Origin of the sequence: Pseudooceanicola endophyticus, from assembly GCF_018760365.1 — a bacterium.
Classification (GTDB): Bacteria; Pseudomonadota; Alphaproteobacteria; order Rhodobacterales; family Rhodobacteraceae; genus Pseudooceanicola; species Pseudooceanicola endophyticus.
Map to the genome: position 1 here is coordinate 1 of NZ_JAHIAB010000004.1, position 56885 is coordinate 56885.

The 56885-nt window shown below is 66.2% G+C and carries 50 protein-coding genes and 2 tRNA genes (1 of these 52 running past the window's edge); 29 read left to right on the top strand and 23 right to left on the bottom strand.

All coding sequences use genetic code 11. The annotated features are described in order from the left end of the window. Positions 1-109: 109 nt before the first annotated feature. Positions 110-541, bottom strand: a complete 432-nt coding sequence (locus tag KM176_RS08335; protein WP_160891239.1) for an NUDIX domain-containing protein — start codon at positions 539-541, stop codon at positions 110-112. Between the two features lie 91 nt (positions 542-632). Here KM176_RS08335 and hslO point away from each other — a divergent pair, with 91 nt between their 5' ends. The 6 genes from hslO to KM176_RS08365 all read left to right on the top strand — a co-directional run bounded on the left by hslO (position 633) and on the right by KM176_RS08365 (position 7098). After that, on the top strand, positions 633-1622 hold the full coding sequence (gene hslO / locus KM176_RS08340) for an Hsp33 family molecular chaperone HslO (RefSeq protein ID WP_160891238.1): 990 nt from the start codon (positions 633-635) through the stop codon (positions 1620-1622). Further along, positions 1612-2214 (top strand): CoA pyrophosphatase, encoded by a 603-nt coding sequence (locus KM176_RS08345; RefSeq protein ID WP_160891237.1) that lies wholly within the window; start codon positions 1612-1614, stop codon positions 2212-2214. Before hslO ends, KM176_RS08345 begins: the two co-directional genes overlap by 11 nt. Next, a complete protein-coding gene (locus KM176_RS08350) occupies positions 2211-3371 on the top strand; it encodes a CCA tRNA nucleotidyltransferase (RefSeq protein WP_160891236.1) in 1161 nt (386 codons plus the stop codon). The genes KM176_RS08345 and KM176_RS08350 overlap by 4 nt, the downstream gene beginning before the upstream one ends. A 38-nt stretch (positions 3372-3409) precedes the next feature. Beyond that, positions 3410-5257: an ABC transporter ATP-binding protein gene (locus KM176_RS08355; protein WP_160891235.1), complete on the top strand. Its 1848-nt coding sequence runs from the start codon at positions 3410-3412 to the stop codon at positions 5255-5257. A 39-nt stretch (positions 5258-5296) separates the two neighbouring features. After that, positions 5297-6511, top strand: a complete 1215-nt coding sequence (locus KM176_RS08360; protein ID WP_160891234.1) for a class I SAM-dependent RNA methyltransferase — start codon at positions 5297-5299, stop codon at positions 6509-6511. Between the two features lie 89 nt (positions 6512-6600). Beyond that, on the top strand, positions 6601-7098 hold the full coding sequence (locus tag KM176_RS08365; RefSeq protein WP_160891233.1) for a L,D-transpeptidase family protein: 498 nt from the start codon (positions 6601-6603) through the stop codon (positions 7096-7098). Between the two features lie 108 nt (positions 7099-7206). On the opposite strand, the gene dalA is transcribed toward KM176_RS08365, so the two are convergent. Continuing rightward, complete coding sequence (gene dalA, locus KM176_RS08370) at positions 7207-7767, bottom strand: divisome-associated lipoprotein DalA (protein ID WP_160891232.1); 561 nt, start codon at positions 7765-7767, stop codon at positions 7207-7209. A 180-nt stretch (positions 7768-7947) separates the two neighbouring features. On the opposite strand from dalA, the gene KM176_RS08375 reads away from it, so the two are divergent. Both KM176_RS08375 and KM176_RS08380 read left to right on the top strand, forming a co-directional pair. Then, the gene (locus KM176_RS08375) at positions 7948-8562 is read left to right on the top strand and encodes a L,D-transpeptidase (protein ID WP_160891231.1); all 615 of its coding nucleotides are present in this window, start codon (positions 7948-7950) and stop codon (positions 8560-8562) included. Positions 8563-8719: 157 nt separating this feature from the next. Next, complete coding sequence (locus KM176_RS08380; RefSeq protein ID WP_160891230.1) at positions 8720-8902, top strand: hypothetical protein; 183 nt, start codon at positions 8720-8722, stop codon at positions 8900-8902. 114 nt (positions 8903-9016) lie between these two features. Here the strand turns inward: KM176_RS08380 and hemH are convergent, their stop codons facing one another. Next, the gene (gene hemH, locus KM176_RS08385) at positions 9017-10057 is read right to left on the bottom strand and encodes a ferrochelatase (protein ID WP_160891229.1); all 1041 of its coding nucleotides are present in this window, start codon (positions 10055-10057) and stop codon (positions 9017-9019) included. A 96-nt stretch (positions 10058-10153) separates the two neighbouring features. Beyond that, positions 10154-10981: a methyltransferase domain-containing protein gene (locus KM176_RS08390; protein ID WP_160891228.1), complete on the bottom strand. Its 828-nt coding sequence runs from the start codon at positions 10979-10981 to the stop codon at positions 10154-10156. Between KM176_RS08390 and KM176_RS08395 the strand changes: the two genes are divergently transcribed. From KM176_RS08395 to KM176_RS08405, 3 genes are all read left to right on the top strand, one after another. Next, positions 10980-11738 carry a ComF family protein gene (locus tag KM176_RS08395; RefSeq protein ID WP_160891227.1) on the top strand — a complete coding sequence of 253 codons (759 nt, stop codon included), beginning with the start codon at positions 10980-10982 and terminating at the stop codon, positions 11736-11738. The genes KM176_RS08390 and KM176_RS08395 overlap by 2 nt on opposite strands. Before the next feature lie 35 nt (positions 11739-11773). Continuing rightward, positions 11774-12034, top strand: a complete 261-nt coding sequence (gene grxC / locus KM176_RS08400) for a glutaredoxin 3 (protein WP_160891226.1) — start codon at positions 11774-11776, stop codon at positions 12032-12034. Between the two features lie 125 nt (positions 12035-12159). Next, entirely contained in the window at positions 12160-12603 is a 444-nt protein-coding gene (locus KM176_RS08405; RefSeq protein WP_160891225.1) for a MarR family winged helix-turn-helix transcriptional regulator, read from the top strand. A gap of 102 nt (positions 12604-12705) precedes the next feature. Here the strand turns inward: KM176_RS08405 and ubiG are convergent, their stop codons facing one another. Further along, positions 12706-13455, bottom strand: a complete 750-nt coding sequence (gene ubiG, locus KM176_RS08410; protein ID WP_160891224.1) for a bifunctional 2-polyprenyl-6-hydroxyphenol methylase/3-demethylubiquinol 3-O-methyltransferase UbiG — start codon at positions 13453-13455, stop codon at positions 12706-12708. A 53-nt stretch (positions 13456-13508) separates the two neighbouring features. On the opposite strand from ubiG, the gene pip reads away from it, so the two are divergent. From pip to infB, 5 genes are all read left to right on the top strand, one after another. Continuing rightward, the gene (pip, locus tag KM176_RS08415) at positions 13509-14477 is read left to right on the top strand and encodes a prolyl aminopeptidase (protein ID WP_160891223.1); all 969 of its coding nucleotides are present in this window, start codon (positions 13509-13511) and stop codon (positions 14475-14477) included. 239 nt (positions 14478-14716) lie between these two features. Further along, a complete protein-coding gene (rimP, locus tag KM176_RS08420; protein WP_160891222.1) occupies positions 14717-15301 on the top strand; it encodes a ribosome maturation factor RimP in 585 nt (194 codons plus the stop codon). 3 nt (positions 15302-15304) lie between these two features. Beyond that, entirely contained in the window at positions 15305-16930 is a 1626-nt protein-coding gene (gene nusA, locus KM176_RS08425; RefSeq protein WP_160891221.1) for a transcription termination factor NusA, read from the top strand. 19 nt (positions 16931-16949) lie between these two features. Next, positions 16950-17540 (top strand): RNA-binding protein, encoded by a 591-nt coding sequence (locus tag KM176_RS08430; RefSeq protein WP_160891220.1) that lies wholly within the window; start codon positions 16950-16952, stop codon positions 17538-17540. A 42-nt stretch (positions 17541-17582) separates the two neighbouring features. Next, the gene (gene infB, locus KM176_RS08435; RefSeq protein ID WP_215558771.1) at positions 17583-20093 is read left to right on the top strand and encodes a translation initiation factor IF-2; all 2511 of its coding nucleotides are present in this window, start codon (positions 17583-17585) and stop codon (positions 20091-20093) included. Positions 20094-20310: 217 nt separating this feature from the next. Here infB and KM176_RS08440 read toward each other — a convergent pair whose 3' ends face one another. The 4 genes from KM176_RS08440 to KM176_RS08455 all read right to left on the bottom strand — a co-directional run bounded on the left by KM176_RS08440 (position 20311) and on the right by KM176_RS08455 (position 23292). Beyond that, complete coding sequence (locus KM176_RS08440; protein ID WP_202397679.1) at positions 20311-20451, bottom strand: hypothetical protein; 141 nt, start codon at positions 20449-20451, stop codon at positions 20311-20313. A gap of 273 nt (positions 20452-20724) precedes the next feature. After that, positions 20725-21129: a (deoxy)nucleoside triphosphate pyrophosphohydrolase gene (locus KM176_RS08445; RefSeq protein ID WP_160891218.1), complete on the bottom strand. Its 405-nt coding sequence runs from the start codon at positions 21127-21129 to the stop codon at positions 20725-20727. Then, on the bottom strand, positions 21126-22355 hold the full coding sequence (argJ, locus tag KM176_RS08450; RefSeq protein ID WP_160891217.1) for a bifunctional glutamate N-acetyltransferase/amino-acid acetyltransferase ArgJ: 1230 nt from the start codon (positions 22353-22355) through the stop codon (positions 21126-21128). Before argJ ends, KM176_RS08445 begins: the two co-directional genes overlap by 4 nt. Before the next feature lie 4 nt (positions 22356-22359). After that, entirely contained in the window at positions 22360-23292 is a 933-nt protein-coding gene (locus tag KM176_RS08455) for a peptidylprolyl isomerase (protein ID WP_236045231.1), read from the bottom strand. Between the two features lie 174 nt (positions 23293-23466). On the opposite strand from KM176_RS08455, the gene secA reads away from it, so the two are divergent. Together secA and KM176_RS08465 are read left to right on the top strand one after the other, a co-directional pair. After that, positions 23467-26193: a preprotein translocase subunit SecA gene (gene secA / locus KM176_RS08460; protein WP_160891216.1), complete on the top strand. Its 2727-nt coding sequence runs from the start codon at positions 23467-23469 to the stop codon at positions 26191-26193. After that, complete coding sequence (locus KM176_RS08465) at positions 26177-26845, top strand: hypothetical protein (protein WP_160891215.1); 669 nt, start codon at positions 26177-26179, stop codon at positions 26843-26845. Before secA ends, KM176_RS08465 begins: the two co-directional genes overlap by 17 nt. Here the strand turns inward: KM176_RS08465 and KM176_RS08470 are convergent. Next, on the bottom strand, positions 26818-27606 hold the full coding sequence (locus KM176_RS08470) for an IclR family transcriptional regulator (protein ID WP_160891214.1): 789 nt from the start codon (positions 27604-27606) through the stop codon (positions 26818-26820). The genes KM176_RS08465 and KM176_RS08470 overlap by 28 nt on opposite strands. A gap of 117 nt (positions 27607-27723) precedes the next feature. Here KM176_RS08470 and KM176_RS08475 point away from each other — a divergent pair, with 117 nt between their 5' ends. After that, the gene (locus KM176_RS08475) at positions 27724-29871 is read left to right on the top strand and encodes a malate synthase G (RefSeq protein ID WP_160891213.1); all 2148 of its coding nucleotides are present in this window, start codon (positions 27724-27726) and stop codon (positions 29869-29871) included. A gap of 57 nt (positions 29872-29928) precedes the next feature. Here KM176_RS08475 and radC read toward each other — a convergent pair whose 3' ends face one another. From radC to dnaK, 3 genes are all read right to left on the bottom strand, one after another. Beyond that, the gene (radC, locus tag KM176_RS08480; protein WP_160891212.1) at positions 29929-30690 is read right to left on the bottom strand and encodes a RadC family protein; all 762 of its coding nucleotides are present in this window, start codon (positions 30688-30690) and stop codon (positions 29929-29931) included. Between the two features lie 181 nt (positions 30691-30871). Beyond that, a complete protein-coding gene (gene dnaJ / locus KM176_RS08485; RefSeq protein WP_160891211.1) occupies positions 30872-32014 on the bottom strand; it encodes a molecular chaperone DnaJ in 1143 nt (380 codons plus the stop codon). Positions 32015-32103: 89 nt separating this feature from the next. Beyond that, positions 32104-34026, bottom strand: a complete 1923-nt coding sequence (dnaK, locus tag KM176_RS08490; RefSeq protein ID WP_160891210.1) for a molecular chaperone DnaK — start codon at positions 34024-34026, stop codon at positions 32104-32106. Between the two features lie 218 nt (positions 34027-34244). On the opposite strand from dnaK, the gene KM176_RS08495 reads away from it, so the two are divergent. Continuing rightward, on the top strand, positions 34245-34844 hold the full coding sequence (locus KM176_RS08495) for an alpha-ketoglutarate-dependent dioxygenase AlkB family protein (protein ID WP_160891209.1): 600 nt from the start codon (positions 34245-34247) through the stop codon (positions 34842-34844). Here KM176_RS08495 and KM176_RS08500 read toward each other — a convergent pair. Further along, the gene (locus KM176_RS08500; RefSeq protein WP_160891208.1) at positions 34841-35659 is read right to left on the bottom strand and encodes an ABC transporter permease; all 819 of its coding nucleotides are present in this window, start codon (positions 35657-35659) and stop codon (positions 34841-34843) included. The two genes, KM176_RS08495 and KM176_RS08500, sit on opposite strands and share 4 nt — an antisense overlap. Before the next feature lie 442 nt (positions 35660-36101). Between KM176_RS08500 and galU the strand changes: the two genes are divergently transcribed. From galU to KM176_RS08525, 5 genes are all read left to right on the top strand, one after another. Further along, positions 36102-36995 (top strand): UTP--glucose-1-phosphate uridylyltransferase GalU, encoded by an 894-nt coding sequence (galU, locus tag KM176_RS08505; RefSeq protein WP_160891207.1) that lies wholly within the window; start codon positions 36102-36104, stop codon positions 36993-36995. 126 nt (positions 36996-37121) lie between these two features. Next, entirely contained in the window at positions 37122-38156 is a 1035-nt protein-coding gene (locus KM176_RS08510; protein WP_160891206.1) for a glycosyltransferase family 2 protein, read from the top strand. Positions 38157-38325: 169 nt separating this feature from the next. After that, positions 38326-39312: a glycosyltransferase family 2 protein gene (locus KM176_RS08515; RefSeq protein WP_375372108.1), complete on the top strand. Its 987-nt coding sequence runs from the start codon at positions 38326-38328 to the stop codon at positions 39310-39312. Between the two features lie 13 nt (positions 39313-39325). Continuing rightward, positions 39326-41023 (top strand): beta-1,6-N-acetylglucosaminyltransferase, encoded by a 1698-nt coding sequence (locus KM176_RS08520; protein ID WP_215558772.1) that lies wholly within the window; start codon positions 39326-39328, stop codon positions 41021-41023. A gap of 5 nt (positions 41024-41028) precedes the next feature. After that, on the top strand, positions 41029-42438 hold the full coding sequence (locus KM176_RS08525; RefSeq protein WP_160891203.1) for a sulfotransferase domain-containing protein: 1410 nt from the start codon (positions 41029-41031) through the stop codon (positions 42436-42438). 118 nt (positions 42439-42556) lie between these two features. Here KM176_RS08525 and KM176_RS08530 read toward each other — a convergent pair whose 3' ends face one another. The 6 genes from KM176_RS08530 to KM176_RS08555 all read right to left on the bottom strand — a co-directional run bounded on the left by KM176_RS08530 (position 42557) and on the right by KM176_RS08555 (position 46477). Further along, positions 42557-43021 carry a PTS sugar transporter subunit IIA gene (locus KM176_RS08530; RefSeq protein ID WP_160891202.1) on the bottom strand — a complete coding sequence of 155 codons (465 nt, stop codon included), beginning with the start codon at positions 43019-43021 and terminating at the stop codon, positions 42557-42559. A 50-nt stretch (positions 43022-43071) separates the two neighbouring features. After that, positions 43072-43641, bottom strand: a complete 570-nt coding sequence (gene hpf, locus KM176_RS08535; protein ID WP_160891201.1) for a ribosome hibernation-promoting factor, HPF/YfiA family — start codon at positions 43639-43641, stop codon at positions 43072-43074. Between the two features lie 330 nt (positions 43642-43971). Then, positions 43972-44727 carry an LPS export ABC transporter ATP-binding protein gene (gene lptB, locus KM176_RS08540; RefSeq protein WP_160891200.1) on the bottom strand — a complete coding sequence of 252 codons (756 nt, stop codon included), beginning with the start codon at positions 44725-44727 and terminating at the stop codon, positions 43972-43974. A gap of 3 nt (positions 44728-44730) precedes the next feature. Continuing rightward, positions 44731-45240: an LptA/OstA family protein gene (locus KM176_RS08545; RefSeq protein WP_160891199.1), complete on the bottom strand. Its 510-nt coding sequence runs from the start codon at positions 45238-45240 to the stop codon at positions 44731-44733. 5 nt (positions 45241-45245) lie between these two features. Next, positions 45246-45854 (bottom strand): hypothetical protein, encoded by a 609-nt coding sequence (locus KM176_RS08550; protein ID WP_160891198.1) that lies wholly within the window; start codon positions 45852-45854, stop codon positions 45246-45248. Between the two features lie 8 nt (positions 45855-45862). Continuing rightward, entirely contained in the window at positions 45863-46477 is a 615-nt protein-coding gene (locus tag KM176_RS08555; protein ID WP_160891197.1) for a ribonuclease D, read from the bottom strand. Positions 46478-46708: 231 nt separating this feature from the next. Between KM176_RS08555 and KM176_RS08560 the strand changes: the two genes are divergently transcribed. Continuing rightward, positions 46709-48082, top strand: coding sequence for an aminotransferase family protein (locus KM176_RS08560; protein ID WP_160891196.1), 1374 nt, complete (start codon positions 46709-46711; stop codon positions 48080-48082). A gap of 235 nt (positions 48083-48317) precedes the next feature. Here the strand turns inward: KM176_RS08560 and KM176_RS08565 are convergent. Together KM176_RS08565 and KM176_RS08570 are read right to left on the bottom strand one after the other, a co-directional pair. Next, positions 48318-48403 (bottom strand) — tRNA-Leu (locus KM176_RS08565). A 177-nt stretch (positions 48404-48580) separates the two neighbouring features. After that, positions 48581-48666: transfer RNA gene (locus KM176_RS08570), tRNA-Leu, on the bottom strand. A 155-nt stretch (positions 48667-48821) separates the two neighbouring features. On the opposite strand from KM176_RS08570, the gene KM176_RS08575 reads away from it, so the two are divergent. Further along, the gene (locus KM176_RS08575) at positions 48822-49820 is read left to right on the top strand and encodes a complex I NDUFA9 subunit family protein (RefSeq protein WP_160891195.1); all 999 of its coding nucleotides are present in this window, start codon (positions 48822-48824) and stop codon (positions 49818-49820) included. Positions 49821-49884: 64 nt separating this feature from the next. Here the strand turns inward: KM176_RS08575 and KM176_RS08580 are convergent, their stop codons facing one another. Beyond that, positions 49885-50706 (bottom strand): undecaprenyl-diphosphate phosphatase, encoded by an 822-nt coding sequence (locus KM176_RS08580; protein WP_160891194.1) that lies wholly within the window; start codon positions 50704-50706, stop codon positions 49885-49887. Between the two features lie 231 nt (positions 50707-50937). Here KM176_RS08580 and KM176_RS08585 point away from each other — a divergent pair, with 231 nt between their 5' ends. Both KM176_RS08585 and gltB read left to right on the top strand, forming a co-directional pair. Next, on the top strand, positions 50938-52383 hold the full coding sequence (locus KM176_RS08585; protein ID WP_160891193.1) for an NAD(P)-dependent oxidoreductase: 1446 nt from the start codon (positions 50938-50940) through the stop codon (positions 52381-52383). 272 nt (positions 52384-52655) lie between these two features. Further along, on the top strand, positions 52656-56885 hold the 5' portion of the coding sequence (gene gltB / locus KM176_RS08590) for a glutamate synthase large subunit (RefSeq protein ID WP_160891192.1). It continues 309 nt past the right edge of the window; the window shows 4230 of its 4539 coding nt (coding positions 1-4230); its start codon is at positions 52656-52658; the stop codon falls past the right edge of the window.

Consider the following 56885-nt stretch of genomic DNA (forward strand, 5'->3'; position numbering starts at 1 on the left):
TTTGGGGTCGGGGCGGGGCGGGGCGGGGGGGGGGGGGGGGGGGGTGGGGGGCGCTGCCCCCCGGCGCCTGCGGCGCCTCCCCCCGAGGTATTTGGACCAAGAAAATGGATCAGAGCAGGCTTTGCAGCACCGCCGCGTCGCCTTCGCTGCCGACGGCTTCGGCGGCCAGTTCCGGGGCCATCCAGAGGGCGGAGTGATGCGGTTCCTTCGGCGCGGAGCGGCGCAGCACCGGACGGGCGAGGAAGACGTGGCAGATCTTTTCCGCCTGGATTTCGTATTCGGGCATCCAGACGAAGCGGCGGTAGCTGGTGAGCAGGCGCGGCGCGGCGATGCTCCAGCCGGTTTCTTCCCAGACTTCGCGGTGCAGGGCCTGGATGGCAGTTTCGCCGGGATCGATGCCGCCGCCGGGCAGCTGGACCTCGGGTTCCGGTTGTGCCTGGAAGGTCACCAGCAGCTTGCCGTCGCGGGGCAGGATGGCATAGGCGCCGGGGCGCAGCGTGTATTTCTGGCCCGCGAGGGCCGGTTTTCCGTAACGACGCATGGGAGGTCTCCGTCTCTCGGGGGTTGAAGAGGGTTGCCTTGCCCCTTACCTCGCACCGGGTTATGCCAAGAGCAAGCGCACAGGACATCACATGACCATCGGCACCAAACTCGCCTGGGACGATACCGTACTTCCGTTCCAGCTCGACAATGCAGACATTCGCGGCCGGATCGCGCGGCTCGACGGGGTGCTGGACGGCATCCTCAAGCAGCACGACTATCCTCCGACCGTCGAGGCCCTCGTGGCGGAAATGGCGCTGCTGACCGCGCTGATCGGCCAGACCATCAAGCTGCGCTGGAAGCTGTCGCTGCAGGTGCAGTCGGACGGCCCGGTGCGGATGATCGCCACCGATTACTACGGCCCCGAGAAGGACGGCGAGCCCGCCCGCATCCGCGCCTACGCGAGCTTTGACCGCGACCGCGTGAGCGAGGGCAATCCCTTCGACCAGATCGGCAAGGGCTACTTTGCCGTGCTGATCGACCAGGGCAAGGGCACCGTGCCCTACCAGGGCCTGACGCCGATCGCCGGCGGCTCTCTGCGGGCCTGCGCAGAGGCCTATTTCGCCCAGTCCGAACAGCTGCCGACCAGCTTCAACCTGTCCTTCGGCCTGTCGACCGAGGCGGGCGGCATCCAGCACTGGCGCGCCGGCGGCGTGATGCTGCAATCCATGCCCAAGCCGGGCGAGCATGTCGCCAATGCCGAGGGCACCGGCGAGGGCGGGCTGCTGCTGGCCCAGGACCTGGTCGAGGGCGAGGCGGAAGAGAACTGGAACCGCGTCAACTTCCACCTCGATACCGTCGAGCAGCTGGAACTGATCGGCCCCTCGGTGTCGCCCACCGATCTGCTGGTGCGCCTGTTCCACGAGGAGACCCCGCGCGTCTTTGACAGCCAGTCGGTGCGCTTCGGCTGCACCTGCTCGGAAGAGCGCGTGCGCCAGAGCCTGTCGATCTACTCTTCCAAGGACATCGAGAAGATGACCACCGAAGAGGGCATCGTCACCGCCGACTGCCAGTTCTGCGGCGCGCATTACGAGATGGATCCGAAGACGCTGGGCTTCGAGGCCGGACAGGATGAAGGCTGACCCTGCGGTCTTCGACAGAATTGCCGGGGCGCTTGCGCGGCCCGGCGACCCTTCGTCGGATTTCGATCTGAACCCGCCGCTGGCCCTGCCGCCGGGGCGCAGGCTGCGGCCCGCCGCCGTGCTCTGCGCGATCGAAGAGGGGCCTGCGGGGTCCCAGGTCATCCTGACGAAACGCTCTTCCGCGCTGAAGCATCATCCCGGCCAGATCGCCTTTCCGGGCGGCAAGCAGGACGCGGGCGATGCCGATGCCACCGCCACCGCCCTGCGCGAGGCGCGCGAGGAGATCGGCCTGCCACAGGACTGCGTCGAGGTGCTGGGCTTCCTACCCCCGCACGAGACGGTCACCGGCTTTCAGGTCAGCCCCGTGGTGGCCCGCGTGCTGCATCCTTTCGAGGAATGCGCCGAGCCGGGCGAGGTCGCGGAGGTCTTCCGCGTGCCGCTGTCGCATCTGCTGCGCCCGGAAAGCTATTCGATTCAGTCGCGGCGCTGGCGGGGCAACAGACGCTACTACTATACCGTTCCCTATGGGCCCTACTACATCTGGGGGGCAACGGCCCGGATGCTGCGGGTTCTGGCGGAACGCCTGTCATGACCCGGCTGTCCGGGGACTGGCTGGAGGCGCCGGCAACGAGGGCGGTCTGCGCGGCGCTGCGTGCGGGCGGTCATCAGGCCTGGTTCGTTGGCGGCTGCGTGCGCGATGCGCTGCTGGGCATCCCGGTGGGCGACATCGACATCTGCACCGATGCCCGGCCCGACACCGTGCAGGCCCTGGCCGAGGCCGCCGGGCTGAAGCAGATCCCGACAGGCATAGACCATGGCACGATCACCATCGTTTCGGGCGGGGTGCCGCATGAGGTCACGACCTTCCGCCGCGATGTCGAAACCAACGGCCGTCACGCCGTGGTGGCCTTTGCCGACACCATGGACGAGGACGCCCGGCGCCGCGATTTCACCATGAACGCGCTCTATGCCTCTCCCGAAGGGGCGGTGCGCGACCCGCTGGGGCAGGGGCTGGCGGATCTGGCGGCCCGGCGCCTGCGTTTCATCGGCGATGCCGAGACCCGCATCCGCGAGGATTACCTGCGCACCCTGCGCTACTTCCGCTTCCATGCCCGCTTTGCCGATCCGCAGGGCGGCTTCGATCCCGAGGCGCTGGCCGCCATCGCCGCCACCCTGGATGGCCTCGAGACGCTCTCGGCTGAGCGCGTGGGGGCCGAGCTGACCAAGCTGCTGTGCGTCACCGATCCGGCGCCTGCGCTGGCCTGCATGGGGCAGGTCGGGGTGCTGGGACGGCTGCTGCCCGGGGCGGAGGCCAAGGCGCTGGCGCCGCTGGTGCATTTCGAACAGGCCACGGGCACCACGCCGGACTGGCGTTGCCGTCTGGCGGCGCTTGGGGGCGGCGATGTGGGCCAGGCGCTGCGGCTGTCGAAGAAGGATGCCGCCACCGTGGCGCTGCTGCGCGATGCGGTGGGCGCGATGTCCGGCCCGGCCGAGCTGGGCTATCGTCACGGGCCGGTCCTGGCGATGCAGGTGATCCTGCTGCGCGCCGCCCTGCTGGAGATGCCCCCGCCCCCCGATGCGCAGGCCCGCGCCAGCTTCGGCGCGGCGCAGGTCTTTCCGGTGAAGGCCGGGGATCTGCCCGCAACCGTGACGGGAGCAGAGATCGGCCGGACCCTGCGCAGCCTCGAATCCCGCTGGATTTCTTCGGATTTCACACTGGACCGGGCCGGGTTGCTGGGCGAGCATTGACCGCTCGCGGGTCCGTCCCGCGCGGAAAGGTAGGCCCCATGCTGCGTCCCGAAACCCTGATCGATCCCTTTGCCCCGGCAAAGGGCGCGCCGCCCCAGACCCTGCTGCGCTTCATCGGCTGGCTGCTGAAGGGCAGTTTTCCGGCGCTGATCCTGGCGGCGGCGCTTTCAGCGCTGGCCGGGGGGATGGAAGCCGCGACCGCCTGGATCCTGGGCCGGGTCGTCGACGGTGCCCAGGCCACCGGGCCCGAGGGCTTTCTGACGCCCGCGAACATCGGGATTCTGGCCCTGGCGGTGGGTTTCTTCCTGGTGGCGCGACCGCTGTTCTTCGGCCTCAGCTCGGCCACCAACTCCATGATCGTGATGCCCAATGTCTTCACGCTGGTGCTCTCGCGGCTGCATCGCTGGACCATGGGCCAGTCGGTGACCTTCTTCGACAATGATTTCGCCGGTCGCATCAGCCAGAAGCAGATGCAGACCGCCCGGGCCGCCACCGATGTGGCTTTCGAGACGATCAACACCGTGGCCTTCGCGCTGGCCTCCCTGGTCGGGTCGGCGGCGCTGATCCTGACGATCGACGGCTGGCTGGGGCTGGTCTTCGTGCTCTGGCTGGCGGGCTACCTGTCGCTGGTGCGCTGGTACATCCCGCGGGTGCGGGCACGGGCCGCGAAACGGGCGGCGGCGCGGGCCATGGTCTCGGGGCAGGTGGTGGACACGATCACCAACATCAAGACGGTCAAGCTGTTCGCCCATGCCGATCACGAGGACAAGGCGGCGCTTGGCGCGCTGGCCGGTTTCCGGTCGGCGGCGCTGCATTTCGGGCGGCTTTCGGCGCAGTTCCGTTTCACCCTGACGATCCTGGCCGGGGTGCTGCCGGTGCTGCTGGTGGGCGGCACGCTGCTGTCCTGGACCCAGGGCGGTGCCACGGTGGGCGACATCGTGGCGGCGGGGGCCATTGCCACCCGGGTCGCGCAGATGACCGGCTGGGTCAGCTTTGCCCTGATGGGGATCTACGGATCCGTGGGCGAGGTCGAGGATGGCATGAAGACCCTGGGCCGTTCGGTCCGGCTGCTGGACCGCGACGGCGCCCCCGCGCTTGCCGTGCCGGAGGGAGAGATCCGCTATCGCGACGTGACCTTCGCCTATGGCGGCCAGAAGGGTGGCATCCGCGGCATCGACCTGACCATCCACCCCGGAGAGAAGCTGGGCATCGTCGGTGCCTCGGGGGCCGGGAAATCGACGCTGGTGTCGCTGCTGCTGCGCCTCTACGACCCCGAGGAGGGCCGGATCGAGATCGACGGCCAGGACATCGGCGGCGTCACCCAGGACAGCCTGCGCCGCAATATCGCGCTGGTCACCCAGGACACCGCGATGTTCAACCGCTCTGCGCGCGAGAACATCCTTTACGGTCGCCCCGATGCCACCGAGGAAGAGATGATCGCGGCGGCCCGCAAGGCCGAGGCCGATCATTTCATCCGCGATCTGAAGGACTTCGAGGGGCGCAGCGGCTATGATGCCCGTCTGGGCGAACGTGGCGTGAAGCTTTCGGGCGGGCAGCGCCAGCGCATCGCCCTGGCCCGCGCCATCCTGAAGGATGCGAAAATCCTGGTTCTGGACGAGGCGACGTCGGCGCTCGACAGCGAGGTCGAGGCGCAGATCCAGGAGGCGCTGGAGCGGGTGATGGAGGGCAAGACGGTGCTGGCCATCGCGCACCGGCTTTCGACGATCAACCACATGGACCGCATCGTGGTGCTGGACCAGGGCCGCATCGCCGAGGTCGGGCCCCATGCCGAACTGCTGAAGCAGGGCGGGCTTTACGCACGCTACTGGGCGCGCCAGTCGGGCGGCTTCATCGGCACGGACGAGACCGAAGAGGCTGCGGAATAGGGCTTTGCCGGGCGGGGCTTCCGCTGTAAGGGGCCGGACATGGAACATCTCATCGAACGTCTCGGCCACCATGGCGACGGCGTGGCCCAGGGCCCCGTCTTCGCCCCCATGACACTGCCCGGTGAAACCGTCAGCGGCACGCTGAACGGCGAGCGACTGGAGAACGTGAAGATCCTCACGCCCTCTCCGGATCGCGTGGCCGCGCCCTGCCGCCACTTCCGGTCCTGCGGGGGCTGCGCCGTGCAGCACGCGGGCGAGGACTATGTTGCGGCCTGGAAGCTGGGGATCGTGCGCACCGCGCTCGAGGCCCAGGGGATCGAGGCCACGTTCCTGCCCGTCGCCACCTCTCCGGCGCGTTCGCGTCGCCGCGCCGCGCTTTCGGCCCGCAAGACCAAGGGCGGGGCCATGGCGGGCTTCCACGGGCGGGCCTCGGATGCGATCGTCGCGGTGCCCGACTGCCAGCTGCTGCACCCCGACCTGATGCAGGCGATCCCCGCCGCCGAGGCCCTGGCCGTCGCCGGCGGTGCCCGCAAGGGAGAGCTTTCTGTGCTGGCAACCCTGTCGGACGGTGGCCTGGACGTGGCCGTCACCGGCGGCAAGCCGCTGGACGAGGCGCTGCGCATGGGGCTGACCGCCACCGCGCAGCAGCTGGGGCTTGCGCGCCTGTCCTGGGACGGAGAGACCATCGTCACCCTGAACCCGCCGGTGCAGCGCTTTGGCCGCGCCCGGGTGGTGCCGCCGCCGGGATCCTTCCTGCAGGCCACCGCCCATGGCGAGGCGGTGCTGCGTGATGCCGTGCTTGAGATCGTCGGCGGCGCCCGGAAGGTCGCGGACCTGTTCGCGGGCTGCGGCACCTTCGCGCTGCCGCTGGCAGAGCGCGCCGATGTTCTGGCGGTGGAGGGCAGCAAGGCGATGACCGCCGCGCTGGAAGAGGGATGGCGCCGCGCCGGCGGGCTTCATGCGCTGAAGGTGCAGGCCCGCGACCTGTTCCGCAACCCGCTGGAGGGCGAGGATTTCAAGGGCATCGACGCCGTGGTTATCGACCCGCCGCGCGCCGGTGCGGAGGCGCAGATGCGCGCCCTCGCCGGCAGCAAGGTGCCGGTGATCGCCGCCGTCTCCTGCAACCCGGTGACCTTCGCCCGCGATGCCCGCCTGCTGCTGGAGGCCGGCTATGTCCTGGGCCCGGTGCAGGTGGTCGACCAGTTCCGCTGGTCGCCGCATGTGGAGCTGGTCGCGGCCTTCCGCCTCACATGATCGCGAGGGTCGTCTGCTCTCTTCTGCGATGCACGCGGAAGTGATATGAATCAGCTAGGCAGAAAACCTGAATCATAATCGGGGCAAACATGAAACGGGCAGTGATTTTCCTGGCCCTGGCGCTCACCATGGCGCTGGCAGGCTGTGGAGCAAAGTCGATCCGGACCTATGACGGGCCGGACGTGACGCGGATTCTCGTCTACAAGGGCGACCGCAAGATGTACCTGATGCACGGCGGGCAGCCACTGAAGGTCTACAATATCAAGCTGGGCTTCGATCCGGTGGGGCCGAAGCAGTTCAGCGGCGATGGGAAGACGCCCGAGGGCACCTACCTGATCGACCGGCGCAATCCGAACTCGCAGTTCCACCTCTCGGTCGGGATCTCCTATCCCAACCCGCAGCAGATGGCCTTCGCGTCGGAGCAGGGCAAGCAGCCCGGAGGCGACATCTTCATCCACGGCGCGCCGAACTCCGGTGCCGACGTGGTGGGCGACTGGACGGCGGGCTGCATCGCCGTCACCAATGCCGATATCGAGGAGATCTGGTCGATGGTTCCGGACGGGACGCTGATCACGATCTACCCCTGAGGCACCCTTTCGCGGCTTCGGCCCGAGTGTTGCAAAAAAGCCCGGCATCGCAGGATGTCGGGCTTTTTTACTAGCATACTTCCGCCGATGCTTCGGCGGAAAGGTGCCTCAGGAACCGCTGCGATCGACGCGTTCGGTGCCCGGATCGGGCAGGGTGGAGCCGACGACCATGGTCCACCAGATCTTGCCGGTGGGCTCCTGGTACCAGGCCAGGCCCATGTCGGTCGCGGATTTATCAAGCATCACGCGGCGGGTGTCTTCCTCGTTCGACCAGGCTGCGAGGGTCTCCAGCTCGGTCTCGTAGGTCTCCGAGATATCCTCGCCGACAAGGCGACCCTGGTAGCCCACGCGCTCCACCCGGTCGATCGGGGAGGAGCCGTCGGAGCCAAAGTGCCAGGGGCGATTTTGTCTAGACATATCAAGGGAATGGGTGGCTGCCGCGGCGGTCAGCTTGGCGTTCAGCTGCAGCGGCGGAGCGCCCGCGGCGGCGCGCAGAGCATTGACGGAGTCGAGGACTTCGTAGGGGATCTTGCTCTCCGCATCCCGGGGCATCTTGTAGACTTTTGGCAAGGGTTTGCCGTCCGGTCCCATGCGTGGCGCCTGCGGCGTGGTAGTGGAGCACGCCGAGAGGGCCAGCGTTGCCGAGATCAAGAGAGGTAGAATGCGCATTCAGATCCTGCCCGATTAGGTGTGTTGGAAACCCGCTTAGCGCGGCGCAAAGACCTTAGCAAACGCACAAGCGGGTGAGAAAGTTCGCTGACACTTGTGTGAGTTGCCGCTACACGCTCTCAGCCCTACCTTTTGGCGGCATTTTCGGTGCATACGTACCGCGAGGTTACGGAGTCCTTCATGAAACCCAACAACAAGACCACGCGCCGTGCCTTCCTGGCCAGTGGCGCCGCGCTGATCGCCACTCCGGCGCTGGCGCAGACCCATTCCGCCGCCTACGAGGCGCCGTTCGAAACCCCCGAGGCAGTCGAACGCGATCCGGCCAAGGCGGCACGGCGCAACATCTCGTCCTTCCGGACGCTGGACTGGCAGCCGTATTTCGACAACACCAAGAACGGTGTGATCCTGGTCGATATCGACAGCCGGGCGCTGCATTTCTGGTCCGAGGACCAGTCGATCTACAAGCTCTATCCGACCTCGGTGCCGCTGACCGAGGACCTGACGCGCCGCGGCCGCACCCGTGTCGTGCTCAAGGATCCGCATCCCGACTGGCGCCCGACGCCGGCGATGAAGGCGCGCGATCCGGAATGGCCCGATTACATCCCGCCGGGCCCGGAAAACCCCCTTGGCACCCGCGCCCTGCACCTGAGCTGGACCTACTACCGGATCCACGGAACCCAGGATACGCGCAAGATCGGACGCCAGTCCTCGAACGGCTGCATCGGCCTTTATAACCAGCATATCGAGGAGCTTTACGACCTCGCCGTGGTGGGGACGCAGGTGTTGCTAATTTGACCACAGGTCGGCGACAAGCGTAGGGCGAAATCCAACTTGGAATTGCTTTTGATCCGGCGCGTTCTATTACATCAGACTCACGAGGTAAGTCTTAGAGCCGCCCTCAATGTGTCTGGCGATCGTGTTCAGGACAGGCGGCAATTATCTGGAGGATAACATGAAGAAACTCGTTCTCGCAGCCGCTCTCGCAGGCGCCGCAACCACCGCTTCCGCAGGCTCGCTGGCTCAGCCGGTCATCGAAGCACCGGTCGTCGTCGAAGAGACCACCAGCTCGTCCACCGGCATCATCGTGCCGCTGATCATCCTGGCCGTCGTCGCTGCTGCAGTCGCATCCAACTGATCGCGCTGCACAGAGAATAGAAAAGGCGGTGGAGCGATCCACCGCCTTTTTCTTTTGTCCCGACGTTGCGCGGGGCCGTGCCGAAACGGCCGCCGCGGCTGGGCAGGGGGCTGCTCAGGCGATCCAGCCCTGCAGGTTGGCCTCGATGCTTTGCATCAGCGCCGCGATATGGGCGTCGTCGTCGTTCAGGCAGGGGATGTAGGTAAAGCTTTCGCCGCCGGCATGGACAAAGCTTTCCCGGATCTCCTCGTTGATCTCCTCCAGCGTCTCGATGCAGTCGGCCGAGAAGGCCGGCGACATGATCGCGATGCGCTTCTTGCCGGCCTGGGCCAGGCGCGCGACCTCTTCGACCGTGTAGGGCTTCAGCCATTCCTCGGGGCCGAATTTCGACTGGAAGGTGGTGATGATCCGGTCATCGGCCAGGCCCAGTTTTTCCTTCAGAAGGCGCGTCGTCTTGTGGCAGTGGCAGAAGTACGGGTCGCCCTCGTGCAGGTAGCGCTCGGGCAGGCCGTGGTAGGAGCACACCAGGATGTCGGGCTGTTCCGCCATCGGCGCCAGCACCCGCGTCACCGAGGCGGCCAGCGCATCGGTATAGGCGGGGCTGTCGAAATAGGGCGGCAGGGTGCGCGCGGCGGGCTGCCATTTTTCGTCCATCAGGGCGCGGAAGAACTGGTCGTTGGCCGTCGCCGTCGTGGCCCCGGCATATTGCGGGTAGAGCGGGCAGAATAGGATCTTGGAACAGCCCTGCGCCACCATCCGCCTGACCACCGACTTGGTGGAGGGGTTGCCGTAGCGCATGCAGTAATCGACCACGACATTGCCTTCGCCGTAGCGCGTTTCAAGCGCGGTCTTCAGCTTGGCGTGCTGGGCCTTGGTGATCGTCATCAGCGGGGATTCGTCGGCCTCGTTGTTCCAGATCGACTTGTAGGCCTTGCCGGATTTCGACGGGCGCACCGTCAGCACGATGCCCTGCAGGATCGGCTGCCATTTCCAGGCCGGGTAGTCGATCACCCGCTTGTCCGACAGGAACTCCGACAGGTAGCGCCGCATGGAGCGGTAATCGGTGCCATCCGGCGTGCCGAGGTTGGCGATCAGGATGCCGACCTTTTCGCGCGGCAGCGCGGGGTGGTCGGCGGGGCGGACGGCGTCTGTCATTTGGGCACTCCTGAACTGGTCCGCCCCCGAGATAGCCGCTTGGACCGGCAGGTCAATGGGCGGGGGCGCGGGGCGGCTGTGCAGGACGCCCGGGGATCAGGATTTCAGGGGCTTTTCCGAGGTTCCGAGCGCCGCCGCCAGAGAGGTCATGGCCGAGCCGGGCCGCAGCGGTTGCTGCTGGCTTTCGTGGGGCGACCAGCCGGTCAGGGTGATCAGCTCGAACGTGGCGGGCACGCGGCCCTCGGGATCCGCGTAGCTTTGCTGGTACAGCTCCAGCGCGCGCAGGAAGACGGCACGCCGGGTCGGGCGGCGCAGCCGGTCGTTCAGGGCATTGCCCTCGCCCATGGTGCGCAGGTCCTGAAGCAGGCGCAGCGGGTTGGCATATTGCACGCGGGTGCGGTCGTTGTCGGCCACCGGCAGGGCCAGGCCCGCACGTTGCAGCAGGGCACCCAGGTCGCGCACCTCGCCCATGGGGGCAATGCGGGGCGACAGGCCGCCGGTCACCTCGATCTCGGCCTGGCCGAGGCAGGCGCGCAGCTCGCTCAGGGTTTCGCCGCCGAAGAAGACGCCCAGGAACAGCCCGTCGGGGCGCAGGGCGCGGCGGCACTGGATCAGCTGGCCCACCGGATCGTTGCGCCAGTGCAGGTCCATCACGTGGATCACCAGGTCGGCCTCGCCCTCGGCAAGGGGCAGGGTGTCGGCGGATTCGACCAGGCGGGGGGCAACCGGCAGATCCGCCGCAAGCCCCTGCCAGTGCGCCGGAAAGGGTGTGATCAGCACCGCGTCGGTAAAGCTTTTCTTAACCATGGCCAGCCGATCCTGAAGGTCCTGTGCGACCAGGTCGTGCAGGAACAGGCCCTCGGGGGTGGCACGGGCGCGGCGGCGGGCAAGGGCTGCCATATCGGTAAGGATGGGCTGGGTCATGGGATGGTTAGATAAGCGCCTTCAGGGCGCGGTGCAAACGGCGTTGCGGGTGATCTACCCGGCCCGCTGCCTGAGCTGCGGCGGTCAGGTGGAAAGCGATTTCGGCCTTTGCGCGGGCTGCTGGGCCGAGACGCCCTTTCTGGGCGGCACGGTTTGCGACAGCTGCGGCGCCCCGCTGCCCGGCGGCCCCGACGCGCAGGCCGCCCGGTGCGACCAGTGCCTTGCGGATCCGCCGCCCTGGACGCGGGGCCGCGCGGCGATGATGTACGAGGGGATGGGGCGACGGCTGGTGATGGGGCTGAAGCATGGCGATCGCCACGACATTGCCGCCCCCGCCGCCGACTGGCTTCTGGAAAGCGCCGGCCCCCTGATCCGGTCGGGGATGATCGTCGCGCCGGTGCCGCTGCACTGGCGGCGGATGATGTCGCGGGGCTACAACCAGTCCGCGCTTCTGTCGCGGCACTTAGCGGCGCGGCTGGCGGCGCAGGGCGCGCGCGACCTGCCCGACCTGCTGGTGCGGCGGCGCGCGACGCCAGGCCTGGATCACCGCAGCCGGGCCGAGCGGCACATGCTGCTGGAGGGCACCATGGCGGTGGACCGGCGCCACCTGGAGGTGCTGCGGGGCCGTCCGGTGCTGCTGGTGGACGATGTGCTGACCAGCGGCGCGACCTTTTCCGAGGCGACGCGGGCTTGCGTGGCGGCAGGTTCCGGGCCGGTTTCGGTTCTGGCTCTGGCGCGCGTGGCCAAAGCGCCTTAGGTTGCGGGGAAATCCCGGAACCGGAGGCCCCTCCCATGCAGCCGATCGACATCTACACCACCCCGACCTGCGGCTTCTGCCAGGCCGCAAAGCGCCTGCTGACCCAGAAGGGCGCCGCCTTCAACGAGATCGACGTCAGCGCCGATCCCGACCTGCGCCAGGCGATGATGACCCGTGCCAGCGGCGGCTACACGGTGCCGCAGATCTTCGTCGGTGCGACCCATGTCGGCGGTTGCGATGACCTTTACGCGCTGGAACGCGCCGGCAAACTCGACGCGCTGCTCGAAGGCGCATGACGACGGCCGGCGTCCGGAGCGCCCGGGCGGGGCAGGGCGGAGGCCCTGCCTCTTGCCGCGTCGCCGGATGCCGACCCTTCCCTGTCCGCGACCTCTCCGTCGCGCCCAAGACCTGACACCAGACCATGAGCGACGCCCGCAATTCCCTCGCCATCGCGCTGTTTTCCGAGATCCTGGCAGCCGATCAGCTGATCCGGAACCGCCTGTCGAAGGTGCTGCCCAAGGGGATGGAGCTGTCGCATTTCTCGGTGCTGAACCACTTGGCGCGGGCCAATACCGAACGCAGCCCGGCACAGCTGGCGCAGAGTTTTCACGTCACGCGCGGGGCGATGACCAACACGCTCTCGAAGCTGGAATGGGCGGGATACGTGCATATCCGCCCGGACTGGGACGATGCGCGGCGCAAGATGGTGGCGATCAGCCCGGCGGGCCGGATGGCGCGCGATGCCGCGCTGGCCGCCATCGCGCCGATGTTCGCGCAGGTCGTCGACGAGATGAGCGAGGACAAGGTGCGTGCCGTGCTGCCGATCCTGCGGGAGCTGCGCGGCAAGCTGGAAGAGGATCGCTGAAGGGGGGCTCTGCCCCCGTCTCCTGCGGAGACTCCCCCGGGATATTTTCGGCCAGATGACAGGGAGCCGGGCGGGCCCGGACCCCTGATCTGGGTGCATGGTTCACGCAGGGCGCAGGGCGGCGGTGACGTAGTTCACGCTGAGGTCGCGGTCACTGATCTTCCACTGCCAGCTGATCGGATTGAAGACGTATCCCTTGCGGTCGACCGGGGTCATGCCGGCCCGGGAGATCAGCGCGTAAAGCTCGTCCGGGGTAATGAACTTGGCCCAGTCATGGGTGCCCTTGGGCAGCCAGCGCATCACCCATTCCGCGCCCACGATCGCCATGGCGAAGCTTTTCGAGTTGCGGTTCAGCGTCGAGCACAGGTGCAGCCCGCCGGGCTTCAGCAGGTCGTGGCAGGCGCTGAGGTAGGTCAGCGGATCGGCGACATGTTCGACCACTTCCATGTTGAGGACGATATCGAACTGCTCGCCGGCCTCGGCCATCGCCTCGGCCGAGGTGTGGCGGTAGTCGATCTCGAGGCCCGATTGCGCGGCATGGGCCTGGGCGACGGGGATGTTCCTGCCGGCGGCATCGACGCCGACGACGGTGGCGCCGAGGCGTGCCATCGGTTCGCACAGCAGGCCGCCGCCGCAGCCGATATCGAGCAGGCGCAGACCCTTGAAGGGGTGCGGGTCCTTCAGATCGCGGGAGAATTCCGCGGCGATCTGGGTCGTGATATATTCCAGCCGGACCGGGTTCATCATGTGGAGCGGCTTGAACTTGCCCGTGGGATCCCACCACTCGGCGGCCATGGCCTCGAACTTGGCGACCTCGGCCGGGTCAATTGTGGACGACTTGTCGGTTTGCATTCCGCGCTCCTTGCGGTCATGGTGGCTCGGACCCCCTTCTACAGGGAGAAGTGATGGATAGGAACTCGGGGCAAAGAGCCGCAGGCCAGGTGCTGTATCCGCCGGTCGATCCGTTCGACCAGCGCATGCTGGATGTCGGCGAGGGCCACACGATCTACGTGGAGCAGTCCGGCAATCCCGAGGGCGTTCCGGTCGTGGTGCTGCATGGCGGCCCGGGGGGCGGCTGCTCTCCGGCGATGCGGCGCTACTTTGATCCGGCCCGTTACCGGGTGGTGCTGTTCGACCAGCGCGGTTGCGGGCGCTCGCGTCCCTTCGCCGGGGTCGAGGCCAATACGACCTGGCACCTGGTCCGCGACATCGAGAGGATTCGAGAGACGCTGGGCATCGACAGCTGGATCGTCTTCGGCGGCTCCTGGGGCGCCACCCTGTCTCTGATCTACGCCCAGGCCCATCCCGAGCGCACCCGTCACCTCGTCCTGCGCGGCGTCTTCCTGATGACCCGGTCCGAGCTTGACTGGTTCTACGGCGGCGGGGCCGGCGCCTTCTGGCCGGAAACCTGGGCGCGTTTCGTGGCGCCGATCCCCGAGGAGGAGCGCGACGACCTGATCGCGGCCTATGCCCGACGCCTTTTCACGGGCAACCAGGCCGAGGAGGTGACCTATGCCAAGGCCTGGTCGGCCTGGGAAAACGCCCTCGCCTCGATGTCCTCCTCGGGCCATGGAGGAGAGCCCCCGGGCCAGTATGCCCGCGCCTTCGCCCGCCTCGAGAACCACTATTTCACCCATCTCGGCTGGCTCGAGGACAACCAGATCCTCGACCAGGTGGACCGGATCGCCGATATTCCCGGCCATATCGTGCAGGGCCGCTACGACATGATCTGCCCACCGCGCATGGCCCATGCCCTGCACCGCGCCTGGCCGAAATCCGACCTGAGGATGATCCCGGATGCCGGTCACGCCCTGTCGGAACCCGGGATTTCGGCAGAACTTGTCCGCATCATGAATACCCTCGTGCCGGCCTGATCTCGGGGGCTAACCGGCTCTTTCATCTGGCTAAAAATATCCCCGCCGGAGGCCCGGCGCCGCAACGCGGGGCCGGTTGCACGCCGCGCTCCCGTACCGGTTAACCCGATTTCCCTTGCGATTCGTGCGTCGGAGGCCTATATCCCCCTCAACAGCGGCGTGTCGGTGCCTCCGGGTCCGACGCTCCACCGGAAGCACCGACGGGCCGCGCGCCCGTTTTTTTGTACCCGGATCATCCCATGACCGATCTCATCGCGAAAACCGCCATCGATCGCCGCCTGGCCGAGATCGTCGCCCCCGTCCTGCTGGACATGGGCTTCGAACTTGTGCGCCTGCGGCTGATGGGTGGCGAGACCAAGACCCTTCAGATCATGGCCGAGCGCCCCGACGGCGGTATCGACGTCGACGAATGCGCCGACATCTCGAACGCGGTCTCCGCCGTGCTCGATGTCGAGGACCCGATCACCGACAACTACACCCTCGAGGTCTCGAGCCCCGGCATCGACCGGCCGCTGACGCGCCTGAAGGATTTCGAGACCTACGAGGGCTACGATGCCCGCCTCGAAACCGCAGAGCTGGTCAGCGGGCGCAAGCGCTTCAAGGGCGTTCTGGCCGGCGTGGAGGAGGACGAGGTCCTCATCAACATCGAGGATCAGGGCGAGGAAGTGACCGTCGGCCTGAAATTCGACTGGCTGGCCGAGGCGAAGCTCGTGCTGACCGACGAACTGATCAAGCAGATGCTGAAGGCCCGCAAGGATGCCGGCGTTCTGAACGAAGAGAATTTTGACGAGATCGAGACCGATCCGGACTCCCAGGAGGACTGAGACATGGCCATCACCTCTGCCAACCAGCTGGAGCTGCTCCAGACTGCCGAGGCCGTTGCCCGCGAGAAGATGATCGACCCCGGGCTGGTGGTCGAGGCGATGGAGGAATCCCTCGCCCGTGCCGCCAAGAGCCGTTACGGCTCCGAGATGGACATCCGCGTGAAGATCGACCGCAAGACCGGTCGTGCCACCTTCACCCGCGTGCGCACCGTGGTCGCCGACGAGGAGCTGGAGAACTACCAGTCCGAGCTGACCGTCAAGCAGGCCAAGCAGTACATGGCCGATCCGCAGATCGGGGACACTTTCGTCGAAGAGGTCCCGCCCGTGGAAATGGGCCGCATCGCCGCGCAATCCGCCAAGCAGGTGATCCTGCAGAAGGTGCGCGAAGCCGAGCGTGACCGCCAGTTCAACGAATTCAAGGACCGCGTCGGCACCATCATCAACGGTGTCGTCAAGCGCGAGGAATACGGCAACGTCATCGTCGATATCGGCACCGGCGAGGGCATCCTGCGCCGGAACGAGAAGATCGGCCGCGAAGCCTATCGTCCGAACGACCGCATCCGCTGCTTCATCAAGGACGTGCGCCGCGAGACCCGCGGCCCGCAGGTCTTCCTGTCGCGCACCGCGCCCGAGTTCATGTCCGAGCTCTTCAAGATGGAAGTGCCGGAAATCTACGACGGCATCATCGAGATCAAGGCCGTGGCCCGCGATCCCGGTTCGCGCGCGAAGATCGGCGTGATCTCCTACGACAGCTCGATCGACCCTGTCGGCGCCTGCGTCGGTATGCGCGGCTCGCGCGTGCAGGCCGTGGTGAACGAGCTTCAGGGCGAGAAGATCGACATCATCCCGTGGTCCGACGACATGCCGACCTTCCTGGTGAACGCGCTGCAGCCCGCAGAAGTCACCAAGGTGGTTCTGGACGAGGATGCCGAGCGCATCGAGGTCGTCGTCCCCGAAGAGCAGCTCTCGCTCGCCATCGGTCGTCGCGGCCAGAACGTGCGTCTGGCCTCGCAGCTGACCGGTCTGGACATCGATATCATGACCGAGGCCGAGGAATCCGCCCGTCGCCAGAAGGAATTCGAAGCGCGCACCAAGCTCTTCGTCGACAAGCTGGACCTGGACGAGTTCTTTGCCCAGCTGCTGGTGTCCGAAGGCTTCACCAACCTCGAAGAGGTTGCCTATGTGGATCTGGACGAACTGCTGGTCATCGACGGCGTCGACGAGGACACCGCGAAAGAGCTTCAGGCCCGCGCCGCGGACTGCCTGGAGGCCGAGGCCAAGGCGGCCCTCGATCACGCCCGTCAGCTGGGCGCCGAGGACAGCCTTATTGAATTCGACGGCCTGACGCCCCAAATGGTGGAAGCACTGGCGGAAGACGGCGTGAAGACGCTGGAAGACTTCGCCACCTGCGCCGACTGGGAGCTGGCCGGTGGCTGGACCACGGTCAACGGTGAGCGCGTCAAGGACGAAGGCCTCCTCGAGAAGTTCGAGGTCTCGCTCGAGGAAGCGCAGCACATGGTCATGAATGCCCGCGTCCTGCTTGGCTGGGTCGATCCCTCCGAGATCGAGCCCGAAGAGGAAGAGGCGGCTGCCGAAGATGAAGATGGCGCAGAGGAGTCCGAGGCGTAAGCCTCGGGTTCCCTGACCGATGTCTCGCGGTGGACAGAACAGGGACCCGGAAGCGGGTCCCGAACGCAAATGCATCGTCACGGGTGAGTCGCAGCCGAAAGGCGGCCTGATCCGTTTCGTTGTGGGTCCGGATGGGTCGGTTTTTCCGGACATCCTCGAAAAACTCCCCGGCCGGGGTATCTGGGTGTCCGCCGATCGCGCGGCCATCGAGACGGCCGCGAAGAAGAAACTGTTTTCCCGAGCGGCGAAACAGCCTGTGACGGTGCCCGACGGGCTGGCCGACATGGTTGAGAAGCTGCTGCTGCGCCACGTGACGGATCTTCTGGCACTGGCACGCAAATCCGGTGACGCCGTCACGGGTTACGAGAAGGTGAAGGACTGGCTGGCCAAGGAAGAGGCCACCACCCTGATCCAGGCCAGTGACGGATCGGGGCGCGGCAAGTCGAAACTGTCGACCCCCTACAAGGGTCACTACATCGGCTGGCTCACCCAAAATGAGCTGGGCTTGGCCTTCGGACGGGAATTTGTCATACACGCCGCCTTAGGAACTGGTGGTTTGAGCAAACGTGTTGTAGAGGAGGCCGCAAGGCTGAAAGGCATGCGCGCCTGACGTGAGGCGGGAGGGACCCGCCTGAAAGGAAGTATGGTCCATATGAGCGACAACGACGGCAAAAAGACTTTGGGTGTGCGCGGCGGCGGTCCCCGTTCGGGGAACGTGAAGCAGAGCTTCAGCCATGGCCGCACCAAGAGCGTCGAGGTGGAAGTTAAGAAGAAGCGTACCGTGACGAAGCCTGCCCCTGGCAAGGCTGCGGGCGGTAAGTCTTCGCTGGGCAACCCGTCTCGCCGTCCCGCCGGGATCACCGACGCGGAGATGGAGCGTCGCCTGAAGGCGGTGGCTGCGGCCAAGGCACGCGAGGCCGGCGAGGCCGAGCAGCGCGCCCGCGAGGAGCGTGAGCGCGAAGAAGAGCGCCAGCGCCGCCGCGAGGAAGCGGAGCAGAAGGAACGCGAGCAGCGCGAGGCCGAGGAAAAGGCCCGCGCCAAGGCGGAAGAGGAAGAGCGCAAGCGCAAGGAAGAGGAAGAGGCCGCCAAGCGTGCCGCTGCCGAAGCCGCTGCCGCGAAGACCGCTCCGAAGGACGATGCTGCCGGGGCAGCCCGTGGCGGTGCCGTTGCCGGCAAGCCCGCGCCCCGTGGCAAGGCCGCTCCCGTCGGCGAACGCACCGATCGCGAGGATCGCGGCAACAAGCGTGGCGCAGGCCGCGAAGATGGCCGTCGCTCCGGCAAGCTGACCCTGAACCAGGCCCTTTCGGGTGGCGAGGGTGGCCGTCAGAAGTCGCTCGCCTCGATGAAGCGCAAGCAGGAACGTGCCCGCCAGAAGGCGATGGGCACCCAGCAGCGTGAAAAGGTCGTGCGCGACGTCCAGGTGCCCGAGACCATCGTGGTGTCGGAACTGGCGAACCGGATGGCCGAGCGCGTTGCAGACGTGGTCAAGGAGCTCATGAAAATGGGCATGATGGTCACGCAGAACCAGACCATCGACCAGGACACCGCCGATCTGATCGTCGAGGAATTCGGCCACAACATGGTCCGCGTTTCCGATGCCGACGTCGAGGACGTGATCAAGTCCGAGGACGACAAGCCCGAAGATCTGAAGAGCCGCCCGCCGGTCATCACGATCATGGGTCACGTCGACCACGGCAAGACCTCGCTGCTGGATGCGATCCGTCACGCGAAGGTCGTCGCGGGCGAAGCCGGCGGCATCACGCAGCACATCGGCGCCTATCAGGTGCAGACGGATGGCGGCTCCACGCTGACCTTCCTCGACACCCCCGGCCACGCGGCCTTCACCTCCATGCGTTCGCGCGGGGCCCAGGTGACGGATATCGTGGTGCTGGTGGTGGCCGCGGACGATTCGGTCATGCCGCAGACGATCGAGGCCATCAACCACGCCAAGGCGGCGGGTGTGCCGATGATCGTGGCGATCAACAAGATCGACAAGCCGGCCGCAGATCCGGACCGCGTCCGCGCGGGCCTGCTGCAGCACGAGGTCATCGTCGAGAAGATGTCCGGCGACGTGCAGGACGTCGAGGTTTCGGCCCATACCGGCCAGGGCCTGGACGAGCTGCTGGAAGCCATTGCGCTGCAGTCCGAGATTCTGGAGCTGAAAGCGAACCCCGACCGCGCCGCCGAAGGTGCCGTGATCGAGGCGCAGCTGGATGTCGGCCGTGGTCCGGTCGCGACCGTTCTGGTCCAGAAGGGCACGCTGAAGCAGGGCGACATCTTCGTCGTGGGCGAGCAGTACGGCAAGGTTCGTGCGCTGGTGAACGACAAGGGCGAGCGCGTGAAGGAAGCCGGTCCCTCGGTTCCCGTCGAGGTTCTGGGTCTCCAGGGCACGCCGGAAGCCGGTGACGTCCTCAACGTGGTCTCGACCGAAGCCCAGGCCCGCGAGATTGCCGAATACCGCCGCAACGTCGCGAAAGAGAAGCGCGCCGCAGCCGGTGCCGGCACCACGCTGGAACAGCTGATGGCGAAGGCCAAGGCCGACGAGAACGTCTCGGAGCTGCCGGTCATCGTGAAGGCCGACGTGCAGGGTTCTGCCGAGGCCATCGTCCAGGCGCTGGAAAAGGTCGGCAACGACGAGGTCCGCGTGCGCGTGCTGCACTACGGCGTCGGCGCCATCACCGAAACCGATGTCGGCCTGGCCGAAGCATCGGGCGCCCCGGTGATCGGCTTCAACGTCCGTGCCAACGCACCGGCCCGGAACTCGGCCAACCAGAAGGGTGTCGAGATCCGCTACTACAGCGTGATCTACGACCTGGTGGATGACGTGAAAGCGGCGGCCTCGGGCCTGCTGTCGAACGAGATCCGCGAGAACTTCATCGGCTACGCGTCGATCAAGGAAGTCTTCAAGGTGTCCAACGTCGGCAAGGTTGCCGGCTGCCTGGTCACCGAAGGCGTGGCGCGCCGCTCTGCAGGTGTCCGCCTGCTGCGCGACGACGTGGTGATCCACGAAGGCACGCTGAAGACCCTGAAGCGCTTCAAGGACGAAGTCAGCGAAGTGCAGTCGGGCCAGGAATGCGGCATGGCCTTCGAGAACTACGACGATGTCCGCCCCGGCGATGTCATCGAGATCTTCGAGCGCGAGGAAGTCGAACGCTCGCTCTGAGGCCTGCGGGAAGGGGGCTCTGCCCCCGTCTCCTCCGGAGACTCCCCCGAGGTACTTGGAACAAGAAAATGCAGAAGGCGCGCCCGGGAGACCGTGGCGCGCCTTTGGCTTTCATCTTTCCTTAAATATGCCCGCCGGAGGCGGTCCGCCGCTTGCGGTCGGGCATGAAAAAAGGGACGGAGAACCGTCCCTTTGGGTCTTCGGTCTTGCAGGTCGCTCAGGCAGCGGCGGTCTGATTTACCGGAGTGCCGGAGAAAAGTTTCTCGCCCACACGGACTTCCACTTTCCCGTTCGGGAGTGCGCGGACGAACGTGCCCTGGACGGAAACGTAACGACCAATGGTGACGGTCTTCAGCATGGTGGTTTCCTTTCCCCCTTAAGAATTCGTAACTCCTGAATACCTCAAAAGCCGTTAACGGAATATCTAAAATTTACTCGGATTTCATTGTGACGTTACGAAAAACGGTCACAATCATGCGGCACCGCAGAAAAAACCCTTCGCAGATGCGAAAATGCTTGCTCAACGCATGGATGCGAACCCGGAATGCGGGTTTTCCGGGGGGGCTCATACAGCCAAGGGGCGCTTCCGTGGCGGAAGCGCCCCTTGCCGGTCGCGAATCATGGGCTAGGGCTAGAGCCAGTCCTGCAGGACCGGGATCAGCGGCAGGTCGGCGGGCGGCATCGGGTAGTCGCGCAGCTGGTTCGGGCGCGCCCAGGCCAGGGTCTGGCCTTCCTTCGGCTGCGGAACGCCTTTCCAGCGCCGGCAGGCGAAGAGCGGCATCAGCAGGTGGAAATCGTCATAGGCATGGCTGGCGAAGGTCAGCGGCGCCAGACAGCTTTCCCAGGTGTCGATGCCCAGCTCTTCCTGAAGCTCGCGCACAAGGGCGGTTTCCGGGCTTTCGCCCGGCTCCACCTTGCCGCCCGGGAATTCCCAGAGCCCGGCGAGGGATTTGCCCTCCGGACGCTGGGCGAGCAGCACGCGGCCATCCACGTCGATCAGCGCGACGGCAGAGACCAGGATGATCTTCTTCGTCACGAGCGGTAATCCGCGTTGATCGAGATGTAGCCGTGGGTCAGGTCGCAGGTCCAGACGGTGGACTTGCCCGCGCCCAGGCCGAGGTCGACGCCGATGCGGATCTCCTGCTGCTTCATCACGGCGGCGCCCTGGTCCTCGCTGTAGGAGGGGGAGACCCAGCCCTTCTCGGCGACCAGAACGTCGTCGAAGGTGATGGTCAGCAGGTCGCGGTCGGCCTCGGCGCCGGACTTGCCGATCGCCATGACGACGCGGCCCCAGTTCGGATCCTCGCCGGCGACGGCGGTCTTGATCAGCGGAGAGTTGGCGATCGCCATGGCATGGACCTTGGCCTCGGCATCCGAGACGGCGCCGGTCACGGTGATCTCGACGAACTTGGTGGCGCCCTCGCCATCCTTCACGACCTGGTGCGAGAGGTCCAGCATGACGGTTTTCAGCGCGTCCACGAAGGCGGTGTCATCTGCGGTGACCGTCACGCCCGAGGCTCCGGTGGCGCCCATCAGCAGCGTGTCCGAGGTCGAGGTGTCGCTGTCGACGGTGATGCAGTTGAAGGTCACATCGGTCAGCGAGGACAGCATGCCCTGCAGGACCGCGCGTTCGATCTTCGCATCGGTGAAGATGTAGACCAGCATGGTGGCCATGTCGGGGGCGATCATGCCCGAGCCCTTGGCGATGCCGGCGATCTTCACGCTGCCGCCGGGCAGGGCGACCTCGGCTGCGGCGCCTTTCGGGAAGGTGTCGGTGGTCATGATGGCGTTTGCCGCCTCGGCGATCTTGCCGGGGGCGAGGTTCGCCTTCAGCTCTTCGAGCTTGGCGGTGATGCGTTCGTGCTTCAGGGGTTCGCCGATGACGCCGGTGGAGGAGGAGAAGACGCGGGTTTCCTCCAGGCCCAGCATGGCGGCGGTGGCGGTGGTGACGGCGCGGGTCGATTCAATGCCGTTCTTGCCGGTGAAGGCGTTGGAATTGCCCGAGTTCACGATGATGGCCGCCCCGCCCGTGCCGTCCAGGCCGATCTTGGCCTGGCAGTCCAGCACCGGGGCGGAGCGGGTTTTCGAACGGGTGAAGACCCCGGCCATGGTGCTGCCGGGGTCGAGGAGGGCAAGCATCACGTCGGTGCGCCCCTGGTACTTCACACCAGCCGCAGCGCTGGCAAAGCGCAGGCCGCCGATGACCGGAAGCTCCGGGAAGGCCGCAGGTGCGAGGGGAGACGTGGGGTACTTGCCCGCCATGGGATCACTCCGAAAGGTCGATTTTATCCAGTTGCGACGGGTCGATGCCGTCGGCTGCACTCTTATCGACTTGGGCACCGGCGACAAGGGAATCGATGTACTTGCCGGCCAGGTCCTGCTGAACCTTGTCCTGAAGCTGGGCTTTCACGTCCTCGAACTTGGGCGCCTGCTTGCGGGTGTCGATCAGCTTGATCACGTGCCAGCCGAACTGGGTCTTCACCGGAGCGCTGACTTCGCCCGGTTTCAGGGCGGCCACGGCCTTCTGGAAGTCGGGCACCATCATGCCGTCCGAGAACCAGCCCAGGTCGCCGCCGTTCGGACCCGAGGGGCCGGTCGACTTCTCTTTCGCTTCCTTGGCGAAATCGGCGCCATCCTTGAGGTCCTTCTCGACCGCCTTGGCCTCATCCTCGGTCTTCACGAGGATGTGCGCGGCGTGCCATTCCTCCTTCGGCTCGTAGCCGTCGCCGTATTCCTTGTTGTACTCGGCCTTCAGCATGTCGTCGTTGATGTTGGCCTGAAGATAGTCGGCCAGCGCCACGGAGGCCATGATCGAGCGGTCGGTGTTGTCGAGCGAGTACTGCACGATCTTCGGCACGGTGCCCTTGTAGGACTGCTTCAGCACCTCCTGCTGCACCAGCTGGTTGAGCAGGCCCGGGAAGATCACCGAGGTCGGAATCTTCTGATATTGCTGGGGCAGGTTGTCCCGCGCGGTCAGCAGGTGACCCACGGTGATCTTGGTGTCGCCGACGGTGGCCAGGACGGTGTCGGCGGTGACCGGCGTGGTGTCCTTCTTGGTGTCCGCGGCGGTGTCGGTCGCCGCGGGCGCTGCGGTCGTGGCGGCAGGCGCCGCGCTGTCCTTGGCGGCGCTGTCCTCGGCCATGGCAAGGGCGGGCAGGCAAAGCGCCAGGGCGGTTGCGCAGGCAAGACGGTTGATCATGGGATTTCCTTGGTTTGACCGCGGGGGCCGCGGCGTTGACACAGGTAGGCCCTCACCTTACATCGCCTTATGGCAAAGGGCCGGAGGGCCGGTTCCGGTTCTTTCTATGGGCCATGCGGACGCCGGACAACAGGCCCTAAAACACGAAGGCGTCAGAGAGGCGGAATACGGATCATGCTGGGTATCGGAACACTCGCCAAGAAGGTCTTCGGGACCCCGAACGACCGCAAGGTGAAAGCAAGCCGCCCGCTGGTCGCAAAGATCAACGCCCTGGAAGAGGAATTCCGTGCGCTGAGCGACGACCAGCTTCGGGCCAAGACCGAAGAATTCAAGAAGCGTGCAGCCGAGGGCGAAAGCCTGGACGACATGCTGCCGGAAGCCTTCGCGAACTGCCGTGAAGGGGCCCGCCGGGCCATCGGCCTGCGCGCATACGATGTGCAGCTTCTGGGGGGCATCTTCCTGCACCAGGGCAACATCGCCGAGATGAAGACCGGCGAGGGCAAGACCCTGGTCGCGACCTTCCCGGCCTACCTGAATGCTCTTTCCGGAAAGGGCGTTCACGTGGTGACGGTGAACGACTACCTCGCCAAGCGCGACGCGGAATGGATGTCGAAGGTCTACGGCTTCCTGGGGTTGACCACCGGCGTGGTGCACCCCGGCCAGGACGACATGTCCAAGAAGCAGGCCTATCGCTGCGACATCACCTATGCCACCAACAACGAGCTGGGCTTCGACTACCTGCGCGACAACATGAAGTCGGACCTGGCGGACCTCTACCAGCGCGAGCACAACTTCGCCATCGTGGACGAGGTCGACAGCATCCTGATCGACGAAGCGCGCACGCCGCTGATCATCTCGGGGCCGTCGCAGGACCGTTCGGACCTGTATCTGGCCATCGACAAGCTGATCCCCTCGCTGCCCGAGGATGCCTACACGATCGACGAGAAGCAGCGTTCGGTCACCTTCACCGAAGAGGGCAACGAGGCGCTGGAGCAGCTGCTGCACGCCAATGGCCTGCTGGAAGAGGGCGCGACCCTCTATGACCCGGAAAGCACGACCATCGTGCACCATGTCAACCAGGCCCTGCGCGCCCACAAGCTGTTCCTGAAGGACCAGCAGTACATCGTCAGGAATGGCGAAGTGGTGCTGATCGACGAGTTCACCGGCCGCATGATGTCGGGCCGCCGCCTGTCCGAGGGCCTGCATCAGGCCATCGAGGCCAAGGAAGGCGTCCAGATCCAGCCCGAGAACGTCACCCTGGCGCAGGTCACCTTCCAGAACTACTTCCGCCTCTACAATCGCCTGTCCGGCATGACCGGCACCGCTATGACCGAGGCCGAGGAATTCCAGGAGATCTACGGCCTGGGTGTGGTCGAAGTGCCGACGAACCGTCCCATCGCCCGCAAGGACGAGGACGATGCGATCTACCGCACCGCCCGCGAGAAATACGAGGCCATCGTCGAGGAGATCAAGGTGGCCCATGCCAAGGGCCAGCCGGTCCTGGTCGGCACCACCTCGATCGAGAAGTCGGAACTGCTGAGCCAGCTGCTGACCCAGGCCGGGCTGCCGCACAACGTGCTGAACGCCCGCCACCACGAGCAGGAGGCGCAGATCGTCGCCGAGGCCGGCAAGCTGGGCGCGATCACCATCGCCACGAACATGGCGGGCCGCGGCACCGACATCAAGCTGGGCGGCAATGTCGAGATGAAGGTGATGGAGGCCCTGGCCGCCAATCCCGAGGTCCATCCCGACACGCTGCGCGAAAAGATCGAGGCCGAGCACGCCGCTGCCGAAGCGGCGGTGAAGGAGGCCGGCGGCCTCTTCGTTCTGGCCACCGAGCGCCATGAATCGCGCCGCATCGACAACCAGCTGCGCGGCCGTTCGGGCCGTCAGGGCGACCCGGGCCGCTCCAGCTTCTTCCTGTCGCTGGAAGACGACCTGATGCGCATCTTCGGGTCGGACCGGCTGGACAAGGTCCTCTCGGGGCTGGGCATGAAGGAAGGCGAGGCGATCGTGCACCCTTGGGTGAACAAGTCGCTGGAACGCGCCCAGGCCAAGGTCGAGGGGCGCAACTTCGACATGCGCAAGAACGTGCTGAAGTTCGACGACGTGATGAACGACCAGCGCAAGCTGATCTTCAAGCAGCGCCGCGAGATCATGGAAACCACCGATGTCGCCGAGATCGCGCAGGACATGCGCTACGAGGTGATCGAGGATCTGGTGACCAAGTACATGCCGCCCAAGACCTACGCCGACCAGTGGGACACCGAGGGCCTGAAGGCCGCCTGCCGCGAGCAGCTGGGTGTCGACGTGCCGGTCGATGAATGGGCCGCCGAGGAAGGCGTGGACGACGAGCACATCATCGAGCGCCTGGAGCAGGCCACCGATGCCGCCATGGCCGAGAAGGCCGCGGCCTTCGGCGATGACAACATGCGCCTGATCGAAAAGCAGATCCTGCTGCAGACCATCGACGGCAAGTGGCGCGACCACCTGCTGCGCATGGAGCACCTGCGTTCGGTCATCGGCTTCCGCGGCTATGCGCAGCGCGACCCGCTGAACGAGTACAAGAACGAGGCCTTCGGCATGTTCGAGGCGCTGCTCGACGGTCTGCGCGAGGAAGTCACCACCACGCTGGCCCGTGTCCGTCCGATGACGGAAGAGGAACGCCAGGCCCAGATCGCGCTGCTGCAGCAGCAGATGGCGGCCCAGCAGCAGCAGGTGGATGCCGCCGTCCACGAGGCCGAGGCCGCGCTGATCGAGGAGCCCGCTGAGGCCCCGGCGGGGCGCCTGCCGGGCTTTGACGAGAACGATCCCTCGACCTGGGGCAACCCGGCGCGGAACGCGCCTTGCCCCTGCGGATCGGGCAAGAAGTTCAAGCATTGCCATGGCGAGATTGCCTGACATCTGGAAAACGGCGCTTTCGGGCGCCGTTTTTGCTGTCGGCCTGCCGCTGGCCGGGCAGGCTGCCGATTGCCCGCTGGACGCGGAGGCGGTGGCCGAGCCGGGGGCGATGGTGCGCTTCGACCTTTCGGCGCCCTGCCGCGCGGGCCAGGACGTGACCCTGCTGCACGAGGGGCTCTCCTTCACCGAAACCATCCCGCCGGACGGGCTGCTGCGCATCGACCTGCCGGCGCTTGCCGATCCGGCGCTGATCGTGGCGGCCTTTGCCGACGGCGCCTCGGCGGTGGCCACCTCTCCGGTCACCGGGCTGGAGGACGTGGCCCGCGCCGCCATCGACTGGTCCGGCCCGGCCGAGGTCGCGCTGATCTCGGCGGATGACAGCGGGGCGGTGGGCCATTTCGGCACCCATCGCGGCGATGACAGCCGCCATCTGCGGGTGGCCTCCTTCAAGGCCGGCAGCGATGTGCCGGTGCTGCCCGAGGTGGTGCTGACCCCGGACACCTGCGACCGTGCGCTGACCATCCACGGGGCGCTGAAGATGCCCGGCGCGGCTACCGTCTTTCACACCCTGACGCTGACCCTGCCGCCCTGTTCGGAAACCACCGAGGGCCGGCTGCTGCTGCCTCAGCTCTTCCCCGAGCTTGGCGACTGAACGGCCCCCATCGCCTGGGACAGCTCGGTCGCGATGCGCTGCACCGTCTCGCCGCAGCGCGCGACCTTCTCGGGCGTCATGCGCGCGGCCAGCCCCGAGACCGAGATCGCGCAGGCGGGGTCCCCGGACGGGCCCCAGACCACGGCGGCGACGCAGCGCAGGCCCAGCACGAATTCCTCGTCATCGACGGCATAGCCGCGGGCGCGGATCTGGGCCATCTCGGCCTCCACCGCGTCCATCCGGGTCAGGCTGCGGGCGGTGGCGGCGCGAAAGCCGTGGCGCTGCACCAGCCGGGCGACCTCCCGGTCGGGGCGGGTCGCCAGGATCGCCTTGCCCATGCCGGAACACAGCACCGGCACCCGGCCACCGGGGGGCGAGATGGCGCGCATGATCTCGCGGCTTTCGACCTGGCTCAGCGTCACCACCTCGCCGTCCTCGATCAGCCCCAGGTTCGCCGTCTCGCGGGTGGCATCGCGCAGCCGGCGCAGGAAGGGCAGGGCGGGCGCCACCAGATTGCGCGCCAGCACATAGGCCGCCCCCACCCGGTGCGCCGCGCGCCCGACATGCCAGTGCCCCGAGGCCGCGTCCGAATGCAGGAAGCCGCGCTGTTCCAGCGTCGTCAGCAGCCGGTGCGTGGTCGAGGCCGCCAGCCCCGCCCGCCGCGCGACCTCCGACAGGCGCAGCCCGTCGGGTTCGGCGGCGATCAGCTCCATCAGGGTCAGGGCGCGTTCGACCGACTGGACGCCCGGGGTTTCGGCCATGGGGTGCCTTTCCATTTTCCGCCCATAGCTTTCCACATCGTGGAAAAGATGGCAAAGGCTTCGCCCTTCCGGCGGCACTGCGGCTAAGGTGGGCCAAAGCGTTTCAGGAGACACTCCATGACCCAATACGTGACCCGCGCCGGTCTCTCGGTCGCTGCGCCGCTGGCGGCGCTGGTGGAAGACCAGGTTCTGCCCGGTCTCGGCATCTCGCCCGAGGCCTACTGGGGCGGCTATGCCAAGCTGCTGGCCCGTCTGGTGCCCGAGAACCTGCGCCTGCTGAACCGGCGCGACGATCTTCAGGCCCGCATCGACGCCTGGCTGCTGGAGCGCAAGGGCCAGCCCTGGGATGGCGCGGCCTACCGCAGCTTCCTTGAGAAGATCGGCTACATCGTCCCCAAGGGTCCGGATTTCGAGATCGGCACCGCCGATGTCGACCCCGAAATCGCCACCATCGCCGGTCCGCAGCTGGTGGTGCCGGTGATGAATGCCCGCTTCGCGCTGAATGCTGCGAATGCCCGCTGGGGCTCTCTGTATGACGCGCTCTACGGCACCGACGCGCTGCCCGGCACCCCTGAGGGCAAGGGCTATGACCGCGCGCGCGGCGGTCAGGTGATGGCCTGGGCGGCGGAATTCCTGGATCTGTCGCTGCCGCTGAAGGGCGCCAGCCATGCCGAGGTGACCGCCTATCGCCGCGAGGGGGACACCCTGGTGGCCGAGGTCGCGGGCGTGGTCCATGGCTTCAAGGATCCCTCCGCCTTCAAGGGCTATACCGAGGACGGCCCCAAGGCCTCGTATCTGCTGTGCCATCATGGCCTGCATGTTGTGCTGATGATCGACCCGGATCACCCGGTCGGGCAGGACAGCCCCTCGGGGCTGCGCGACGTGGTGCTGGAATCCGCGATGACCGCGATCCAGGATTTCGAGGATTCCATCGCCGCCGTCGATGCCCAGGACAAGACCGAGGCCTATGCCAAGTGGCTGGGGCTGATGAAGGGCGACCTGTCCGAGAGCTTCGAGAAGGGCGGGCGCCAGATGACCCGCGCGCTGAACCCCGATCCCGAATACCTCTCGCCCCAGGGCCAGCCCTTCACGCTGCAGGGCCGCGCCCTGCTGCTGGTGCGCAACGTCGGCCACCTGATGACCACCGATGCGGTGCTCTTCGAGGGCGAGGAGACGCCGGAGGGGATGCTGGATGCCGTGGTCACCGTCGCCTGCGCCATGCATGACCTGATGAAGGAAGACGGCCCGCGCAATTCCCGCGCAGGCTCGGTCTACGTGGTGAAGCCGAAGATGCACGGCCCCGAGGAAGTGGCCTTCGCCGATGCGCTCTATGCCGGGGTCGAGGACATCCTGAAGCTGCCGCGCAACACGGTGAAGCTGGGCGTCATGGACGAGGAGCGCCGGACCTCGGTGAACCTCAAGGAATGCATCCGCGCCGTGAAGGACCGGCTGGTCTTCATCAACACCGGCTTCCTTGATCGCACCGGGGACGAGATCCACACTTCGATGCAGGCCGGTCCCTTCGTGCCGAAGGGCGAGATGAAGGATGCCGGCTGGCTGGCGGCCTACGAGGCCGGCAATGTCGATACCGGCTTGGCCGTGGGGATGCAGGGCAAGGGCCAGATCGGCAAGGGCATGTGGGCCAAGCCCGACATGATGGCCGAGATGCTGGCAACCAAGATCGCGCACCCGATGGCGGGCGCGACGACCGCCTGGGTGCCCTCGCCCACCGCGGCGACGCTGCATGCGACCCATTACCATCAGGTCGATGTCTTCGCCCGCCAGGACGAGCTAAAGTCCCGCGCGAAGGCGAGCCTCGATGCGCTGCTGACGCCGCCGCTGCTGGGCGGGCGCAACCTGACCGACGAGGAGGTCGCCCGCGAGGTCGACAACAACTGCCAGGGGATCCTGGGCTATGTGGTGCGCTGGATCGACCAGGGCGTCGGCTGCTCCAAGGTGCCGGACATCCACGATGTCGGCCTGATGGAGGATCGCGCGACGCTGCGGATCTCCTCCCAATATCTGGCGAACTGGCTGCTGCACGGGGTGATCACCCCCGAGCAGGTCGAGGAAGCGCTGCGCCGGATGGCGGTCAAGGTGGATGCCCAGAACGCCGGGGATCCGGCCTATCGCCCGATGGCGCCGGGCTTTGACGGGGTGGCCTTCGCGGCGGCCCGCGACCTGATCTTAACCGGGGTGGCGCAGCCCTCGGGCTATACCGAGCCCGTGCTGCATGCCCGCCGGCGGGAAGCCAAGGCGCTTTGATCCCGGCTGCGGCGCCCGGTTGCGGGCGCCGCATGCATATTTGGGGAAAGATGAAACCTAGAGGTAGCCCTCGGCCCGGAAGCTCAGCTCGCGGGAGCGGCCGATGATGATGTGGTCGTGCAGCACGATGCCAAGGGCGGTCGCGGCGGCCTCGATCTGGCGGGTCATCTCGATATCGCTGTCCGAGGGGGTCGGGTCGCCCGAAGGGTGGTTGTGCACCAGGATCAGCGCGCTGGCATTGTGATGCAGGGCGCGCTTGACGACCTCGCGCGGGTAGACGGGCACGTGATCCACGGTGCCCTGGCCCTGGGCCTCGTCCGCGATCAGCACGTTGCGACGGTCCAGGAACAGCACGCGGAACTGTTCCGTCTCCCGGTGCGCCATGGTGGTGTGGCAATAGTCCAGAAGGGCCTCCCAGGAACTGACCACCTGGCGTTTCAGCACCCGGGCGCGGGCCAGGCGTTGCGCGGCCGCCTCGATGATCTTCAGCTCGCAGATGACCGCTTCGCCCACCTCGGGGATCTCGGCCAGCCGGTCCGCAGGGGCGCTGACCACGCCGTTGAAATCACCGAAGGCTTCCAGCAGGCGATGCGCGAGCGGCTTCATGTCCCGCCGGGCATTGGCCCGGAACAGCACCAGCTCCAGCATTTCGTAATCCGGCAGGGCGGCGGCCCCCCCTTCCAGGAACCGGTCCCGCAACCGCTTGCGGTGATCGCGGATGTAGGAAGGTAGCCGACCGGGCGGCAGCGCCTCGGGCGCGGCCTCGTCGGAGTCGAAAAGCGGCAGGGACATTTCCTGAAAGGCGCGAGGGTCACTCATGATCCCGCAAGTGTCCGGCAATCTTGATTAAGCTTAGGTTAATGCCGGATCCCCTGCTGGTATTTTCTTGTTTCAAATACCTCGGGGGGAGGCTCCGCAGGAGCCTGGGGGCAGCGCCCCCGACGCCAGATGCAAAGGGGCGACCCGCAGGCCGCCCCCTGATCTCCGCTCAAAAGGCGCTTCAGCCCTTCATCGAGTCCCAGAAATTCTTCACCGATTTGAAGAACCCTTCGCTTTCCGGATTATTCTCCGCCGAAAGCTCCTCGAATTCGCGCAGCAGTTCCTTCTGGCGATGGGTCAGGTTCACCGGGGTTTCCACCGCCAGCTCGATGAACATGTCGCCATGTCCGCCACCGCGCAGGGCGGGCATGCCCTTGCCGCGCAGACGCATCTGCCGCCCGGCCTGGCTGCCCTCGGGGATCTTCACCCGGGAGCGCCCGCCATCGATCGTCGGCACCTCGATGTCGCCGCCAAGCGCGGCCGAGGTCATCGACACCGGAACGCGGCAGAACAGGTTGGTGCCCTCGCGTTCGAAGATGTCGTGCTTGGCCACCTCGATGAAGATGTAGAGATCCCCCGAGGGACCGCCGCGCATTCCGGCCTCGCCCTCGCCGCCCAGGCGAATGCGGGTGCCGGTCTCGACACCGGCGGGAATGTTCACCGAGAGCTGCCGCTCGCGTTCGACCCGGCCCTGGCCGCCACAGGCGGAGCAGGGGTTCTTGATGATCTGGCCCAGTCCCGAGCAGGTCGGGCAGGTCCGTTCCACCGTGAAGAAGCCCTGCTGCGCGCGCACCTTGCCCATGCCCGAACAGGTCGGGCAAGTCACCGGCTCGGCGCCACCCTCGGCGCCGGTGCCGTGGCAGACGTTGCACTGCACGGCGGTGGGGACCTTGATGGTCTTCTGCAGGCCCTGGTAGGATTCCTCCAGCGTCACCCGCAGGTTGTAGCGCAGGTCAGAGCCCCGGGTGGCACGTTGCCGGCCACCGGGCTGGCGCCCGCCCATGAAATCGCCGAAAAGATCGTCGAACACATCCGAGAAGGCCGAGGCGAAATCGCCCTGCCCACCGGCGCCCGGACGGCGCCCGCCGCCCATGCCGCCTTCGAAGGCCGCATGGCCGAAACGGTCGTAGGCCGCCTTCTTCTCGGCATCCTTCAGACAGTCATAGGCCTCGTTGGCCTCCTTGAACTGGTCTTCGGCCTGGGGGTTGTCCTTGTTGCGGTCCGGATGAAGTTCCTTGGCCTTCTTGCGATAGGCCTTCTTGATCTCTTCCGCAGAGGCTCCCTTCGACAGGCCGAGGACCTCGTAGTAATCGCGTTTTGCCACGTCTGGTCATCCCTTCCTACGGAACGATGAGGGCCGGCCCGCCCGATGGGAGGACCGGCCCCAGAGGTTCCTCAGCGAAGCTTCAAGGCTCAGCCGCGCTTCTTGTTGTCGTCCAGGTCCTCGAAGTCGGCATCGACGATGCTGTCGTCTTCCGAGGGGCCTGCGGTGGTGTCTGCCGCGGCGGGTTCGTCATCGTTCTCGGCCATCTGGGCCTTGTAGATGGCTTCACCCAGGCGCATGGAGGCCTCGGTGACGTTCTGGATGCCCGCCTTGATCTTCTCGGCGTTGCCGGTTTCCAGCTCGTCCTTCAGGGCGGCCACGGCCAGTTCGATCGCCTCGACGGTGGACGGATCCACCTTGTCGCCATGCTCTTCCACCGATTTCTCGGTCGAGTGGATCAGGCTTTCGGCCTGGTTCTTGGCTTCGATCAGCTCGCGGCGCTGCTTGTCGGCCTCGGCGTTCTCTTCCGCGTCCTTCACCATCTTCTCGATGTCGGCATCGGACAGACCGCCGGACGCCTGGATGGTGATCTTCTGCTCCTTGTTGGTGCCCTTGTCCTTGGCGCCGACCGACACGATGCCGTTGGCGTCGATGTCGAAGGTCACTTCGATCTGGGGCATGCCACGCGGGGCGGGCGGAATGTCTTCCAGGTTGAACTGGCCGAGCATCTTGTTGTCGGCCGCCATTTCACGTTCGCCCTGGAACACGCGGATCGTCACGGCGTTCTGGTTGTCCTCGGCGGTCGAGAAGACCTGCGATTTCTTGGTCGGGATCGTCGTGTTGCGGTCGATCAGGCGGGTGAACACGCCCCCCAGGGTCTCGATGCCCAGGGACAGCGGGGTCACGTCCAGCAGAACCACGTCCTTCACGTCACCCTGCAGAACGCCGGCCTGGATCGCGGCGCCCATGGCGACGACTTCATCCGGGTTCACGCCCTTGTGGGGTTCCTTGCCGAAGAACTTGGTCACCTCTTCGATGACCTTCGGCATACGGGTCATGCCGCCGACCAGAACGACTTCGTCGATGTCGCCGGTGGACAGGCCGGCATCCTTCAGCGCGGCCATGCAGGGCTTCAGCGAGCCCTTGATCAGGTCACCGACCAGGCTTTCCAGCTTGGCACGGGTCAGCTTGACCACGAGGTGCAGCGGGGTGCCGGTTTTCGGGTCCATCGAGATGAACGGCTGGTTGATCTCGGTCGACTGCGACGACGACAGCTCGATCTTGGCCTTTTCGGCAGCTTCCTTCAGGCGCTGCAGGGCCATCTTGTCGAGGGTCAGGTCGACGTTGTGCTCTTTCTTGAACTCGCCCGCCAGGTAGTTGACGATGCGCATGTCGAAGTCTTCACCGCCCAGGAACGTGTCCCCGTTGGTGGCTTTCACTTCGAACAGGCCGTCGTCGATTTCCAGGATGGTGACGTCGAAGGTACCACCGCCAAGGTCATAGACCGCGATCGTGTGGGTGTCTTCCTTGTCGAGACCGTAGGCGAGGGCGGCAGCGGTGGGTTCGTTGATGATCCGCAGCACCTCGAGCCCGGCGATCTTGCCGGCATCCTTGGTGGCCTGACGCTGGGCGTCGTTGAAGTAGGCCGGGACCGTGATGACGGCCTGGGTCACTTCCTCACCGAGGTAGCTCTCGGCGGTTTCCTTCATCTTGCCAAGGATGAAGGCGGAGATTTGCGAGGGCGAGTACTTTTCGCCGCGGCTTTCCACCCATGCGTCGCCATTGGTGCCGGCAACCACGTTGTAGGGCAGGTTCTTCTTGTCCTTGGCCAGATGGCTGTCGTCTGCGCGACGGCCGATCAGGCGCTTGACGCCGAAGATGGTGTTGGAGGCGTTGGTGACGGCCTGGCGCTTTGCCGACTGCCCGACCAGGCGCTCTTCTTCCGTGAAGGCGACGATCGAGGGCGTCGTGCGCGCGCCTTCGGAGTTCTCGATGACCTTGGCCTGCGAGCCGTCCATGATGGCAACGCAGCTGTTGGTGGTGCCGAGGTCGATACCGATCACTTTGGACATGTTTTCAATCCCTTCTACTTAAGGCGATGTTACAGGGATCCGACCCGTGTCGGCATCGTTTCCCCGATCCGTGACACGGCGGTAGGTTCCCCGCCCGCCGCGCTTCTGGGCGTATATAGGCAGGGGGTTTGCACCCTGCAAGCGGACAGCAGGGGCGAGAATGGCAAAAAATGCGGCATTTCGCGGCGAATGCACGCGGCTTTGGCAGGAGAGGCGCCATGGTACTGAAAATCCGGGGGGTGGCGCTGTGGCAGGGCCTGCTGGACCGCCCCGCGCAGGAGGCGATGCTGGCGGATCTGCGCGCCGTGGTGGCGCAGGCACCGCTGTTTTCGCCGCAGACCCGGTGGGGCAGGCCGATGTCGGTGCAGATGACCTCGGCTGGGCGCTACGGCTGGTATTCGGACCGGCGCGGCTACCGTTACGAACGCCGCCATCCTTCGGGCGGGGACTGGCCGGCGATCCCGGCCTCGGTGCTGGGCCTCTGGCGGCAGGTGACGGGACTGGAGCGCGATCCCGACTGCTGCCTGGTGAACCTCTATCGCGACGGCGCGAAGATGGGCCTGCACCAGGACCGCGACGAGGCCGACTTCCGCTGGCCGGTGCTTTCGGTGTCGCTGGGCGATGACGGGCTGTTCCGGATCGGCAATGTCGAGCGCGGCGGGCCGACGGAATCGGTCTGGCTGCGTTCGGGTGACGTGCTGGTGCTGGAGGGGGCGGCGCGGCTGATCCATCACGGGGTGGACCGGATCCGGCCCGGCAGCTCGACCTTGCTGGAGGGCGGCGGGCGGATCAACCTGACCTGCCGGGTGGTCGATTAGCGGGCCTTCCAGCTGGCCGATACATGGCGGCGGGTGTAGAATTCGCCAATCATCGCAAGGCAGAAGATCACCACCGAGACCCAGATCGCGTAGCGGAGCGAGGTGAAGTGCGGCACGTAGTTGATGAACACGTGGCCGCGGGTCTGGTCGATGGTGTGAAACAGCGGATTCCAGTCGAAGATGTCGCGCATCTTGGTGGGCAGGGTATTGACCACGAACATCTTGCCCGAGGCGATCATGTTGGCGCGCCGGTAGAACTGCGACAGGATGTTGGCGAAGGTCGGGGCCCAGGGTTTCAGCGCGGCAAAGGCCACGCCCACCGCGATGCCGAAGCCCCAGGCGACCAGGATGCAACCGAAGGCGCCCAGCGGCTGGTAGATCTCGAACGGGCCGTGGATCAGGTGGTAGCCCACCAGGATGATGAACAGGCACAGCACCTGGATATAGAGCGCCGAGAGCGCCGAGGAGGCGAGCGCGACCAGCGTGTTGATCGGCCGGTGCTGGCGCATGGCGCTGAAGGCGCTGCTGGCCCCCATCACCGCCGAAACGGTCTGCACATGGGTCCGGTACAGGAACACGCCGGACAGCATGAACAGCAGGAAATCGCCGCGGATCGCGGTGTTGCGCAGGCCGAACAGCAGGAACATCAGGTAAAAGACGCTCATCATCACGGCGACGCGCAGCAGGTTGTTGAGCAGCGAGAAGAGCGCGCTGCGATGCGTCTTGCGGATGTCGTGGGCGGTGGAGTGGAAGATCAGCTCGGCCATGGAGAGGGCCGATTGCAGGGTGCTGCGCGGGACGGGCTTTTCGAACATCTGCGCTCCGGCGGGGGGTCCGGACGGACCTGTGGCCGAGGGGGGCGGCCGGGATGCCCCCAGGGGGCGGATGCGCGCAGCCTAGGCGGGAATCGGTTTGCGATCCGTTACCGCTGACACGCCGCACCGGCGGGGCAATCGGGCGGCGCCGGGGCGGGAATTCCCGGCGCATTGGGCAGGCAATGGCGCATTTCCCAAGCAAATGGCGGGCAGGTGATGGTTTTCCGCGCACAAGCGACGCGGCGATTTCATGCGGCCTTCCGCGTTGGAGGCAGGCGCTTTTTCCGGTGGCGAAGCCTCGCCGGATCGGCCATGCTCCGCCACACGACATCTTGAAATCGAGTTTTTCGGTCACACCATTTCATCGGAATTTGTCTGCTGTCCACCAAGTGCTATGCTTGCGGATACGGACGAAAATTAAGGCAAAAGTTGAGGACTTAACGTGAAAAACAAAGTCACCAAAGCGATTTTCCCCGTCGCGGGTCTGGGCACCCGCTTCCTGCCGGCCACCAAATCCGTGCCGAAGGAGATCATGACCCTCGTCGACCGTCCGCTGATCCAGTACGCGATCGACGAGGCCCGCGCCGCCGGTATCACCGAGTTCATCTTCGTGACCTCCAAGGGCAAGTCCGCGCTGGAAGATTACTTCGACCACTCCGCCGTCCTCGAGGCCGAGCTTGAGGCGAAGGGCAAGACCGACCTGCTGGAAGTCCTGCAGCAGACCTACATGGAATCCGGCCAGATTGCCTACATCCGCCAGCACAAGGCCCTTGGCCTGGGCCATGCCGTGTGGTGCGCCCGCCGCCTGATCGGCGACGAGCCCTTCGCGGTCATCCTGCCCGATGACGTCATCGCCGCCGAGAAACCCTGCCTGGCGCAGATGATCGAGGCCTTCGAGGAAGAACCCGCCTCCATGGTCGCGGCCATGGAAGTGCCCGCCGACAAGGCGAAATCCTATGGCGTGCTCGACATTGCCGAGGACAAGGGCGACGTGGTGAAGGTCAAGGGCATGGTCGAAAAGCCCAAGGCCGGCACCCAGCCCTCCAACCTGGCGGTGATCGGCCGCTACGTGCTGCAGAACTCGGTCATGCAGAACCTCGACCAGCTGAAGACCGGCGCCGGCGGCGAGATCCAGCTGACCGACGCCATCGCGGACGAGATCAGCGCCGGCCGCAAGGTCCACGGCTTCCGCTTCAAGGGCCAGCGTTTCGACTGCGGCTCCAAGGCGGGCTTCCTGCAGGCCACCGTCTCCTTCGGCCTGTCGCGCGACGACCTGAAGGACGAGCTGATGGAATACCTCCAGGACGTCGTCTCGGTGAAGACCGCCGCGCAGTAAGCCGAAGCCGGTTGCGCAACAGGGGGCGGTCCTGCGGGGCCGCCCTTCGCCTGGTCCGGGCCTTGCCTCTTGACCGGAGATCGCCGGGGGCGCCACTCTTCCGGCGGGGACCGGGAGGAGGACAGGATGCGCAGCCCATGGCGGCATCTGCAGCGTGCGCGCGTGGCCTTCCGGCAGCGCCGGCGCCGCCAGCTTTATCTGTGGCGGGCCTTCCGGGCGCGGAGGGACCTGCGCAGGGTGGCCGACCGCAGCGCGGCGATCCGCCCCGGGGACGTGCTGCTGTTTTGCGTCCTGCGCAACGAATCCCTGCGGCTGCCGCAGTTCCTGGCCCATTACCGGGCCCTCGGCGTCGCGCATTTCCTGATCGTCGACAATGCCAGCACCGATGGCAGCGCCGCGCTGCTGGCGCGCCAGCCCGATGTCTCGCTCTGGTACAGCGGCGCCTCCTACCGGCGGGCGCGGTTCGGGATCAACTGGCTCAATCACCTGCTGGGGCGCTACGGGCACGGCCATTGGTGCGTCATCGCCGATGCCGACGAGCTGCTGGACTATGCCGGGTCCGATCACCGCCGCCTGCCGGCGCTGGCCGCCCGGCTGGAGGCCCGCGGCCAGATGGTGATGGGGGCCTTCCTGCTTGATCTCTTCCCGAAGGGGCGGCTGGGCCTGCGCACCTACCAGGCCGGTCGCGATCCGCTGGAGGTGCTCACGCAGTTCGATCCCGGGCCGTTCCGCGCCCGGCGCCAGGCGCCGATGGGCAATCTCTGGCTGCAGGGCGGCACCCGGGACCGGGTGTTCTTCGCGGACCAGCCCGCGCGCGCGCCGACCCTGAACAAGCTGCCCTTCCTGCGGTGGGATCGCCGTTATGCTTTCGTTAACTCTTCACATTCCATACTCCCTCCCGGGCTGAATGCCTTCTACTCGGGTCCCGGCGGCCCGTTCTTCAACGGCGTTCTGCTGCATACGAAATTCCTGCCCGATGTGCTGGACCGGGCGCGGGAGGATCTGTGCCGCAGCCAGCATTTCAACAGTCCCGACCTGTACCGGGACTATTACGAGGCGATCCTGAAGGCGCCGGATCTGTCCTGCCCGGACACCCTGCGTTTCGCCGGCACCGGGGGGCTGGTGCGTATCGGCCTGATCAGTTCGGACGAGGGGCTGTAGCGGCCGATTTTGAAGGGCCTCGTGGCGAAGACCAGGCAGGAGCGGGAAGCCGGACGGGGCTTCCGGCGGGGCCGGGCTGGACCTTGCAGGGACCGGTCCGGAGATGTGGGTGCGGGCCTTCGGGCCCCGGAGGCGGAACGCGGATTTGGGGCTTCACGACGCATACAGGCTGCGCAAATGGCGCCGCAGGCGCGCCTTGCGGGGCTTTCTGCATGGCCGCAGGCTGCGCCTGGTGCAGGACCGGCTGGATCGCATCGGCGGCAGCGACATCCTGCTGTTCGCCACCCTGCGGAACGAGAAGATCCGCCTTCCCTATTTTCTGGATTATTACCGCCGCCTCGGCGTGGATCATTTCCTGATCGTCGACAATGGCAGCACCGACGGCGCGGCGGATTACCTGGCGGAGCAGGGCGATGTCACGGTCTGGTACACCGAGGACAGCTACCGCGAGGCCGCCTTCGGCATGGACTGGATCAACCACCTGCTGCGGCACCACGGCCACGGCCACTGGGTGCTGGTGGTCGATCCGGACGAATTCCTCGTCTACCCGTTCTGCGACACCCGTCCGCTGTCGGCGCTGACCAGCTGGCTGGATACCTCAGAGATCCGCAGCTTCGGGACCATGCTGCTGGACATGTATCCCAAGGGCCCGCCCGAGGCGCAGCCCTACCGGGAGGGGCAGGACCCGCTTGAGATCGCCGCCTGGTTCGATTCCGGCAATTACACGATCCGCCGGAACGAAACCTTCGGGAACCTCTGGATCCAGGGCGGCCCGCGGATGCGCAGCTTCTTCCGCGAGACGCCGGAACGGGCGCCGGCACTGAACAAGATCCCGCTGGTGCGCTGGCACAAGAGCTATGTCTATGAAAGTTCTACGCACATGCTGCTCCCCCGGGGGCTGAATCTGGTCTACGATCCCTGGGGCGGAGAGAAGGCAAGCGGCGTGCTGCTGCACACGAAATTCCTCCATACTTTCGCGGCGAAGGCCGCCGAAGAGGTGCTGCGCGCAGAGCATTACCAGGCCGGGCGGGAATACCACGCCTATGATGCCGATCCCGATGCGGTGGCGCAGCTCTGGTGCAAGTGGTCGGAGAAATACATCAACTGGCGGCAGCTCGAGGTGCTCGGGCTGCTGTCGAAGGGGAACTGGGCCTGATGGGGGGATCCGGGTGACGGTCGGCATCGTGATGTTGGTTCACACGGCCCTGGGCCGGGCCGAGCAGGTGGCCCGGCACTGGAGCGCAGGGGGCTGCCCGGTGGTGATCCATTGCGATGCCCGCGTGCCCGACCGGCAATATGGCCGCCTCCAGCGGGCGGTGGCCGATGATCCCGGGATCAGCTTTGCCCGCCGCTACCGCTGCGAATGGGGCACCTGGGGGCTGGTCGCGGCCACCCAGGATGCCAGCGAACGGCTGCTGCGCGCCCATCCCGACATCGGCCATGTCTTCCTGACCTCGGGGTCCTGCCTGCCGCTGCGCCCCGTGCAGGAGCTGGTGAACTACCTGGCCGCCCGCCCGATGACCGATTTCATCGAAAGCGCCACCACCGAGGACGTGACCTGGCCGGTCGGCGGGCTGGATCGCGAACGCTTCCTGCTGCGCTTCCCGTTTTCGTGGAAACGGCACCGGAGGCTGTTCGACGGCTATGTGCGGCTGCAACGGCGGGTGGGCTTCAGTCGCCGCCTCCCGCCCGGCATCGTGCCGCATATGGGCAGCCAGTGGTGGTGCCTGACCCGCCGGACTCTCTCGGCGATCCTCGAGGATCCGAACCGCCGGGCCTACGACCGCTATTTCCGAAAGGTCTGGATCCCCGACGAAAGCTATTTCCAGACCCTGGCACGGCGCTGGTCCCGGCAGCTGGAAAGCCGGTCCCTGACGCTGTCGAAGTTCGATTTCCAGGGCAAGCCGCACATCTTCTACGACGATCACCTGCAGCTGCTGCGGCGTTCGGACTGTTTCGTCGCCCGCAAGATCTGGCCGCGTGCCGGCAAGCTGTACCGGGCCTTCCTGACCGACGGCCAGGGCGCGATGAAGCGGGCCGAGCCCAATCCCGGCAAGATCGACCGGATCTTCGAAAAGGCTTCGGGCCTCCGGACGCGGGGGCGCACCGGCCTTTACATGCAGAGCCGCTACCCGAACGAGGGCTGGGACAACGGGCTGACCGCCGGGCGCTACTCGGTCTTCCAGGGCTTCACCGAGGTTTTCGAGGATTTCGTGCCCTGGCTGGAACGTCATGCCACCGCCCGGGTGCATGGCCACCTGTTCGGGCCGGGCGATGCCGCCTTCGCCGGCGGGCAGCAGATCCTCAACGGCGGGTTGCTGTCCGATGCGGTGCTGCGGGACTACGCGCCGCGCGATTTCCTGACCAACCTGATCTGGAACACCCGTGGCGAACGCCAGGTCTTCCAGTTCTCTGCCTGGGCCAACCAGGCGCTGATCTGGGATATCGCCAAGGATCCCAACGCCCATGTCTCGGTGATCACCGGTGCCTGGGCGGTGCCGCTCAGCCGCTCCGAACTGGGCTTCGCAGAGGTCAGGGCCGAGGCCGCGCGCCTCCAGAAGCAGGAGAGCGCCTTCCTGGAGGCGCTGCGCTCGCCCTATGCGCGGGCGCGGGTGATGGTCTGGAGCATGGCGCATTTCATCCGCGCGCCGATGGTGCCGTTGCAGAGCGCGATCGAGGTGATCGGGCCGCGCAAGGCCGCCCCGCTGGCCGAGGCGCCGACCCTGGTCTCGCTCGAGGGGTTCCCGCAGTTCCTGCAGACCCTGAAGAACAATGGCATGCACCCCTTCCTGGTCGGTGACTTCCCGACCGGGACAGAGCCGCAGCCTCCGCCGCAGCAGGCGCGGCCCTATCTGGTGCGGCAGTAGTGCCCATGCCCCGGTTCGATTGCTTCATCCTGTTTGCCGACATGCGCACCGGCTCGAATTTTCTCGAGACGAACCTGAATGCCTTTGCCGGGGTGACCTGCCACGGAGAGGTCTTCAATCCGCATTTCGTCGGCTACCCGAACCGCAGCGACTGCCTGGGGATCTCCAGGGCTGTACGCGATGCCGATCCGGGGCGGATGCTGGCGGCGCTGCGCGCGGCGCCGGGGCTGAACGGGTTTCGCTTTTTCCACGACCATGACGCACGGGTGCCCGAGGCGCTGATCGCCGATCCGCGCTGTGCCAAGATCGTGCTGGGGCGCAATCCGCTCGACAGCTACGTGAGCTGGAAGATCGCCCGGGCCACCGACCAGTGGAAGCTGACCGATGTGCGGCGGCGGCGCCAGCAGCGCATCCGCTTCGATCCGGAAGAATTCCTGCGTTTTTGGGAGGGCATGAAGCAGTTCCGCCTGCGGCTGCTGCGCCGGCTTCAGGACAGCGGCCAGGCTGCCTTCTGGCTGGATTACGAGGACCTGCGCGCGCTGGAGGTGATCAACGGGCTGGCCGCCTTCCTTGGCGTGCAGGAACGGCGCGGGGCGCTGGACGACAGCCTGAAGGTGCAGAACCCCGGTCCGCTGGAGGACAAGGTCGAGAATCCGGAGGAGATGCGCGCGGCGCTGGCGCGTCTGGACCCCTTCGGTCTGGACCGGGTGCCGGATTTCGAGCCTGGGCGCGGGCCGAGGGTCCCGGGCTTCATCGGCGGACGGCGGGTGCCGCTGCTGTTCCTGCCGGTGCCCGGGGGGACGGAGGTCGATCTTGCCGCCTGGCTGGAAGCGGTCGAAGGCGGCGCGGTGGAGCGGGACTTCAACCGCCGGCGCCTGCGGGACTGGCAGGCGGGGCACCCGGGCCATCGCAGTTTCACGGTGATCCGCCACCCGCTGCCGCGCCTGCACGAGGTGTTCTGCCGCAAGATCCTAGATCCCGGGCCGGGGCACCTGCCCGAGATGCGGCGCATTCTGGTCAACAGATTCGGGATGAAGCTGCCAGACAGCCTTGGGCCCGGTTACGGGGCAGAGGCGCATCGGGCGCTGTTCCGGGACTTTCTGGAGTTTCTCAAGGCCAATCTGGCGGGGCAGACCGGGCTGCGGATCGATGCCCACTGGGCCAGCCAGGCGGCCGTGCTGGAAGGGATGGCGCCGGTGCTGAGCCCGGATCTGGTGCTGCGCGAAGAGGAGCTGCCGGAGATGCTGCCGGCCCTGGCGCAGCGGCTGGGCGGGCAGGCGGTGCCCCTGCCGGTGACGGCGTGGCGCCCGCCGGTGCCGCTGGAGGCGGTGCTGGAGCCGGAGATCATCGCCCGGGTCGAGGAGATCTGCCAGCGCGACATGCTGGCCTTCGGATTCGGGCGCTGGCCGGGCTGAGAGAGGGAGACCGGGCCGGGGGCTCTGCCCCCGTCTCCTGCGGAGACTCCCCCGCCATATTTTCGGAAAGATGAAGAGGGCTGCGGGCCGAATCGGTCCGCAGGGTTGTCCAGAAGGCTCAGGCGGCCTGCATGTCCTGGTCCGAGGTCAGGATCGCATAGAGCGTCGCGGGGTCGCTGTTGGAGCGCAGCTTCTTGCAAAGCGCTTGATTTCTAAGGCTACGCGACACCAGCGCGAGGGCCTTCAGATGTTCGACCCCGGCGTTCTCGGGCGCGAAGAGCGCGAAGATCACGTCGACCGGCTGGCGGTCGATGGCGGCGAAATCCACAGGCTTTTCCAGAGCGATGAAGGCGCCCAGCACCTGGTCCATGCCCTCGAGTCGGGCATGGGGCAGGGCGACGCCGTGGCCGACGCCGGTCGGTCCCAGGTTCTCGCGCTCCTGCAGCGCCTCGACCACCAGCGACTGGTCCAGCCCGTAGGCGGACTGGGCCAGTTCCCCGATGTCCTGAAGCAGGCGCTTCTTGCTGGACGCGGAGGCGATGACCTTGATCGCCTCCGGCTTGAGAATCTGAGACAGTTTCATGCCGTCTTTCGTATCCCTGCTTCGGGACCCGTCAGACGGGCTCCCGGTCCTCAATTCCTCGGGTCGATCCAGCCGATGTTGCCGTCGTCCCGCCGATAGACCACGTTCAGCCCATCTTTCTTTTCGTTCCGGAAGACCAGAACCGGCGCCCCTGCAAGCTCCATGTGCATGACGGCCTCGCCGACAGACAGGGACGGAATCTGGGTTTCCATTTCCGCAACGATGACGGGCTGCAAGCTCTCGGGTTCCGAGTCCGCATCGTCCTGCTCCGATGCGAGGATATAGGTGGATGCCCCGAGGAGTTCAACCGGCTCTACCTTCTCCTTATAGTGGTCTTTCAGGCGGCGTTTGTAGCGCCGGAGTTGTTTCTCCATCTTCTCACAGCAGCCATCGAAGGCGGCATAGATTTCGGTCGACTTCGCCTTGGCCTGGGCGGTCAGCCCGGTACTGAGGTGCACGGTGGCTTCGCAGATGAATTCATGTGCGCTCTTGGAAAAGGTGACGCTGCCGTCGGTCGGGCGGCCGGCATATTTCGACACTGCGGTTTCCAGGCCCTGGCGGACGTGGGATTGCAGGGCTTCGCCGATGTCGATCTGTTTTCCGGTGATCTGAGTGCGCATTCCGTCTCCTCTCATGACAATTCGGGCGCAGGCCGGCGCAGGGGCGCCGGTGCGCTTCAGGTTCGAATGCTGCGGAAAAATGACCGTTCGCGCCGGCAGAACGCCTTGGTGCCGCAAAGGCGGCCCGAGACATGTTCATAGGGGCGACGCGAAACTGTCATATATCCATTTGAGCGGGAATCGTGGCGGGCTGTCAACGCCTTCGCGGTCGCATGCTTGCCACGGCATTTCGCCGCCGCCCGGGCGTGAGGGCGCAGGCCCTTTGCGGGCGGGGCCTCGGGGGCCCTGCGCTGACGCCGCGCTGGCGCGAACGTGACCCTTTGGCGCAGGTCAGGAGATTCGGAAGCTGTCGCCCAGGTAGACGCGGCGCACGTTGTCGTTGCGCACCACCTCGTCGGGGGTGCCCGACATCAGCACCTTGCCGTCGTGCAGGATATAGGCGCGGTCGACGATTTCGAGCGTTTCCCGGACGTTGTGATCGGTGATCAGCACACCGATGCCGCGGGTCTTCAGATCCGCGACCAGGTGGCGGATATCCGCGACCGAGATCGGGTCGACCCCGGCAAAGGGCTCGTCCAGCAGGAGGTATTTCGGATCGGCGGCCAGGCAGCGGGCGATCTCGACCCGGCGGCGTTCCCCGCCCGAGAGCGCCAGCGCGGGGGCGCGGCGCAGGTGTTCGATCGAGAATTCCGAGAGCAGCTCTTCCAGCCGCTCCCGCCGCTTGTGCGGGTCAGAATGGGTGATGTCGAGAATCGCCGCGATGTTGTCCTCGACGTTCATGCCACGGAAGATCGACATTTCCTGCGGCAGGTAGCCGATGCCCAGCTTGGCGCGGCGGTACATCGGCAGGCCGGTCACGTCGATTCCGTCCAGCATCACCTTGCCGCCCTCGGGAATCACCAGTCCGGCGATCGAATAGAAACTGGTCGTCTTGCCCGAGCCGTTCGGCCCCAGCAGCGCCACCACCTCTCCCTGATCGAGAGAGATCGACACGTCGGTGATCACCACGCGCTTCTTGTAGGCCTTGCGCAGCCCGGTGATGCGCAGCCCGCGGCTGCCTTCGGTGACGCTGAGGTCGGGGGACATCGCTTACTTGTCCCCCTGCTGGCGCAGCACGGTGCGCACGTTGCCCTGCATCTGGGCCTGGCCGCTGGTCACGTCCAGATCCATGCGGTCGGCGGCGATGGTATTGGGGCCGCTGACCAGCAGAACGGAGCCCGACATGGCGATCTTGCCGCTGGTGACCTGGTAGTCGGCGGTCTCGGCCTCGGCGGAATCGGTGCCGCTGACCAGGGTCACCCCGCCGGTGGCCTGAAGGCTCTCGATGGCAGAGCCGGCGTCGTCGTATTTCACCTGCACCTGCGCGGCGGAAAGCTTCAGCGTGTCCTGCTGGATCACCACCTTGCCCTCGAACACTGCCGTGCCGTCCTTCTGGCTGACCGAGAGCGTCTCGGACTGGATGTGGATCGGCGCGTTGCGGTCGCCCTTGCCCTGGCCGAAGGCCAGCGAGGTGCCCTGGGCCATCGCCAGTCCCGCAGAGGTCAGCAGGAGCGCCGCGGCCAGCAGGCCGGTGAACCGTCGATATGTCTGAGCGCTCAAGGGCATCACTCCCGAGTTGTCCTGGGGTCGTATACCAGTTCAACCCCATCGGTAAAAAGCAAATAGCTGTCGGTGCCGGTCTTGGCCTTGTGCAGGCTCATGTGGCCGGCTGTCAGCGTTCCGGCGGGGGCGGTGCCGCTGACCGGCCCGAGGCTTTCGACATCCAGCGACTTCATCGCGGTCGACAGCCCCTCCGTGGTCAGCGTGTAGCCCAGCGAGGAAGAGAAGGCGACGCCGCCCTCCAGCCGTGTCAGGCTCTGGCCCTGGTCGATCACGCCGCGCGCGGCGCTCATCTTCACGGTGCTGCCGCCCACCAGATCCAGCTGCGCCTTCAGGCCGCTGGCGGCAAAGCTGCGGCTGCCGTCGGGGGTGGCCTCATCGGCGGTGATGGCGATCATGTCGCCGCTCTGGGTGGCACCGGCGAAACTTGGCCGGGTGATCCCCTCGCGGCTGGCGATATCCTTCAGGTCGACCTGGGAATAGGGGATCTGGGGGTCGCTGACCTGCCCGCGCGACACCAGGAAGACGGTGGACAGCAGGGCGACGGCCGCCAGCGGCAGGGCAACCTTGAGGAGGGAGACGACCCTCGAATAGGACCTTTCGCTCAGCGCCATGGGATGCCTCAGGAATGCGCGAAGATATCGGTGTCGGGCCAGCCCGCGAGGTCCAGTTTCGCACGGGTCGGCAGGAAATCGAAGCAGGCCTGGGCGATCTCGGTGCGGCCCTCGCGCTCCAGGCGTTCGGCCAGCACGGCGCGCAGGCGGTGCAGGTGCAGCACGTCCGAGGCGGCATAGTCGAGCTGCGCGGCGGTCAGCTTTTCCGCGCCCCAGTCGCTCATCTGCTGTTGCTTGGAGATGTCGACGGCCAGCAGCTCATGGGTCAGGTTCCGCAGACCGTGCCGGTCGGTGTAGGTGCGCACCAGACGGCTGGCGATCTTGGTGCACCAGACCGGGGCGGCCAGGGCGCCGAAGGCATTGTACATCGCGGCAATGTCGAAGCGGCCATAGTGGAACAGCTTCAGAACTGCTGGATCCTCCAGCATCCGGCACAGGTTCGGCGCCGCGCTCTGGCCCCTGGCGATCTGCACGATATGGGCATCGCCATCGCCGCCCGACATCTGCACCACGCAAAGCCGGTCGCGCTGCGGATTGAGCCCCATCGTCTCGCAGTCGATGGCCACGACCGGACCCAGGTTCAGCCCGTCAGGCAGGTCGTTCTGGTAAAGATGGTTTGTCACGGGGGGCGTTCCTCGGCTCGGCTGTTCTGCACTTAGTGACTTGGCGGGGTGGATGCAAATCCGGGCAGGCTCTGTTATCCTTGCGGCAGGCGCGGTGCCCGGAATACTGCCGATTCCGGTGCTTTCCCGGGGTTTCCGCATCTGGCTCTATCGATTTGACGATTCTGGACCTAGAAGAGGACGGCCTTGCGGGCCCTTCTTGGCGCAACAAGACGTTCCCGGAGCACTTCCATGCATGACAACGACATCACCGGCATCATCGAAGCCGACAAGGCCCATGTCTGGCACCACCTGACCCAGCACAAGGCCTTCGAGACCAGCGACCCCCGCATCATCGTCGAGGGCAAGGGCATCCACGTCTGGGATGCCACCGGCAAGAAGTTCCTCGATGCCGTCTCGGGCGGGGTCTGGACGGTGAACGTCGGCTACGGTCGCGAAAGCATCGCCAACGTGGTGCGCGACCAGCTGATCAAGCTGCCCTATTTCGCCGGTGCCGCCGGCACCATTCCCGGCGCCCAGTTCGCCGAGAAGCTGATCGAGAAGATGCCGGGCATGACCCGCGTCTACTACAACAACTCGGGCTCGGAGGCGAACGAGAAGGCCTTCAAGATGGTCCGCCAGATCGCCCACAAGCGCTACGGCGGCAAGAAGCACAAGATCCTGTTCCGCGAGCGCGATTACCACGGCACCACCATCGGCACGCTTTCGGCCTGCGGTCAGCCGCAGCGCGCCGAACAGTACGGCCCCTTCGCCCCGGGCTTCGTCGAGGTGCCGCACTGCCTGGAATACCGCGCCCAGTGGGACCTGAGCGGAGAGGCCTACGGCAAGCGTGCCGCCGATGCGATCGAGGAGGTCATCCTGCGCGAGGGCCCCGAGACCGTCGGCGCCCTCTGCCTTGAACCCGTCACCGCCGGCGGCGGCGTCATCACCCCGCCCCCCGGCTACTGGGAGCGGGTGCAGGAGATCTGCAAGAAGTACGACATCCTGCTGCATATCGACGAGGTCGTCTGCGGCCTCGGGCGCACCGGCACCTGGTTCGGCTACCAGAACTACGGCATCAAGCCCGACATGGTGACCATGGCCAAGGGCGTGGCCTCCGGCTATGCCGCCATCGCCTGCCTGGTGACGACCGAAGAGGTCTTCAACATGTTCAAGGACGATGCCGCCGACCCGATGAGCTACTTCCGCGACATCTCGACTTTCGGCGGCTGCACTGCGGGTCCCGCGGCCGCGATGGAGAACATGCGCATCATCGAGGACGAGAACCTGCTGGGCAACACCCTTGCCATGGGGGAACGCCTGATGCTGCGCCTCGAAGAGCTGAAGGAAAAGCACGCGGTCGTCGGGGACGTGCGCGGCAAGGGCCTGTTCTGCGGCGCGGAACTGGTCGCGGACCGCGCCACCAAGGAGCCCGTGGCCGAGGCTCTCGCCCAGAAGGTCGTTGCGGAATGCGGTGCCCAGGGCGTGATGATCGGCGTGACCAACCGTTCCCTGCCGGGCTTCAACAACACGCTCTGCCTGTCGCCGGCGCTGATCGCCACCCCCGATGACATCGACCAGATCGCCGACTCGATCGACGTGGCCCTGACCCGCGTCTTCGGCTGATCCGGCAGCGGCCCGCCCGGCCCCGCTGTCGGGCAGGCCGTATTTACGGAAAGATGAAACACAGGGGCGCGCCCGGGACTTCCCGCGGCGCGCCCTTGCATTTTCTTGTTCGAAATACCTCGGGGGAGTCTCCGCAGGAGACGGGGGCAGAGCCCCTCCCGGCTGCCCGCTCCGAAGCGCGGGGGCGAAACGAAAAGGCTCCGAAACCGCCGTGGTTTCGGAGCCTTTCGGGTAATGGTGCCCAGGAGAGGACTCGAACCTCCACGTCCTTGCGAACACTAGCACCTGAAGCTAGCGCGTCTACCATTCCGCCACCTGGGCCGGTGTCGTGAGGGCGGATATACGGGTCTGCGCGGGGGGCGTCAATGTCCCGCGCAACACAGATGTCGGTCCGGCATATTTTGGGAAAGATGAAGCGGCAGGGCGCGCCCTGAGGGTGCGGTGGGGGCGAAAACGAAAGAGCTCCGAAACCGCGGGGGCTTCGGAGCTCTTAGGTAATGGTGCCCAGGAGAGGACTCGAACCTCCACGTCCTTGCGAACACTAGCACCTGAAGCTAGCGCGTCTACCATTCCGCCACCTGGGCCGGTGTCGTGAGGGCGGATATACGGATGTGCGCAGGGGGCGTCAACGGCCTTTTTTGCGTTTCTTCCGGCGACCTAGCGGCAATTTGTCGAACGCCTTGCCGGAGGCCGGGGGGAGGGGTAGTTACATAGGGGAAACGTCAGCCGGAGGTCGCTCATGTCCCTTTCGTCCCCGTCCAAGCTTGTCACCATTTTCGGCGGCTCGGGTTTCGTTGGCCGCTATATCGCGCGGCGCATGGCAAAGCAGGGCTGGCGGGTGCGGGTCGCCGTGCGGCGCCCGAACGAGGCGGGCTTCGTGCGCACCTACGGCGTCGTCGGTCAGGTCGAGCCGGTGTTCTGCAACATCCGCGATGACGCTTCGGTGCGGGCCGTCACCCAGGGCGCCTCGGCGGTGGTGAACTGCGTCGGCACCTTTGCCACCGGCGGCAAGAACAATGTCGAGGCGGTGCAGACTCTCGGGGCGGGGCGGATCGCCCGGATCGCCGCCGAAGAGGGAATCACCGCCATGGTGCACCTCTCGGCGCTTGGCGCCGATGCCGAGGGCCCCAGCCGCTATGCCCGCTCCAAGGCCGAGGGCGAGGCCGCTGTGCTGGCCGCCCAGCCCGGTGCGATGATCCTGCGCCCCTCGGTGATCTTCGGGCCCGAGGACAAGTTCTACAACCGCTTCGCGGAGATGGCGCGCAACGGCTTCTGCCTGCCCATCGTCTCGGGCGGGACGAAGTTCCAGCCGGTCTACGTGGATGACGTGGCCTGCGCGGCAGAGCTTTACCTGACCGGCCAGGCCGAGGGCGGGCTCTATGAGCTGGGCGGCCCCGATGCCCATACCTTCCGCGAGCTGATGCAGGAAATGCTGGAGGTGATCCAGCGCCGCCGTCCGATCATCGGTCTGCCGCGCTTTGTTGCGGCCATCATGGCCTCGGCGCTGGACGGCATCGACAGTCTGACCGCGGGCACCTTCGCCAACACGACCCTGACCCGTGACCAGCTGCGTCAGCTGGGCACCGACAGCGTCGTCAGCGGTCGGGAGAAGGGCTTTGCCGATCTGGGCTTCCAGCCGCTCTCGGTCGAGAGCGTGCTGCCCGACTACCTCTGGCGCTTCCGGCCCGACGGGCAATATGCCGCGCTCAGGGCCTCGGCGCGCAATCTGCACATGTAGGATCCCGGTTGCGGGATGTGAAAAGGCCCCGGTCCTGCGGCCGGGGCCTTTTCGTTTTGGGGACTCAGAGCTCGGGGGCGCCGAACAGATAGGCGTAGCCCAGCAGGATCACGCCCAGGATGACGCGGTAGATCACGTAGGGGGTGAAGCTGACCGAGCGCAGCAGGCGCATCATCAGCACCAGCGCCACCAGCGCCGAGAGGAAGGCGAAGAGCGCCGCGATGGCGCCGTCGCGCAGCGCCTGCATGTTGGCGCTGGCCATGACGTCGCCGAATTCGTAGGCCGCCGCCGCGATGATCATCGGGATCGACATCAGCATGGAGATCTTGGCCGCCGCCTGGCGTTCGAAGCCGGCGAACAGCGCCCCGGTGATCGTGATGCCCGAGCGCGAGGTGCCGGGAATCAGCGCGACCGCCTGCCAGAAGCCGAGGATGATCGCATCCTTCATGGTCCAGTCCTCGGCGGGGCGGCCGCTGTCGCCGCGCCGGTCGGCCCAGTACAGCACCAGGCCGAAGATCAGCATCGTCCAGCCGATGACGGCGACAGAGCGCAGCATGTCGTCGATGCCGGTGATGGCCAGGAACAGGCCGAAGATGATGCCGGGAATCGTCGCGACGATCAGCAGCAGCGCCAGCCGCGATCCGGGGGTGTCGGCCTTGCCGCAGCTGAGGCGGGGCAGGCCGGCGATGGCATGGCCGACATCCTTCCAGAAGTAGATCATCACGGCCAGCAGCGTGCCGACATGGACGGCGACATCAAGAATCTGTCCCTGGTCCTCGGCCCCGGTCAGGGCGGGCAGCAGAATCAGGTGGCCGGAGGAAGAGATCGGCAGGAACTCGGTTATGCCCTGGATGATGGCAAGAATGAGAAGGTGAAGTAGGGGCATGAGGCATCCGTTGCGTGAAAATGGCGTTGTGTGGAACGCTTGAAAACAAGGGGCTTGATGTTAAATAGGTCCGGTATGGTACCTTAATTTGGGTCCTGAATTGATATCAAACACGGCTCCGGAAGATAAAGTGGCATATTAGGTCAGCTCTTCTGACTTTTATTGGGGGCGAACTTGATTTAGAAGGCCTTCGACAGTGGCGGGACAAGTGTATCGAAAAGGAGCTAGGCCGTGGCGAAGCAACCGATGCTGAAATTCGTGACCGTAGGCCGCGACATGCCCGAAAAGCGTGACGCCAGCCTTCGTGCCAAGGATTACGACGAAATCTACGCGGAATTCGCGGCCCAGAAGGCGGAGGAGCAGGCCTCGCGCTGCTCCCAGTGCGGTGTTCCGTATTGCCAGAGCCACTGCCCGCTGCACAACAACATCCCCGATTGGCTGCGCCTGACCGCCACCGGCCGGCTGGAAGAAGCCTATGCGATCAGCCAGGCGACGAACACCTTCCCCGAGATCTGCGGCCGCATTTGCCCGCAGGACCGCCTCTGTGAGGGCAACTGCGTCATCGAACAGTCCGGTCACGGCACCGTCACCATCGGCGCGGTCGAGAAATACATCACGGATACCGCCTGGGAGAACGGCTGGGTGAAGGCCCAGAAGCCCGAGGTGGAGCGCGAGGAAAGCATCGGCATCATCGGCGCCGGCCCCGGTGGCCTGGCGGCGGCCGACATGCTGCGCCGCGAGGGCTTCCAGGTCACCGTCTACGACCGTTACGACCGTGCCGGCGGCCTGCTGACCTACGGCATCCCCGGCTTCAAGCTGGAGAAGGACGTGGTCATGCGCCGCTGCCAGCAGCTTGAGGAAATGGGCGTCGAATTCGTGCTGAACTGCACCGTCGGTGAGGACCTGTCCTTCGATGCGATCCGCGGCAAGCATGACGCGGTTCTGATCGCCACCGGCGTCTACAAGACCCGCGACCTGACCGGCCCGAATGCCACCGCCAGCGGCATCGTGCGCGCCATCGACTACCTGACCGTCAACAACAAGGTGTCGAACTTCGGCGACGAAGTGGCCGAATACGAAAGCGGCGAGCTGAACGCCAAGGGCAAGAAGGTCGTCGTGGTCGGCGGTGGCGATACCGCCATGGACTGCGTGCGCACCGCGATCCGCCAGGGCGCGACGTCGGTGAAGTGCCTCTATCGCCGCGACCGCGCCAACATGCCGGGCTCGCAGCGCGAGGTGAAGAACGCCGAGGAAGAGGGCGTCGAATTCGTCTGGCTGTCCAACCCCGTGGGCTTCGCCACCACCGAGGAGGGCGCCGTCGCCCAGGCCATGGTGCAGAAGATGCGCCTGGGTCAGCCCGATGCCTCGGGCCGTCGCGCGCCGGAAGTCATCGAAGGTTCCGATTACGCGGAAGATGCCGACCTGGTCATCAAGGCGCTCGGCTTCGAGCCCGAGGACCTGCCCAAGCTCTGGGACACCGACGGCCTGGAAGTGACCCGCTGGGGCACCATCCGCGCCGAATTCGGCTCGGGCCGCACCAGCCTCGATGGCGTCTACGCGGTGGGCGACATCGTGCGCGGGGCCTCGCTGGTGGTCTGGGCGATCCGCGACGGGCGCGACTGCGCCGCCGCGATGATCGCCGACCTCAAGGGCCAGGGCGCCATCGCCGCAGAATGACGGATGGGGGCATGGCCCCCGTCCAGACCTCCCGACTGAACAGCGGGGAGGCTGGCATTGCCGCCGCAGAGGGCACCCTCGCGCGGCAGATCCTCGCAAAACGCGCGGGCGCCCGGCTTCCCCTTCGTCACGGACCCGATTCGGGTCAGACTTTCCGCGACGGAACCGTGACGCCTCACAGGGCCCCGAGGGGCCGACAGAACAGCACCGGCTTGGGGCCGCTCCCCCGCCCCGGTTGCACGTAACGCCACTTCGGCAGAGGAGAGCTTGAAATGACCCGCTTTGATGAGAACTGGGTGGCCGCCGAGGAAGCCAAGCGCAAGTGGATGGAAGAGAACGGCCTGTTCCGCGAGGAGCACGAGCACTCTTCCTGCGGCGTGGGCCTCGTCGTTTCCGTGGATGGGAAAGCCTCCCGCAAGGTGGTCGAGGCGGGCATTACCGCGCTCAAGGCCATCTGGCACCGTGGTGCCGTTGATGCCGACGGCAAGACCGGCGACGGCGCGGGCATCCACGTGCAGATCCCGGTTCCGTTCTTCCACGACCAGATCCGCCGCACCGGCCACGAGCCCCGCCTGGACGAGCTGATGGCCGTCGGCCAGGTCTTCCTGCCGCGCACCGACTTCACCGCGCAGGAAACCTGCCGGACGATCGTCGAATCCGAAGTGCTGCGGATGGGCTACTACATCTACGGCTGGCGCCACGTCCCAGTCGACATCGACTGCCTGGGCGAGAAGGCCAACGCGACCCGTCCGGAAATCGAGCAGATCCTGATCTCGAACTCCAAGGGCGTGGACGAGGAAACCTTCGAGCGCGAGCTTTACGTGATCCGTCGCCGCATCGAGAAGGCGGCGCTGGCGGCGCAGGTCAACGGCCTGTACCTGGCCTCGCTGTCGTGCCGGTCGATCATCTACAAGGGCATGATGCTGGCCGAGCAGGTCGCGGTCTTCTACCCCGACCTGATGGACGAGCGCTTTGAATCCGCCTTCGCGATCTATCACCAGCGCTATTCCACCAACACCTTCCCGCAGTGGTGGCTGGCCCAGCCGTTCCGCATGCTTGCCCACAACGGCGAGATCAACACGCTGAAGGGCAACGTCAACTGGATGAAATCCCACGAGATCCGCATGGCCTCCTCGGCCTTCGGCGAGCTTGCGGAAGACATCAAGCCGATCATCCCCGGCGGGTCCTCGGATTCGGCCGCGCTGGATGCCGTGTTCGAAGTGCTGGTGCGTGCGGGCCGTTCGGCGCCGATGGCCAAGACCATGCTGGTGCCGGAATCCTGGTCCAAGCAGGCCGAGGAGCTGCCGGAAGCCTGGCGTGACATGTATTCCTACTGCAACTCCGTGATGGAGCCCTGGGACGGTCCCGCCGCCCTGGCGATGACGGATGGCCGCTGGGTCTGCGCCGGCACCGACCGCAACGGCCTGCGTCCGATGCGCTATGTCGTCACCGGTGACGGCCTGCTGATCGCGGGGTCCGAAGCGGGCATGGTCCCGGTCGAGGAAGCCACCGTGCGCGAAAAGGGCGCGCTTGGCCCGGGCCAGCTGCTGGCGGTCGATACCGCCGAGGGCAAGCTGTACCACGACGTCGAGATCAAGAACAAAATGGCCGCCGGTCAGCCCTTCGGCGAATGGGTCGGCAAGATCTCGGAGCTGGACGACTACCTGGCCAAGGTCGAGGAAAAGCCGCTCTTCGAGGGTGAAGAGCTGCGCAAGCGCCAGATCGCAGCCGGTTTCACCATCGAGGAAATCGAGCAGATGCTCGCTCCGATGGCCGAGGACGGCAAGGAAGCTCTGGCGTCAATGGGCGATGACACGCCCTCGGCCGTGCTGTCGAACAAGTATCGCCCGCTGAGCCACTTCTTCCGCCAGAACTTCTCTCAGGTGACCAACCCGCCGATCGACTCCCTGCGCGAATTCCGCGTGATGAGCCTGAAGACGCGTTTCGGCAACCTGAAGAACGTGCTGGACGAAAGCTCTGCCCAGACCGAGATCCTCGTTCTGGACAGCCCCTTCGTGGCCAATGCCCAGTTCGATGAGCTGAAGACTCACTTCAACGCCGAGATGGTCGAGATCGACTGTACCTTCCCGGTGGACGGTGGCGAACATGCCCTTCAGGACGCCCTGTCCCGCATCCGCCGCGAGGCGGAGGATGCCGTGCGTTCCGGTGGCGGCCACATCGTGCTGACCGACCATTACCAGGATGCCGGCAAGATCGGCATGCCGATGATCCTGGCGACCTCGGCGGTGCACTCCTGGCTGACCCGCAAGGGCCTGCGGACCTTCTGCTCGCTCGGCGTGCGCTCGGCGGAATGTGTCGATCCGCATTACTTCGCAGTGCTGATCGCGAGCGGCGCGACCATCGTCAACGCCTACCTGGCCGAAGACACCATTGCCGACCGCATCAAGCGCGGCCTGCTGGATGGCTCCCTGACCGAGAACATCGGCCGCTACCGCACGGCCATCGACCAGGGCCTGCTGAAGATCATGGCCAAGATGGGCATCTCGGTGATTTCGTCCTACCGCGGTGGTCTGAACTTCGAGGCCGTCGGCCTGTCCCGTGCCATGGTGGCGGAATACTTCCCCGGCATGCTGAGCCGGATTTCCGGCATCGGCGTCTCGGGCATCCAGAACAAGCTTGAGGACATCCACGCGCTTGGCTGGCTGAAGGGCCGCGACGTGCTGCCGATCGGCGGTTTCTACAAGTCGCGCAAGTCCGGCGAGACCCACGCCTGGGAAGCGCAGACCATGCACATGCTTCAGGCAGCCTGCGACCGTTCCTCCTTCGAGATCTGGAAGCAGTATTCCGCGCGGATGCAGGCAAACCCGCCGATCCACCTGCGCGACCTGCTGGCGATCAAGCCGCTGGGCAAGTCGATCCCGCTGGAAGAGGTCGAATCGATCACCTCGATCCGCAAGCGCTTCGTCACCCCGGGCATGTCGCTGGGCGCGCTGAGCCCCGAGGCGCACAAGCTGCTGAACGTCGCGATGAACCGCATCGGCGCGAAATCCGACTCCGGCGAGGGCGGCGAGGATCCGGCACACTTCGTGCCCGAGCCCAACGGCGACAACCCGTCTGCGAAGATCAAGCAGGTGGCTTCGGGTCGTTTCGGCGTCACCGCCGAATACCTGAACCAGTGCGAAGAGCTTGAGATCAAGGTCGCGCAGGGCGCCAAGCCCGGTGAGGGTGGTCAGCTGCCCGGCATGAAGGTCACCGACCTGATCGCCCGTCTGCGCCACTCCACCAAGGGTGTGACGCTGATCTCGCCGCCGCCGCACCACGACATCTACTCGATCGAGGATCTGGCCCAGCTCATCTATGACCTGAAGCAGATCAACCCGACCGTGAAGGTGACGGTGAAGCTGGTGTCCTCCTCGGGCGTCGGCACCATCGCTGCGGGTGTGGCCAAGGCGAAGGCCGACATCATCCTGATCTCGGGCCACAACGGCGGCACCGGGGCGTCTCCGGCCACCTCCATCAAGTTCGCGGGCCTGCCGTGGGAGATGGGGCTGACCGAAGCGCACCAGGTTCTGGCGATGAACAAGCTGCGCGATCGCGTGACGCTGCGTACCGACGGTGGCCTGCGTACCGGTCGTGACATCGTCATGGCCGCCATGATGGGCGCCGAGGAATACGGCATCGGCACCGCCGCGCTGATCGCGATGGGCTGCATCATGGTGCGTCAGTGCCAGTCGAACACCTGCCCGGTGGGCGTGTGCACCCAGGACGACGCGCTGCGCAAGAAGTTCACCGGTACGGCCGACAAGGTGGTCAACCTGATCACCTTCTACGCCCAGGAAGTGCGCGAGATCCTCGCTTCCATCGGGGCGCGCAGCCTCGATGAGGTGATCGGCCGTGCCGATCTGCTGCATCAGGTGTCGCGTGGCGCAGAGCACCTCGACGACCTCGACCTGAACCCGCTGCTGGTGACGGTCGATGGCGCCAAGGACATCGTCTACAACCGTCTGAAGCCCCGCAACGTGGTGCCGGACACGCTGGATGCGGAAATCGTCCGCGATGCCGCGCGCTTCCTGAAGGAAGGCGAAAAGATGCAGCTGTCCTACGCGGTGCAGAACACGCACCGCACCGTGGGCACGCGCACCTCGTCGCACATCGTTCAGAAGTTCGGCATGCGCAACGCGCTCCAGCCCGACCACCTGACCGTCAAGCTGACCGGTTCCGCCGGCCAGTCGCTGGGCGCCTTCGCGGCCCCGGGCCTGAAGATCGAGGTCTCGGGCGAGGCGAACGACTATGTCGGCAAGGGCCTCTCGGGCGGCACGATCGTCGTGCGTCCCTCGATGAACTCGCCGCTGGTGGCCTCCGAGAACACGATCATCGGCAACACCGTTCTTTACGGTGCGACCGACGGTTACCTGTTCGCGGCAGGTCGTGCGGGCGAACGCTTCGCGGTCCGGAACTCGGGTGCGACGGTGGTGATCGAGGGCTGCGGCTCCAACGGGTGCGAGTACATGACCGGCGGTCTCGCCGTGATCCTGGGCTCC

Excerpts from the sequence above, each read along its gene's own strand:
- KM176_RS08345 (WP_160891237.1), top strand. The coding sequence starts at position 1,612 with ATGAAGGCTGACCCTGCGGTCTTCGACAGAATTGCCGGGGCGCTTGCG.
- KM176_RS08430 (WP_160891220.1), top strand. The coding sequence starts at position 16,950 with ATGTCTCGCGGTGGACAGAACAGGGACCCGGAAGCGGGTCCCGAACGC.
- KM176_RS08355 (WP_160891235.1), top strand. The coding sequence starts at position 3,410 with ATGCTGCGTCCCGAAACCCTGATCGATCCCTTTGCCCCGGCAAAGGGC.
- lptB (WP_160891200.1), bottom strand. The coding sequence starts at position 44,727 with ATGTCCCCCGACCTCAGCGTCACCGAAGGCAGCCGCGGGCTGCGCATC.
- KM176_RS08475 (WP_160891213.1), top strand. The coding sequence starts at position 27,724 with ATGACCCAATACGTGACCCGCGCCGGTCTCTCGGTCGCTGCGCCGCTG.
- nusA (WP_160891221.1), top strand. The coding sequence starts at position 15,305 with ATGGCCATCACCTCTGCCAACCAGCTGGAGCTGCTCCAGACTGCCGAG.
- argJ (WP_160891217.1), bottom strand. The coding sequence starts at position 22,355 with ATGGCGGGCAAGTACCCCACGTCTCCCCTCGCACCTGCGGCCTTCCCG.
- KM176_RS08550 (WP_160891198.1), bottom strand. The coding sequence starts at position 45,854 with ATGGCGCTGAGCGAAAGGTCCTATTCGAGGGTCGTCTCCCTCCTCAAG.
- KM176_RS08455 (WP_236045231.1), bottom strand. The coding sequence starts at position 23,292 with ATGATCAACCGTCTTGCCTGCGCAACCGCCCTGGCGCTTTGCCTGCCC.
- KM176_RS08365 (WP_160891233.1), top strand. The coding sequence starts at position 6,601 with ATGAAACGGGCAGTGATTTTCCTGGCCCTGGCGCTCACCATGGCGCTG.
- KM176_RS08580 (WP_160891194.1), bottom strand. The coding sequence starts at position 50,706 with ATGCCCCTACTTCACCTTCTCATTCTTGCCATCATCCAGGGCATAACC.
- secA (WP_160891216.1), top strand. The coding sequence starts at position 23,467 with ATGCTGGGTATCGGAACACTCGCCAAGAAGGTCTTCGGGACCCCGAAC.
- KM176_RS08395 (WP_160891227.1), top strand. The coding sequence starts at position 10,980 with ATGGGATGGTTAGATAAGCGCCTTCAGGGCGCGGTGCAAACGGCGTTG.
- hslO (WP_160891238.1), top strand. The coding sequence starts at position 633 with ATGACCATCGGCACCAAACTCGCCTGGGACGATACCGTACTTCCGTTC.
- dnaK (WP_160891210.1), bottom strand. The coding sequence starts at position 34,026 with ATGTCCAAAGTGATCGGTATCGACCTCGGCACCACCAACAGCTGCGTT.
- KM176_RS08510 (WP_160891206.1), top strand. The coding sequence starts at position 37,122 with ATGCGCAGCCCATGGCGGCATCTGCAGCGTGCGCGCGTGGCCTTCCGG.
- rimP (WP_160891222.1), top strand. The coding sequence starts at position 14,717 with ATGACCGATCTCATCGCGAAAACCGCCATCGATCGCCGCCTGGCCGAG.
- KM176_RS08500 (WP_160891208.1), bottom strand. The coding sequence starts at position 35,659 with ATGTTCGAAAAGCCCGTCCCGCGCAGCACCCTGCAATCGGCCCTCTCC.
- KM176_RS08525 (WP_160891203.1), top strand. The coding sequence starts at position 41,029 with ATGCCCCGGTTCGATTGCTTCATCCTGTTTGCCGACATGCGCACCGGC.
- KM176_RS08390 (WP_160891228.1), bottom strand. The coding sequence starts at position 10,981 with ATGACCCAGCCCATCCTTACCGATATGGCAGCCCTTGCCCGCCGCCGC.
- KM176_RS08440 (WP_202397679.1), bottom strand. The coding sequence starts at position 20,451 with ATGCTGAAGACCGTCACCATTGGTCGTTACGTTTCCGTCCAGGGCACG.
- pip (WP_160891223.1), top strand. The coding sequence starts at position 13,509 with ATGGATAGGAACTCGGGGCAAAGAGCCGCAGGCCAGGTGCTGTATCCG.
- KM176_RS08405 (WP_160891225.1), top strand. The coding sequence starts at position 12,160 with ATGAGCGACGCCCGCAATTCCCTCGCCATCGCGCTGTTTTCCGAGATC.
- KM176_RS08575 (WP_160891195.1), top strand. The coding sequence starts at position 48,822 with ATGTCCCTTTCGTCCCCGTCCAAGCTTGTCACCATTTTCGGCGGCTCG.
- ubiG (WP_160891224.1), bottom strand. The coding sequence starts at position 13,455 with ATGCAAACCGACAAGTCGTCCACAATTGACCCGGCCGAGGTCGCCAAG.
- KM176_RS08470 (WP_160891214.1), bottom strand. The coding sequence starts at position 27,606 with ATGGCCGAAACCCCGGGCGTCCAGTCGGTCGAACGCGCCCTGACCCTG.
- KM176_RS08495 (WP_160891209.1), top strand. The coding sequence starts at position 34,245 with ATGGTACTGAAAATCCGGGGGGTGGCGCTGTGGCAGGGCCTGCTGGAC.
- KM176_RS08560 (WP_160891196.1), top strand. The coding sequence starts at position 46,709 with ATGCATGACAACGACATCACCGGCATCATCGAAGCCGACAAGGCCCAT.
- KM176_RS08530 (WP_160891202.1), bottom strand. The coding sequence starts at position 43,021 with ATGAAACTGTCTCAGATTCTCAAGCCGGAGGCGATCAAGGTCATCGCC.
- hpf (WP_160891201.1), bottom strand. The coding sequence starts at position 43,641 with ATGCGCACTCAGATCACCGGAAAACAGATCGACATCGGCGAAGCCCTG.
- KM176_RS08375 (WP_160891231.1), top strand. The coding sequence starts at position 7,948 with ATGAAACCCAACAACAAGACCACGCGCCGTGCCTTCCTGGCCAGTGGC.
- infB (WP_215558771.1), top strand. The coding sequence starts at position 17,583 with ATGAGCGACAACGACGGCAAAAAGACTTTGGGTGTGCGCGGCGGCGGT.
- KM176_RS08350 (WP_160891236.1), top strand. The coding sequence starts at position 2,211 with ATGACCCGGCTGTCCGGGGACTGGCTGGAGGCGCCGGCAACGAGGGCG.
- KM176_RS08465 (WP_160891215.1), top strand. The coding sequence starts at position 26,177 with ATGGCGAGATTGCCTGACATCTGGAAAACGGCGCTTTCGGGCGCCGTT.
- hemH (WP_160891229.1), bottom strand. The coding sequence starts at position 10,057 with ATGACAGACGCCGTCCGCCCCGCCGACCACCCCGCGCTGCCGCGCGAA.
- dalA (WP_160891232.1), bottom strand. The coding sequence starts at position 7,767 with ATGCGCATTCTACCTCTCTTGATCTCGGCAACGCTGGCCCTCTCGGCG.
- KM176_RS08335 (WP_160891239.1), bottom strand. The coding sequence starts at position 541 with ATGCGTCGTTACGGAAAACCGGCCCTCGCGGGCCAGAAATACACGCTG.
- grxC (WP_160891226.1), top strand. The coding sequence starts at position 11,774 with ATGCAGCCGATCGACATCTACACCACCCCGACCTGCGGCTTCTGCCAG.
- KM176_RS08360 (WP_160891234.1), top strand. The coding sequence starts at position 5,297 with ATGGAACATCTCATCGAACGTCTCGGCCACCATGGCGACGGCGTGGCC.
- radC (WP_160891212.1), bottom strand. The coding sequence starts at position 30,690 with ATGAGTGACCCTCGCGCCTTTCAGGAAATGTCCCTGCCGCTTTTCGAC.
- KM176_RS08380 (WP_160891230.1), top strand. The coding sequence starts at position 8,720 with ATGAAGAAACTCGTTCTCGCAGCCGCTCTCGCAGGCGCCGCAACCACC.